The organism is Bradyrhizobium sp. DOA1, from assembly GCF_001593325.1.
Taxonomy (GTDB): Bacteria; Pseudomonadota; Alphaproteobacteria; order Rhizobiales; family Xanthobacteraceae; genus Bradyrhizobium.
The window spans coordinates 710,643-764,917 of sequence record NZ_JXJM01000001.1; the positions used below are offsets into that span (position 1 = coordinate 710,643).

The following is a 54,275-nucleotide window of genomic DNA, read 5'->3' on the forward strand; positions in this document are numbered from 1 at the left end:
AATATTCGATTCACACGGTGTTCGACATCACCGAGCCGCAGCTCGCCGGCGACTGGCGCGGCAGCTTCGGCCACAAGAACGTCGCCTCGCCGGTGATGACCATCCTGGTCTATGTTGGCATCTACCTGTCCGCGGTCGGCTCGTTCGTGATGGGGCCGGCGATCGCCGCGCTTGCCGGCATCTTCCTGATCTTCACCGGGGGCAAGACGTCGTCGGTGCTGTGCCTTGCAATCTACCTTTTGGCCTCGCTGGTCTACGTCACGCAGGGCCTGTGGCTGAAGCGGATCATCTGCTTCGTGCCGCTGATCTTGATGAACCTGCTGACGGTCGGCAGCGTCATGAGCCCGGCTCTCGGCGGCATCACGCGGATGCTTCCGCTCGATCCCACCTTCACCGGCCGCTCCGCGATCTGGGAGTTCGCCCTCGCAGCCGTCGCGGAAAAGCCGATCATCGGCCATGGTTACGCGGCCTTCTGGGACGACGTGTCCGCGCGCCAGACCGCGCAAGGCGCCGAATGGGCGACGACCGCGGCCCACAGCCATAACAGCTATCTCGACCTTGCGGTCACCATCGGTTTGCCAGGGCTGCTGCTGGTGATCCTCATCTTCGCGCTCGCGCCGCTCGGCAATTTCCAGTCGGCCCAGGCGCACAACCGCAGCGGCGCGCTGGCAAAGCTGTTCCTGACGATATGGCTGTTCGGCTTGTATTACGGTGCGACCGAGACGTTCCTGCTCGATCGGCAAAATCCAATCTGGTTCATGTTCGTGCTCGCAGTGGCCGGCCTGCATTTTCTGGCGAGGTTCCAGTGCGTCGAGGCAGCGGAACCGGCGCGCTGACAGCTTGTCGCAGCAGGCCGCCTTGGTGGCATCGGCTTAACGATAAGCAGCGACGCTGCTTGTGGTCTGCGACGAAACATAATCTATCTGGAAGCACTCAGTAACCGTATGTCACGCGGATGACATTCCTCAGCGTCGAGCAATCAGAAGGTCGGGTGTCGAGCTCGCCGGGAATCGCGGTCGATTTCCTGCGTGACTGGCGGCAGGCTGCTTTGCGGCTGAACGTGGGCCATCGCACCGCCTTCCAGCATGATTACTGGCTCGGTGCCTGGTACGCGGCATTCGACCATCTCGCACCGCTGATCGCTGTCATCTCCGATGCCGCGACCGGCAGGGACATCGCGCTGGTGCCGATGATCAGCCATGTCAGGCGCGGCATCCGCGTCGTCGAGTTCGCCGATCTCGGCGTCTCCGACAACAATGCGCCGATCCTGTCGCTCGACGCCGCTCTGGATGCGGTGGCGTTGCGCGCGATCGGCAAGGCGTTGATCCACGCAATGCGCGCCTTGCCCGATGGCTTCGATCTGCTGCGCCTGAGGAAGATGCCCGCCCAGATCGGCGGCAGGCCGAATCCGCTGATGTCGCTCGGCCGGACCGGATCGTCCTCGCTCAACGGCAACCTCGTGCTGCTCGGCGACGATTATGAAGCTTACCAAACCTCGATCAAGCGCATGCAGATGCCGCGCTGCTGGCGCGTCTTCACCCGCCATGCCGGCGCGCGGTTCGAGCTCGCCGCGGATGTCGCGCGTGCACACGAGCTGCTGGACGTGATGGATGTGCAGCAGCAGGCGCGCATGCAAAAGCTCGGCTCGCCGTTCGTCCTCAACGACGAGACCCATGCACGGTTCTATCGCGAGGTTGCCCGGCAAGGCATTGAGGATGGCTATGCCGTCGTTACGGCGCTGGTCTGCGACGAGGGCGTCATCGGCACGTCGTTCGGCATCAGGTTAGGCGCGACTTATTACTTGCTGCGGATCAGCCACGGAGGCGATGCATGGTCGAGCTGCTCTCCCGGGCTGCTCGTGATCGAGCGCACCATGGCGGCGCTGCATGCGCAGGGCGTGCGTCGTTTCGATCTCAGCATCGGCAACCAGGATTATAAGCGCCGCTTCGGCGCTACGCGGGTCCCGCTGACCGATGTCAGCGTCGCGCTGTCCTGGCGCGGTCTGCCATACGCATGGCGCGACCATGCGGCGCAGGGCCTGCGACGATATCCCAGGCTCGCTGCCATCGCCGCGCCCGTACTGCGCCGGATGCGCTGATACGTCACCGCGACAGGCCCGCACCGAAGGCCTCCAGCAGCGCGCGCCCTTGCGGCCAGTCGCCGAGCCTGCTCGACGCATTGATGTGACCGAGCGCGCCGAGCACGATGAGAGAGGACTGCCAGGCACTGGCTCGCTGCCGTGTAGCACTGATCTCGCCATAGGGGTCGTCCGTGCTGGCGATGACGAGCGAAGGGAAGGGTAGCGCGCGTTCCGGCACCGTCTTGAACGCGGCCGCCTCCATCGGAAAGCTGGCGCCATCGGGATCGGGCACCGCGACCAGAAACGCGCCGGCGATGCGGGATTGGAAGCGGGCGGCCCAATGCGCCACCAACAGGCAGGCGAGGCTGTGTGCGACCAGCACGGGCGGCTTCGTGCAGCTTCTGACCGCCCGCTCCAGCGATTGCTCCCAATCATCGAGGTCGGGCTGATCCCAGCTCGCAGGCTGAAACCGCAGGAAGCGCGCATCATTGCGCTCCCAGATCGTCTGCCAATGAGTCTCTCCGGAGCCGCCGAGGCCGGGCAGGGTGATGGTGTCGTGCATGGTCATCCCGTGATATCTGAGATGATGCAGTGTGACGCAGCGCGGTGCTGCATCACATGGCAAGTCATCGGTGGAATCGACCATCCGCCGTTGATCTAAAGGTGGAACGGAGAATTTTGTTGGATCGCTTCGGAAGCATCGACGCCAAGGATCTGAGGATCCTCGAGGCGCTGCAAGCCAATGCGCGCGTGCCGCTGTCCGAGCTCGGCCGCTCCGTCGGGCTGTCCCAGCCGGCGGTCTCCGAGCGCGTCAAGCGACTCGAGGAAGCTGGGATCATCGAAGGCTATGGCGCCCGCATCAATCCGCGCGCGCTAGGGCTCGGCCTGATGGCGCTTGTGCGCCTGCGCACCACGCATGAGCACATCAAGACCTGTCTCAAGCGGTTCAGCGAAATTCCCCACATCATCGAGGTCCATCGCGTGACGGGCGACGACTGCTTCGTGCTCAAGGTGCTCGTTTCGGCGCCGGAAGATCTCGAGACGATCGTGGACCGCATCGCCGGCTTTGGCGCCGTCACGACCTCGCTGGTGCTGCGAAGCGAGCCGGCGCGGCCGATCGGGCGCGACCTGGTCAGGAGGAAGGCCGAACGGGCCTGAGTGTCTGATGCCGCCGTTCAAACAAGGCGGCATTCCCGATCGGGAATGCCGCGATCGCATCAACCCTGTTGCTTAACCGCGCAGCTTCTTCGCGGTCTCCGCGATCTGGCGGCCCTGATAGCGCGCGCCGGCGAGCTCGTTGGCGCTGGGCTGGCGGCTGCCGTCGCCGCCGGTGATCGTGGTGGCGCCGTAGGGCGCGCCGCCGGTGACCTCGTCGAGCTTCATCTGCCCGGCGAAGCCGTAGTTCATGCCGACCACCACCATGCCGAAATGCAACAGGTTCGTGATGATCGAGAACAGCGTGGTCTCCTGGCCGCCATGCTGAGTCGCGGTCGACGTGAAGGCGCCACCGACCTTGCCGTGCAGCGCGCCCTTGGCCCAGAGCCCGCCGGCCTGGTCGAGGAAGTTCGCCATCTGCGAGGCCATGCGGCCGAAGCGGGTGCCGGTGCCGACGATGATCGCATCGTAATTGGCGAGATCCCCGATCTCAGCGATCGGAGCGGCCTGATCGACCTTGTAGTACGAGGCCTTCGCAACCTCGGCCGGCACCAGCTCCGGCACACGCTTGATGTCCACGGTGGCGCCCGCTTCCCGCGCGCCTTCGGCGACGGCATTGGCCATGGCTTCGATGTGGCCGTAGGCGGAATAATACAGGACGAGAACTTTGGTCATGGTGGTCTCCGTTGGCGATGAGTTTGACTAGATGTTGAGGTCGTCATGCCCGGGCTTGTCCCGGGCATCCACGTTCTTGCTTCCGTGCGGATGGGCGTGGATGGCCGGGACAAGCCCGGCCATGACGGAAGGAGCGGCGCCTACGCCGCATCGACGAGCACGATCTCGGAATCTTCCAGTGCGGTGATCGTCAGCCGGTCCTCGTCGCGGATCGCGGCGCCGTCGCGGGCGTTGACGCGTACGCCGTTGATCTCGACCGCGCCCGCTGCGGGCACGAGATAGAGATGACGCGACTTCTGCGGCGCGTATTCCGCGCTCTCGCCCGCCTTCAGCGTGGTGGCGAGCACCCGCGCGTCGGCGCGGATCGGCAGCGCATCAATGTCGCCTTCAATTCCGCTCGCGATGGTGACGAGCTTGCCGGAGCGGTCTGCCTTCGGGAACGGTTTTGAGCCCCAGGTCGGCTGACCGCCGCGCGCCGTCGGCTCGATCCAGATCTGGAAGATCCGCGTGTGGGTCGGTTCGAGATTGTACTCGGAGTGGCGGATGCCACTGCCGGCGCTCATCACCTGCACGTCGCCCGCTTCGGTACGTCCCTCGTTGCCGAGACTGTCCTGATGGGTGATCGCGCCTTCGCGCACATAGGTGATGATTTCCATGTTGGCGTGGGGATGGGCGGGAAAGCCGGTGTTCGGCGCGATCTCATCGTCGTTCCACACCCGCAAGGCGCCATGACCCATGTTGTCCGGGTCATAATGGCTGGCGAAGGAGAAATGGTGCTTGGCCTTGAGCCAGCCGTGATCGGCGCCGCCGAGCTTTGCGAAAGGTCTGAGTTCGATCATCTGCGTAATTTCCTTGACTTGAGCGGGTGGTGGCTCGGATCAGGCACCGAACCCGCCGTCGACATTGAGCACGGTGCCGGTGACGAAGGAGGCCTCGGGGCTGGCGAGGAAGACGATTCCGGCGGCAACTTCCTCGGGGCGGCCGAAGCGTTGCAGCGCGTGCTGCTTGCGCTGGGTCTCGGCGAACTCGCCGCCGTCCTTCGGATTCATGTCGGTGTGGATCGAGCCGGGCTGCACCACGTTCACGGTGATGCCGCGCGGGCCGAGGTCGCGCGCAGCGCCCTTGGTGTAGCCGACCACGGCGGCCTTGGTGGCAACGTAGTCGGCAAGGCCCGGGAATGAGGCGCGGTCAGCCAGCATCGAGCCGACGGTGACGATGCGGCCACCTTCACCCATCAATTGCGAGGCGGCGCGGATCGCCGCGATCACGCCGTGCACGTTGATGGCATCCTGACGGGCGAACGCTTCTGCGTCGGCCTTGGCATCGTCGATCGCACCGCCAGCAGCGACGCCGGCATTGTTGACGAGGATGTCGAGACGGCCGAACTCCTTTGCGACGTCGTACACGAGCTGCGTGACGTCTTTCGCCGAGGCCTGGTCGGCCCTGAAGGCGCGCGCCTTGACGCCCTTGGCCTTCAACTCGGCAACGACCGCTTCGGCCTTGTCAGGCGAGGCGACGTAGCTGATGGCGACGTCTGCCCCTTCATCGGCGAGCGCGCGGGCGGAAGCCGCGCCGATGCCGCGCGAGCCGCCGGTGACGAGGGCAACCTTGCCTGAGAGCTTCTTGGTCATTGGAATCTCCATTGCTGGAATTGCGATTGACCCTTGGATAAGCCTCCGTCTGTGGTATAGAAATAGAAACTGTTGAAACACATTGTTTCCTAATTTATCCCGATTGGATCGCCCGCCATGGCAAAACTCCCGGATTTCGAGGCGCTCGCGATTTTCGCAAAAGTCGTGGAGTTGCGGTCTTTTGCGGGGGCCGCAGGCGAACTCGCGATGTCCAAGGCGACCGTTTCCAAGGCGGTCACGCGGCTGGAGGAGCGGCTCGGGGCCCGGCTGTTCAATCGCACCTCGCGTCGGCTCGCCTTGACCGACGCCGGGCACAAGCTCGCCGAGCGCGCGACGCGCCTTTTGGTCGATGGCGAGGCCGCGGAGAACGAGGCGCTGGCCCAATCGGTGGCGCCTCGCGGGCTGGTCCGGCTCGCCGTGCCCATGACCTTCGGCATCAAGGCGGTGGCGCCGCTGCTGCCGGAATTCCTTCAGGCCTATCCGGAAGTCTCGGTCGATCTGCATCTGAGCGATGCGACCGTCGATCTGATCGGCGAGGGATTCGACATGGCGGTGCGGATCGCGCGGCTGCCGGACTCGTCACTGATCGCGCGGCAGCTCTTCACCATGCCGCGCTACACCGTGGCCGCGCCGTCCTACCTGAAGCAGCACGGGCGGCCGACGCATCCGATGCATCTGGCCGAGCACAAATGCTTCAGCTACGCCTACCTCTCGACGCCCAATGTCTGGCACTACACCAATTCGGCCGGCGAGCAGGCCAGCGTGCGCCCGGGCGGCCCGCTTCGCGTCAACAATGGCGAGGCGGTGATGCCGGCGCTGATCGCAGGCCTGGGCATCGCCGAGCTGCCCGAATTCATCGTCGGCGAGGCGATCTCGTCCGGCGCGGTCGAAGTGATCCTGAAGGATTGGAAGCAGGCCGAAGGCGCCGTGCATCTGGTGACGCCGCCTGGCGGCCCGCGCCCCGCTCGTGTCGAGGCGCTCGCGGATTTCCTCGCAGCGAAGCTGCCGGGCACCTGCAAGCGCCGGACGAAGAATGGTGCGAAGACTAGATAAAACTTGGTGGGCACGACGCGCGAAGAGCGCGCCTTTGTCCACCCTACGCGAACTCTCATTGCAGCCCGACTACGACACCTTCACGCCGTTGATCGAGACGATACGCAAGCTCGGTTTGATCGTCTCGTCCAGCTGCGCCTTCAATTCGTGAACGCGCGGGTCGTTCGATCGCTTCGCGCAAACCCCGTATTGATGGACGGATTGCGCCAAGGCGCGCCGCGCTTCCGGCGTGCGGTTCAATTCGGGCTTCGAAAGCCGCAAGACGATCGCCGCGAGATTCACCAGCATCTCGTCCAGCGCGACGTCGATGGTCGCCAGATTCCGCATCGCTCACTCTCCCTGTGAGGGCAACAGCGGGTCCAGATATGCGTTCCTGGCGAGGCCGAACATGGCTAACGCTTCGTAAACATCTTGTTCTTGCCGCTTGGCGCGTTAGGCTGAGAGCGAAACAAAGAACATCGGGGGAGGCTCCCATCATGGACCGACGCGATCTGTTGCGCGCCGCTGCCGCACTGCCGCTGTTGCGCGCTGCGTTACCCGACGAGGTCTTCGCCCAAACCTATCCGGCGCGCAACATCACCATGATCGTGCCCTTTCCCGCCGGCGGGCAGGCCGATCTTGCTGCGCGCCCAGTGGCACAGGCGCTGGAGCGGATCCTCGGCAAGCCCGTGATCGTCGACAACAGGGCAGGCGGTGGCGGCGGCTCGGTCGGCAATGCCGCGGCAGCGCGCGCCGAGCCTGATGGCTATACGCTGCTGATGACGTTGTCCTCGCTCGCGCTGCTCCCGGAGGCCGACCGGTTGTTCGATCGTCCCGTCGCCTACGAGGTCTCGCAGTTCATGCCGATCGCGCGCGTGCTCGCCGATCCGACACTGCTCGCGGTGCCGGCCTCGGCGCCCTGGAAGACGGCGCAGGACTTCGTCGAGGATGCCAAGGCGCGCCCGGGCCAGATCACTTACGGCTCGTCCGGCCCTTACGGCACGTTGCACGTGGCGATGGAGATGTTCGCAAACAGCGCCGGCATCAAGCTGCTCCACGTGCCATTTCGCGGTGCAGGTCCCGCGCTGACGGCGATCCTCAGCGGGACCGTGCAGGCGATCGCCGCCGCACCCGGCACGCTGAAGCCACAGGTCGACGACGGCAAGCTGCGGGTGCTCGGCAATTGCGGCGCGAAGCGCATCCCGAGCTTCCCCGACCTGCCGACCTTCCAGGAGCTCGGCTACAAGGACGTCGAGTTTTACATCTGGGCCGGGCTGTTCGCGCAGAGCGCACTGCCGGCGCCGATCGCGGCTCGGCTGCGCGAAGCGATGGCCGAAGCGATGAGAAGTCCCGATGTGCTGAAGGCCTTCGAGACCTCCGGCAGTCTCGTCGCCTATCAGGACGCCCCCGCATTCTCCGAGTTCGTCACGGCCGACAGCGCGCGGCTGATCGCGGCCGTGAAGAAGATCGGCAAGGTGGAGTAGGGCGGCACGATCTTCGGATGATCGTTCGGGTCAATCGGTTCCTGGCGCATTTTCACGTTTTGTTGTTGGTTCAGAACCTTCCCCTGCCTCATTGATTGAGGAGGTTTGGGCAGATCGGGAAGGATCAGGATATGCGAACAGAGCGGATTGCGCTGGGGGTGGCGCTTGCGATCGGCGGCATTGTCGCGCAGAGCGCGGCCTCGGCGCAAGAATACCGTGGCACGATGGAACAGCAGATGGCTTGCACACCCGATGTGTGGCGGCTGTGCAGCGACCAGATCCCGGACAGGAACCGCATCGTGGCTTGCTTGCAGCAGAACACCCTGCAGTTGTCGAGCGGGTGCCGTGCGGTGTTCCAGTCCAAGAATCAGGTGCAGCCGCAGCAGCCGGTGCCGCGCAACCGCATCGCGCCGCCACCGCGTTATAACAATGCGCCTCCGCCTCCGTACGCGCAGCCGCGGCCCTATTATGATGAGGACGACGATTAGCGCTGCCTGGCGCAAGGTACGCAGCGTAAGCGCCAGATGCGGTCGTACCGCTTCGTTCAGCGCTCCCCCTTGCTGTCCGACTCAGGTCGATGGCCAAGCGCCATCCGCAAGACAACACTGAAGAGAATGGCTGCGACTGGCCAATGGAACCAGATTTTATGCGCGCCAGTGAACAGATTGATTAGAATCAAAAAGCCCGACACCGTGAGGGCCGCTGCAACCGGGCGTGGCAGTTTCGCCAGCCAATCCGAGACGACACTCGTCCATGAGGATGGACCGTGCCCGTCGTCCATCCGCATAGCACCGGCTTCCTTCCGGCGAGCTGGGCTTTCGTTGACCGCGAAGCTCCCTCGGCCGGCGGCTTGGTCGCCCAAGGTCACCCGATAGCTGGTCAAGGGAGCAATGTTCTTCATGGGCCGCTGGCCGAGGCAGTCGAAGCCGACGGACAGTTTGTTGTGCACCTGATCGTAGACCGAGCTCGAGATGACGACGCCGCCGGGGTCAGCGAGTTCTTGCAGCCGCGACGCAATATTGACTCCGTCGCCATAGATGTCGGAGCCATCAACCATCACATCTCCGAGGTTGATGCCGATGCGAAATCGCATCGGGTTCACGCGAGAGGGGTCTGAATCCTGATTTGAGATCTCTTGCTGAATCTCGACCGCGCATTGCACGGCCTCGACGACGCTGGCGAACTCGGCGATCACGGCATCGCCCCACGTATTCACGATGCGGCCGTCGTGACGCTCGACCAATCCCGCAATGGCAGTGCGGTAGCGGCGGAGCGTCTCCAGCGTTCCCGCCTCGTCTGCTTCCATCAGGCGAGAATAGCCGTACACATCGGCGCACAGCACGGTTGTCAGCCGTCGTTTTACCTTATCGTCGGGCATGGTTCCTACATTAGCCTCCCGGACCGGCAAATGCATCAGGCATCCCGCAGCCGCCTTATGGTCTGATCTCGCAGACATCGACCCATTCGGCCGCGGTCAGCTCGGCCATCCGATCAGGCGTGATGCGCACCGCGCTGTGGGTCGAGCCTGCGGCCGGCACCACCACGTCGAAAGCTTTCAGCGAGACGTCGCAATAGATCGGCAGCGGTACCTTCAGCCCGAACGGGCAGACGCCGCCGACCTCGTGGCCGGTGATCTCGGCGACCTCCTCCAGGCCCAGCATCTTCGGCTTGCCGCCGAATTGCGCCTTCACCTTCTTGTTGTCCATGCGCGACGTGCCGCTCGCGACGATCAGGATCACCCGCTCGCCGATGCGCAAGGACAGCGTCTTGGCGATCCGGCCGGGCTCGACGCCATAGGCTTCGGCGGCCAGCGTCACGGTGGCGGAGCTGATCGGGGATTCGATGACTGATATGTCGGGGGCTTTTTCGGCGAAGAAATCGCGAACGGATTGAAGGCTCATTCCAAACAGCTCATTCCAGACTCGTGGGCAGGCGACGTGATGCAATCCCTCAAGCGATGCCTGGCAGCTCTGAAAGCGCGCGGATGCGATGATCCGGCGCGAAGCCGAGTTCGTCCATCTGGGTGCGGATCGCCCTGAACATCGTCAGCGGTGCCACGACTTCGTTCTCGACGCAAGCCAGCGCCATGGCTTCGGGCGTCACCCGTTCGATCCACGCCACAGTCAGCCCGAACGACTTCGCCCCCGCGGCGTCCCACGGATTGGAGGAGACGAACAGAACCTCGCTCGGCTGGGTGCCGAGCACCTCGCCGATCAGCTCATAAGCCTCAGGACTCGGCTTGAAGATCTTCTTCGCGTCCACGCTGATGGTGGCATCGAGCAGGGTGTCGAGGCCGGAGTTGCGCACGAGCGCATTGAGCATGTCCGGACTGCCGTTGGACAGGATGGCGAGCTTGCGCGGTTTCAAGGCGGCAAGCGCTGCGGTCGCGTCCGGATAGAGATCGAGCTGCAGATATTTCCCGATGACGCGCTCGAATGCGTCGTTCTCGTAAGCGAGCCCCAGCATGCGCAGCGTATAGGCGAGCGAGTCGCGGGTGACGGCGGCAAAATCCTGGTAGCGCCGCATCAGCGAGCGCAGCCAGGTGTATTCGAGCTGCTTGATGCGCCAGACCTGCGTGATGAGCTCGCCATAACCCGGGAACGCATCCTCGGTGATTTCGGCGACCGACTGGATGTCGTAGAGCGTCCCGTAGGCGTCGAAGACGACGGCTTTGATGCTCATTGGCTATCCTTCCATGCCGTTACGGTCACGATGACCTCGCTTGGGGGAATGGCCCTAATCGTCAGCTTACCAAACCCGTATCGAAAATCTGCCGATCCAAAGCGTGATCGGCGGGGTCTAATCGGGCGCAGCTTATTGATCGTTGATCAGGAATCAACAGGCAGCTCTGTTGTAGACTTGGTCACAGCCAAAACAATCTCGCTGGTGTAGGCCCGAACACCGGGGGCCACCTTTAACATGCGCCGTGCAAACTCTTGATAGTGCGCAACATCGCGGCTGCGGACCAGGAGGATGTAATCGGTATCGCCGGCGATCAGCATGCATTGCGACACACGCGGAGAAGCCATCATTCGCGCTTCGAACGTGTGCATCATCGCCTCGGTTGGTCCATCGAGCTTCAGGCGGACAACGGTAAGCAATGGATAACCCAATGCCTCAGCAGATAGCAGAGATACTGTGCGTTCGATGATCCCCGCGCTCCTCAGGCGGCGCACGCGCTTCAAGCAGGCCGGAGGCGACAGGCCGATTTCATCTGCCAAAACCTGGTTTGCGATCAATCCATCCTGCTGCAAAGCCTGCAGAATTCGTCTGTCGATCTCGTCGAGCACAAAATAGTGCGCTGCGTCCGGCTTTCGTTTTTGAAAGCCTTGTACCTTTTTTGGGGAGCTCGATTTCTTCATCCGAGTATTGTTAGGGCCATTAGGCACCAAAATCACTGAAAAAAAGAAATCTGCATCGTCGACCAATGGGCTAGCTTTGCGTCATGAATTCTCAGGCATTTCGACTCGAAAGATCGGCGCCGATGACGCCAAGCGGCGTTTCCGCGCGAGGTGTCGCCTGGATGCTGCTGCTCGCCGTGATGTGGGGGCTTTCGATCCCGGTTACCAAATATGGTCTTCAGTCGGTGCCTCCGCTGACGTTGACCGCAATGCGGTTTGCCATCGCGGTGCTGTTGCTCTTCGTATGCACGATCGGCAAGCCGACGCTCGCTTTGAAGGCGCTTCCTCGCGCGGCTGCCCTCGGCGTTTTGGGAATCGGCGTCGGCCAGGTCGCACAGGTTTTCGGCATCGAGGGCACGACCGCGTCCGTCGGAACGATCATTTCGGCAACCATTCCCATCTTTGTCGTCGTGTTCGCGGCTCTTCGACTGGGACAGCGTGTCACCGGCCGCCAGCAGCTTGGTCTACTGACTGCGTTCGCCGGCATCGGTCTGGTTGCGCTCGGACAAGATCAGGTGACGGGCTCGGTGGTTTCGTCTGGTGTGGTTGGCGCCTTCTGGATGCTGCTCTCGGCCGTCGCGATCGCGTTCTATTACGTCTGGAGCGTCGAACTTACGCGCGAGTATGATACCGCGGCCGTCGCGGCCTGGAGCACGCTCTTTGGGTTCCTTGCGCTGATGCCATGGTGCGCTTGGGAGCTGTCGCACAGCGATGTCCATCTCACGGGTGGGGTCGTTGCTGCAGCCGCCTACCTCGGGGTGGCGGTCAGTGTCGCAGGGCTGTTCCTCTGGCTGTACATCCTGAAGACAGTTTCAGCTCCGCTCGCGGCGAGCGTTCAGTATCTTCAGCCCGTGTTCGGCATTGCGGCGGCGGCTGTGATGTTCGGTGATGCGCTCGGGCTGCTTTTCGGCGCTGGTGTCGTCCTCATCCTCGTCGGTCTTGCCTTGGCGGTGGCCACCCGGCGCAAAGCCGAGGAAGCAGTGCCGCACGAATGAGCCTCATCGTCTTGAAGCTGATCCTGCCGCCGCTGCTCATCCTTGTCGCCTCCTTGGCCGGGCGTCGTTGGGGTGACGCCATCGGTGGGTGGCTCGTCGGTTTGCCGCTGACGTCAGGTCCGGTCGCCGCGTTCCTTGCCCTCCAGTACGGCGCGGACTTCGCCGCGGCGGCTACCAACGGGTCGTTGGTCGGCACTGCCGCTCAGGCCTGCTTCAGCCTCGGCTACGCACTTTTCGCTCGAAAGGGCTGCGTGATAGCTTTGCTGGTCGGAACCGCCACATATGCAGTCACCGGCTTCCTTGTTCAGCTCCTGCCGCTGGCGAACTGGAGCTTTTTTCTGATCGCTTTGGGCACGCTCACCGCAGCCGCGCGCCTCATTCCACATCACACGGCAATTCGCACCGTCGTCCCCGCACATTGGTGGGATCTACCTGCGCGGATGCTGATCGCAACGACTATTGTCCTGACTTTGACCGGGATTGCCACTTTCGTCGGTGCGAAAACGGCCGGTGTGTTGGCGAGCTTTCCCGTGTTCGGAACCATTTTGGCGATTTTCGCTCATCGCATCCGGGGTGCCGTCATGGCGACGCAGGTGTTGCGCGGCATGGTCCTGGCTCTCTACGGATTTGCTACGTTCTTCTTCATTCTTGGTCTGCTGTTGACGACCGTCGGCATCCTCCCTGCGTTCCTCGCGGCCATCGCCACCACGCTCTTGATCCAGATGGGCGCGCTGCGGCTGCAGGGTCGCTGGATATTCATGTCGGTTTAGGTATGGCTTGCTTATCAGCTCAAGCTAAAGGGTTGGCTGACGTCCGGGCCGTGTCCAGGTGGCCCTCTCCGCGAAGACCCGACTGACTTCCGCCATGTGCTCCGTGCCCCATGTGCAGAGCGGCACCAGGGCCATCGCCAGGCTATGGCCGAGAGGCGTGAGGCTGTAGTCCACCCGCGGCGGCACCTCCTTGTAGTCGGTCCGCTTCACCAGGCCGTCGGCCTCCAGCTCCTTCAGCTGCTGGATCAGCACCTTGTCGCTGACGTCGCGGATGGCGCGCCGGAGCTCGCCGTAGCGGGTGGGGCCGTCCTGGGCGAGGAAGTACAGGATCAGCGGCTTCCACTTGCCGGAGACCACCCGCAAGGTGGCATCCAGGCCGCAAGTGAATCCGGGCAAAGTCGGTGTGCAACTCTGGACCGGTGTTGGCGCCTGTGCAGGCGGGAAAGTCGTGTCTGACATTTTTTGGGCACTTACCAAAAGGTGCATACTTGTCGATAGGTGGGTAGGCTGCCAGCTCAGTGCAACCTCATTGAAGGAGCACAACATGAGCAGACTACAAGGCAAGACGGCGGTGGTGACGGGCGGCGGAACCGGGATCGGACTGGGAGCGGCCAAACGGTTCGTCGACGAAGGCGCGTTCGTCTACATCTTCGGACGGCGGCAGGAGCCGCTCGACGCCGCCGTCGCGAAGCTGGGGCCCTCGGCGCGCGCAGTCAGGGGATCGGTCACCGATCTGTCCGACCTGGACCGACTATATGCGACGGTGAAAGCCGAACGCGGCAGTGTCGACGTTCTCTTCGCCAATGCCGGCACCGGGCTGTTTGCGCCGCTCGGCGAGATCACGCCCGAGCACTACGATCATATCTTCGACGTCAATGTAAAAGGGCTGGTGTTCACCGTGCAGAAGGCCCTGCCGCTGATGCGCAAGGGGTCGTCGATCATCCTGACAGGATCGAGCACGGGCGTGATGGGGACGCCGCAGTTCAGCATTTACAGCGCGACCAAGGCCGCGATCCGCAATCTGGCGCGCAGCTGGGCGCTGGACCTGCGCGGCACGGGCATCCGCGTCAATGTGCTGTCGCCGGGGCCGACCAAGACGGAGCTGGCGCTGGAGATCGTCGGCGAGGAGGCGTTTGATGCGCTTGGGAGCACGACGCCCATCGGGCGTGTCGCCGACCCCAGCGAGACCGGGGCGGTCGCCGCATTCCTGGCGTCTTCGGACAGCAGCTACATGACGGGCGGCGAGGTCTTCGTCGACGGCGGCCTTGCACAGGTCTGAGGCCGCGCGCACCTGAGCCTGAGGGCTTCGATCGCTCGATCGAAGCCCTCGATGCTCGGGGTATCAGTGAGCGCCTAGATGCCCAAAATCTTCCGCGCGTTGGCCTTGAGCACCTTCGGCCGGATCTCGTCGCGGATGTCGATCTTGGCAAAATCCGACAGCCAGCGGTCCGGCGTGATCACCGGCCAGTCCGAGCCGAACAGCATCTTGTCCTGGAGAATCGAGTTGATGTAGCGCACCAGGATCGGCGGGAAGTATTTCGGCGACCAGCCGGAGAGATCGATATAGACGTTCGGCTTGTGCGTCGCGACCGACAGCGCCTCCTCCTGCCAGGGGAAGGAGGGGTGCGCGAGGATGATCTTAAGGTCGGGGAAATCGGCCGCGACGTCGTCCATGTACATCGGGTTGGAATATTTCAGCCGCATGCCCATGCCGCCGGGCATGCCGGAGCCGACGCCGGTCTGGCCGGTGTGGAACAGCGCGATCGCGCCGCCATTGTTGATCTCTTCATAGAGCGGATAGGCCATGCGGTCGTTGGCGTAAAAGCCCTGCATGGTCGGGTGGAATTTGAAGCCGCGCACGCCGTATTCCTCGATCAGCCTGCGTGCCTCGCGCGCGCCGAGCTTGCCCTTGTGCGGGTCGATCGAGACGAAGGGGATGAGGACGTCGAGATGCTCGGAGGCGATCTCCAGCATCTCCTCGTTCTTGTAGCGGCGGAAACCGGTCTCGCGCTCGGCATCGACCGGGAAGATCACCGCGGCGATGTTCTTGGAGCGATAGTAGGCGGCAGTCTCCGGCACGGTCGGCGGATGCTTGTGCGGCGACTTGAAATACTCCGCCATCTGCGCCTGGAAATCGTCATAGCCGTCATCGGGATGGGTGCCGCAGGGCTCCTCGGCATGGGTGTGGATGTCGATGGCGACGACGTCGTCGATGTTAGGCAGCTTCAGCTTCGGCATGGGGATCCTCCCGACGGGTTGCCGAATTGATTATATGATATAACGAATTTGGCAAGGCGTTGTCGAAAGGCCTTGAAAGCGTGGCGATAAAATAGATCCGATTCGGCCGCTTCTACTGTGCATGGGGTTGTTTTCGCCGATGGCCGGTCCGGAACCCGGCAGTTAACATTGACATCACCTCCCACGATGCCTTAAGAACCGCCCCGTCCCGGGCGGTCGGTCCGCCGGCGGGAAAAATCTCATTTTGCCACATTCGCGCGTGCCGAAACGGTAGTGCCGAACACGGCCTTTCGAACGTTCAGGATTCTGCCATGAAGGTCCGTAACTCGCTGAAATCGCTGCGCGGTCGCCATCGCGCCAACCGCCTGGTCCGCCGCAAGGGCCGGGTCTATGTGATCAACAAGGTGCAGCGCCGCTTCAAGGCGCGTCAGGGCTGATCTCGCCCTGCGCGGCGCTTTCGCGCGCTCCGCAACACTACGCTCACACGAGTTTGACGCCGTCCTTGCTTTGCAAGGACGGCTTTGCGCGTTTAGACTTTCACCATGGCAGTGAGATTCCCTTTCGCCCGCACGCTGTGCCTGGCCCTCGTCCTGGGAGCGACCGGCCTTACGCCGGCGCTGGCGCAGCAGATCGAACCACCGCCCCCGCCCGGCAAGCAGAAGAAGCTGCCGGAGGCGCCGGCCAAGCTGCCCAAGGTCGACCGCAGCAAGAACCTCGATTTTCTGTTCGGCGCACTGAAGGCAGCGCCCGACGAGGCCAGCGCCAAGCATGTCGAGGCACGGATCTGGGCGGTCTGGCTGCAGACCCCGAGCGACACGGCGGCGCTGTTGATGTCACGCGCCAAGACCGCGGCCGAGGCGCAGAAGATCGAAATCGCGATCAAGCTGCTGGATTCGGTCATCAAGCTCAGGCCCGATTACATCGAGGCCTGGAACCGACGCGCGACGCTCTATTACATGCAGAACGATTACGGCCGCTCGCTCGCCGACATCCAGCAGGTGCTGATCCGCGAGCCCCGTCATTTCGGCGCGCTGGCAGGGCTCGGCATGATCATGCAGGAGGTCGGCGACGAGAAGCGCGCGCTGGATGCCTACCGCAAGGCGCTCGCCGTCAATCCGCACCTCGAGAAGATTCCTGACCAGGTCAAATCGCTGACCGAGAAGGTCGAAGGCCGCGACATCTAGCGGACAAGTTGATCATTTCCCGAGTGATCATGGCCGTCGCGGATTAACCACGATCGGAAGCGCGGCGCTTTGCGGGCTATTGCTGCTGCCGCGGCGGGCCTACCTGAATGACAGGGAGAGCACAGCCATGAAGCGCTTGATTGTTGCGGGTAGCTTGCTGATCGCGTCGGGAACGGCGAGCTTCGCCGACGGGTTGTTCTGGGTGGTCGGCAATCGCGCCACCGGCAAATGCAACATCGTGACCAGCAATCCCGTGATCATCGGCGATATCTATTTCGGTTCCGGCCCCTACAAATCCAGGGCCGATGCCAAGCTTGCCCGTTCGACGATCCGCGTCTGCCCCGCGCCCACGCCCGAGGAGGAAAAGGACGAGGACGGGTCGAACTAGACCGCCGGCATCTTAGTGCAGAGCGCTGCTGCCGCGCTCAGTGAGGCCGCGATCGGCGGCGGCGGCGTAAGCCCTTGCAAGCTCGGCCTCGAGATGTTCGTTGATCAGGAGCAGCGCCCGCACGGCACCGCGCAAGTCGCCGTTACAGCTCGCGACGATCTCGTCGATCGCAGTGTCGTTGGATCTGAAGCTCATCGAAATCCTCCGGTTCAAATCAGGAAAAAATCCTGCCGGTCTTTCCCGCATGCTCTGAGGCTGCGAGGAGGATCGGCGCCCACCCGCGCCTAGATGGCGGAACCGACCATGGCGATTATATGGAAGCCGCGATGACGACTGCATGAAGCTGGCTAGAGGCTTGTGTGTCACCACGGAACATCGTTGATTTCATTGTGTTTTCGCGCTCGTTGATTATGCACATATCCACAGCCCCTCTATTTCGGTGGAAGCCCTGGGGCCGGTCAGGCGAAACTGCGATGTACCAAAACCCGTAACTGCCCTGTGCTCAGGATCGCCCGGATTCTCTCGATGATCGTGATGTCAGTCGTGACGGCGCTGATTCTGCTGGCGCTGGCCACGCAGGCGGGAATCGTCGCCGTGCAACGCGCCTTTCCAGCGCAGGGCCGGATGATCGAGGTCGACGGTGCCGTGCTTCACGTGGTCGATATCGGTCCGCGCGCGGCCGGCCTGCCGATCGTGATGCTGCACGGCGCGAGCTCCAATCTCGAAGTGATGCGCCGGCCGCTCGGCGATCTCCTCGCCAAGGATCATCGCGTGATCTTGATCGATCGCCCCGGCCATGGCTGGAGCACGCGCGCGCGGCGGCAGGATTCGACGCCGCAGATCCAGGCAAGGATGATCGACGAGGCGCTTCAAAAGCTCGGGATCGATCAGGCGATCTTCGTGGTGCATTCCTGGAGCGGCGCGCTCGGCGCGCGGATCGCGCTCGATCACCCGCACCGCGTTGCCGGCCTCGTGATGCTCGCGCCCGTCACGCATCCCTGGCGCGGCGGTGTCGGCCGCTACAACGAGATCATCGCAACGCCCGCGATCGGGCCGCTGCTCGCCTACACGATCACGTTGCCGCTCGGTTACGTCCTCGCCGAGTCAGGCGCGCGCAACGTCTTCCTGCCGCAGACCATGCCGGACGGCTTCGTCAGGGATTCCGCGACGCCGCTGCTGCTGCGGCCGCGCGAGTTTGTCGCCAATGCCTATGATCTGGTGACGCTGAAGGAAGCGGTGGCCGCGCAGGTCGCGCGCTATGGCGAAATATCGGTGCCGGTGACTATCATCGCCGGCGAGCCCGACAAGACCGTGAAGACCGACATCCACGCGCGCCCGTTTGCCGCGACCGTGCCGAATGCGAAGCTGATCGTGCTGCCCGGTCTCGGTCACATGGTGCAGAATGCCGAGCCGGATCTCGTAAAGGCGGAGATCGAGGCGATGATCGGCAAGATCGTGCCGGCGCAGGCGGCCGCGGATTAGCGGCCGCCTTTGCGGACTTACTGCTTGGTCTTCCCGTCCTTGTCGTATTGGGCGATGAAGGCCCAGAGATTGTTGATCTCGGTCTCGTTCTTGATGCCGGCGAACGCCATCTTGGTGCCGGGGATCTTGGCCTTGGGATCCTTGATGTATTCCTTGAACGTGGCCTCGTCCCAGGTGATGCCGGAATTCTTGTTCGCATCCGTATAATTGTAGCCCTCGGCGGTGCCCGATTTGCGGCCGTTGAGACCGTTGAGCTCGGGGCCGACCTTGTTCTTGGCGCCTTCGCCGATCGCGTGGCAGGCCAGGCATTTGTTGAACGACGTCTTGCCGGCCGCGACATCCTGCGCCATCGCGGCAGGTGCGGTGGCAGTCACGGTGAGGATCATCAGTGCGCCAAAAGTCAGTTTTGTCATCGGTTGCTCTTCGTCTCTTCCCTGGGGTCTGGTCAGTCTCTTGCCTGAGCGGCAATCGGCGAGCCTGCCGCTTTTGGCAGGCCCGCCCGGCTTGGACAAGCCACCAAACCATGACAGGTTTCACGATTTCCTACTTGTCCCAGAGCGAACTCGCCGACGATTGCCGGTCCGACTTTCGGATGGCCTACCCAAACACCCCCGGACGTGGTTGATTTGGCGCGACAAATCGATCGTGCGGCGTGAGCCGGAACGATCTGCGATGAAGGACTTGAAATGGCCATCATGATGCCTGCGAGCGACCAGGGCGTGCTCGCGCGCCGCGCGGAGATCGTGGCGGCGCTGCGTGCAATCGTGCCCGGCGAAGGTGTGATCGACAGCGCGGCCGAGATGCGGGCTTACGAATCCGACGGGCTCACGGCCTATCGGCAGCCGCCGATGGTGGTCGTGCTGCCCGATACCACCGAGCAGGTCTCGCTGGTCCTGAAATATTGTGCAGAGCAGAACATCAAGGTGGTACCGCGCGGCTCCGGCACATCGCTGTCAGGCGGCGCGCTGCCGCTCGAAGACGGCGTGCTGCTCGGCCTCGGCAAGTTCAAGCGCATCCGCGAGATCGATTTCGACAACCGGGTCGTCGTCACCGAGCCCGGCGTCACCAACCTCGCGATCAGCCAGGCGGTCGCGCATGCCGGCTTCTACTACGCGCCCGACCCATCCTCGCAGATCGCCTGCTCGATCGGCGGCAATGTCGCGGAGAATTCCGGCGGCGTGCACTGCCTGAAATACGGCATGACCACCAACAATGTGCTGGGCTGCGAGATCGTGCTGATGAGCGGCGAGATCCTGCGCATCGGCGGCAAGTCGGCGGAGAACTCCGGCTACGACCTCATGGGCGTCATCACCGGCTCGGAAGGCCTGCTCGGCGTCATCACAGAGATCACGGTGCGCATTCTGCAGAAACCGGAGACGGCGCGCGCGCTGATGGTCGGCTTCGCAGAGGTCGAAGCGGCCGGCGAATGCGTGGCCCGCATCATCGGCGCTGGCATCATCCCCGGTGGCATGGAGATGATGGACAAGCCGGCGATCCACGCCGCCGAAGCCTTTGTCCATGCCGGGTATCCGCTCGACGTCGAGGCGCTGCTGATCATCGAGCTGGACGGTCCCAAGATCGAGGTCGACGAGCTGATCACGCGGGTCGAAGGCATCGCAAGAAGCTGCGGCTCGGTGACGCTGCAGATCTCCAATTCGGAAGCCGAGCGCAATCTGTTCTGGGCCGGCCGGAAAGCCGCGTTCCCCGCCGTGGGCCGCATCTCGCCCGACTATCTCTGCATGGACGGCACCATTCCCCGCGGCGCGCTGCCGAAGGCGCTCGCCCGCATCCGCGAGCTCTCGGAAAAATACCAGCTCGGCTGCGCCAACGTGTTCCACGCCGGCGACGGCAATCTGCACCCGCTGATCCTTTACGATGCCAACAAGCCCGGCGAGATCGAGCGCGCCGAAGCCTTCGGCGCCGACATCCTGCGCGCCTGCGTCGAGTTCGGCGGCGTGCTGACCGGCGAGCACGGCGTCGGCATCGAGAAACGCGATCTGATGCCCGACATGTTCACCGAGATCGACCTCAACCAGCAGCAGCGGCTCAAATGCGCCTTCGACGCGCAGGGCCTGCTCAACCCCGGAAAGGTATTCCCGACTCTGCACCGCTGCGCCGAGCTTGGCCGCATGCACGTCCACGCAGGCAAGCTAGCGTTCCCGGACATTCCGCGGTTCTAGATTCGCGACGAACGATTGCCTTCCCTGGTAAACTTCGCTACCGGCTTTTCCCGTGGATACGCTCAAAGTCAGAGACGCCAAAGACGTCGAAGAAGTGGTGCGCGCGGCGATTGCGAGCGAGCAGCCGCTCGAGATCATCGGTCATGGCACCAAGCGCGGCATTGGACATGCGATGGCGACCAATGCCGTGCTCGACCTCTCCGCGCTCAACGCCGTCACCGCCTACGAGCCCAACGAGCTGATCGTCACGCTGCAGGCCGGCGCGCCGCTCGCTGACGTGCTGGCGCTGATCGATGCCAAGAACCAGCAATTCGCCTTCGAGCCGATGGATACGGCGCCATTGCTCGGCACGCCCGCGCTCGGAACCATCGGCGGCATGATCGCCGCCGGGCTGGCCGGTCCGCGGCGGATCAGGGCCGGCGGGGCGCGGGACCATTTGCTCGGGGCGCACGCCGTCTCCGGTTTCGGTGACAGCTTCAAGACCGGCGGCAAGGTGGTGAAGAATGTCACCGGCTACGACCTCTGCAAGCTGCTGGCGGGGTCCTGGGGCACGCTGTCGGTCATGACCGAGGTCACGCTGAAGGTGATGCCCAAGCCCGAGGCGGAGCGGACGCTGCTGCTGCGCGGGTTAGATGAGGCCGTCGCCAACAAGGCGATGACGGCGGCGCTCGGTTCGCCCTTCGACGTCTCCGGTGCCGCGCATCTGCCGAAATCCGCGGTCCGCGCCAAGACCGATGGGCTCGGCGAGATCGTGGGCCAGGACGAGGCGCTGACCGTGCTGCGGCTCGAGGGCATCACGGCGTCCGCCGCCCACCGCGCCGGCTCGCTGCGCCAATTGCTGGCGCCGTTTGGAACTGCGACGCTGATCGAGGATGCGGCCTCCGCTACGCTGTGGGCCACGATCCGCGACGTGCTGCCGTTCGCGGCCAGCGGCGCGGTCGGAGCCTGGCCGGTGTGGCGGATCGTCTGTCCGCCGGCGTCAGGCGCGGCGCTCGGCACCCAGTTGGCGCGCGAGACCGGGGGCGACGTGATCTATGATTGGGGCGGGGGACTGATCTGGGCAGCGCTGCCGCCGAAGCCGGATGCGCATGCCCCGGCGGTGCGTGCGCGTGCGAATGCGTTCGGCGGGCACGCCACGCTGATCCGCGCGGCCGAGGATGTCAGGCGCAATGTCGACGTTTTCCATCCGCAGGTATCGGGCATTGCCGCGCTCAGCGAGCGGGTACGCGCCAGTTTCGATCCGAAGACTATTCTCAACCGGGGGCGCTTGAGACGGGACGCCGTGGCATGAAGACCGAATTCTCACTGGCACAGCTCGCCGACCCCGACATTGCCGAAGCGGACAAGATCCTGCGCGCTTGCGTCCATTGCGGCTTCTGCACGGCGACCTGTCCGACCTATGTGCTGCTCGGCGACGAGCTCGATAGCCCGCGCGGCCGCATCTACCTGATCAAGGAGATGCTGGAGAAGGACCAGGCGCCGACGGCCGAGGTGGTCAAGCATGTCGATCGCTGCCTGTCGTGCCTGGCCTGCATGACGACATGCCCCTCGGGGGTGAACTACATGCACCTCGTCGACCAGGCCCGGGTCCGGATCGAGGAGCGCTATCAGAGGCCGCTGACCGAGCGGCTGCTGCGCAAGGTGCTGGCCTTCGTCCTGCCGGATCCCCGGCGTTTTCGTGCGAGCATGGTGCTGGCGCGGCTGGCCCGCCCACTCGCCGTCTTCCTGCCGACGCCGCGCCCCTCCGCCACGCCCGGGCTGATCCAGCGCCTCAAGGCGATGCTGGCGCTGGCGCCGGACCGGCTGCCTGCGCCGGGCCCCGCTGCGGGCAGCGTGTTCGCAGCGCTCGGCAAGAGGCGCGGCCGGGTCGCGCTGCTGCAGGGCTGCGCCCAGCAGGTGCTGGCGCCGCGCATCAACCAGGCCGCCATCAGCCTTCTCACCCGCCACGGCATCGAAGTTGTCCTGGTCAGGGACGAGCAGTGCTGCGGCGCGCTGACCCATCATCTCGGCGACGACCATGATGCGTTGGCGCGGGCGCGCGCCAATGTCGCGGCGTGGCGGAAGGAAGCGGCCGGCGAAGGGCTCGACGCCATCCTGGTGACGGCGTCCGGCTGCGGCACCGTGATCAAGGATTACGGCTACCTGCTGCGCGAGGACGCTGCGTTTGCGGAAGATGCGGCGAGAGTGTCCGCGCTCGCCAAGGACATCACCGAATACGTCGCTGGTCTCGGATTGGAGCAGGTTGCGCGACAGGACGGCATCGTCGTCGCCTATCACTCCGCATGTTCGTTGCAGCACGGGCAGAAAATCACGAGCCTTCCGAAAGAATTGCTTTCCAAGAATGGATTCGTGGTGAAAGATGTCCCCGAGAGCCATTTGTGTTGCGGTTCGGCAGGGACCTACAACATTCTCCAGCCCGAGCTTGCGGGCAGGTTGCGCGATCGCAAGATCGCCAACATCGCCAGCGTCAAGCCGGACATGATTGCCGCGGGCAATATCGGCTGCATGGTGCAGATTGCCAGTGGCACGTCAGTTCCGGTCGTACACACGATTGAGCTTCTCGATTGGGCTACGGGCGGCTCGCGGCCGGCATTGAACGCGCAGGTCTGAGCTTTCAAAGGCTGAGCCTTCAAGGCTGGGCTTTCGTCCGGAGGTGACGCTGAAGGCGCCCGATCGACCATTGTTCGGCGGCAACAGGAGGACCACGATGGCGAAAGCGAAGAAGAAGAAAAGCAAGAAGGCCAAAAAGGCCAAGAAGGCTGTAGCGGCGAAGAAGGCGGCCAAGAAGTCCGCGAAGAAGTCTGCCAAGAAATCCGCAAAGAAAGCGGCGAAGAAGGCGACGAAGAAATCTGCCAAGAAGGCAGCCCCGAAGAAAGCTGCCAAGAAGGCTGCGGCTAAGCCAGCCAAGAAGGCTGCACCCAAGAAGGCCGCGAAGAAAACGGCACCGAAGAAGGCGAAGGCAGCTCCTGCTCCGAAGCCAGCACCGGCGGAAGCTCCGGCTCCCGAGCCTGCCGCCGAGACAAGCTGGGCGATGCCTTCGTCTTCTGCGGAACCGGCGCAGGCCGAGGGGCAGGGTTAGAGTCCCGACCCCTTCGTCTCCTCTGAAGTCGACCTGCATACAGGAAGGCCGCGGCGCGGGCGCGCTGCGGCCTTTTTGCATCGTTGCAGGGTGAATTCAGGCGCAGCTTTCCCCCTCGTTCTGATTCGTGACCCGGGTGTCACTCCCCCCTGACGACCCCCGGACATACACGGGGCTCCCAAGCACTTTGGAATGCAAACAATGTGATCGAGAAGCCACACAGGCGGACAACCTTTTCGTGAAATCGTCAAAACGCCTAAAAAGTCAGCAGATGCCCGCGCTTTTTGCTTCACGGTTCATATCCCTCAATCCAGATTGTCGCAGTTATCAAATTTTCAATCAGGTCGAGTGACCCGGGGGGCTACCGGGATCCGACTGGGGTCTAGAACTGACGATGGGGATCGAAATGAAAAAAGTGGCTTTGTTGGCAACGGCGCTGGCAATGGTGACGACGGGTTCGGCTTTCGCGGCAGATCTGCGCGTGAAGGCATTGAAGGCCCCGCCGCCGCCGGCCTTTGATCCCTGGGATGTCGCCTTCGGCGCCGGCATCATGAGCGATTACATCTTCCGCGGTATCACGCAGTCGAACCACAAGCCGTCGGTCACGGCCTATTTCGAGCCGCGTTACAACGTCAACAAGGACCTCCAGCTCTACATCGGTACGTCCGCCTCGAGCATCTCGTTCCCGAACCGCGCCGCGGCCGAAGTCGACATCTACGGCGGTATCCGCCCGACCTTCGGCATGTTCGCCTTCGACTTCGGTGTCTGGGGCTACCTCTATCCGGGCGGAAGCTGCTTCGGTTCGCAGGGCACCCTGGCGCAGGGCAATTGCGGTGGTGACATCGACTACTCGCAGGGCGCTATCGGCCTTCCCATCAACGGAAACTTCGCCAAGAAGGACGCGAGCTTCTTCGAAGGCTATGCCAAGCTGAACATCAACATCAATGACCAGTGGACGGTTGGCTTCAACGAGTATTATTCGCCGAACTTCCTGAACCTCGGCGCCTGGGGCAACTACGCCTCGATCACCGCCAAGTGGATCGCGCCGAGCACGACCTTCGGCGCCAGCGGCGTCGGCATGTATGTGTCGGGTGAATTCGGCCGCCAGTGGCTCGGCACCTCCGACATCTTCTACGGCATCGCAGGCGATCCGGTGTACGCGAACGGCATCAAGGAGCCGAGCTACAACACCTGGAACGTCGGCGTCGGCTTCACCTACAAGGTGTTCACGCTCGATCTGCGCTACTACGACACCGACCTGAAGAAGGGCGACTGCAACGCCTTCACCAGCGACTTCACCGCGAAGTTCGACGGCAGCTTCACCGCCATCAATCCGGGCGGCTTCGGCTCCAACTGGTGCAGCGCGGCCGGCGTTGCCAAGCTCTCGTTCGACCTGACGGCGATGAGCAACCTGAAGTAAGTTTAGTCCCGAGACCGGCTTAGCAAGGGCGGCAGGGCAACCTGCCGCCCTTTTGCTTTGGCGTTATGGAAACGAACGTGGCGCGTGCAGTGCTCGATGTTTCTACATCGTCATGGCCGGGCTTGACCCGGCCATCCACGTCCCGCGGAGAACTTCAGAAGGACGTGGATGCCCGGGTCAAGCCCGGGCATGACGAGCGTGAGGGAGCGGCGGTTCGGACACGCCCATCGGGCGCGCAGGACATCCTTCGCGCCTCAGCCTGCCGCACTCGGCTCCTCCTCGGCCGGCGCGCCGCCGCCGAGGACGTGGATCGCACCGTCCTTCACCAGCGCGATCTTGCGCGTGTGGAAGGCGTCGAGCGTCGAGCGGTGGCCGATCGAGACGATGGTGGCCTGCGGCAGCTTCTCCGCCAGCAGGCGGTAGAGACGGGCCTCGGAGGGTTCGTCCAGCGACGCGGTCGCCTCGTCCAGGAACAGATAGTCCGGCGCATGCAACAGCGCGCGGGCGAGCCCGAGGCGCTGCTGCTCGCCGAGCGAAAGCATCCGATTCCAGTGACCGCTCTCGTCGAGCCGCTTTGCCAGCCGCGGCATGCCGACCGCGTTCAACGCCTCCGCGATCTTGTCGGGTGCGATCGCGCCATGCTCTGCCGGGTAGATCACGGCGTCGCCGAGCGGGCCGATCGGAAAATATGGCCGCTGCGGCAGCATCATCAGCCTGGCCTTCTCGGGGATGGCGATGGCGCCGGTGCCGAACGGCCAGATTCCGGCGATGGCCCGGAACAGCGTCGATTTCCCCGAGCCTGACGGCCCGGTCACCAGCACCCGTTCGCCCGGCTCGATCGCGATTGCATTGGCGGCCACCAGCGGCTCGCCGTTTGGCAGCTTTACGAGCAGCTGCTCGAGCCCGATTGCCGCGTTGCTTGATGGTGCGATGGCGACGGCTGGCTCGCGCGCCGCGGTCTCTGCGACCGAGCTGACCGACATCTCGAAGCCATCGAGGCGGGCGATCACCGAACGCCATTCCGCGAGCGAGCGATAGGCCGAGACGAAGAAAGAGAGCGCATCCTGCACGCTGCTGAATGCCGAGCCGGTCTGCATCATGTCGCCCAGCTGGATTCTCTTGGCGAAGTAAGCCGGAGCCACCACCACATAAGGAAAGATCACGGCAGCCTGACCGTAGCTTGCCGTGAAGGCGGTCAGACGCTTGGTCCTGCTCATGATCGCGTACCAATTGCCGATGACGAAACCGAAGCGTTGCAGCAGATTTCCTCGCTCGGCGCTCTCACCCTTCAAGAGGGCGATCTGCTCGGAATTTTCCCGGACGCGGATCAGGTTGAAGCGGAAGTCGGCCTCGAAGCGCTGCTGCTCGAAATTGAGGTTGATGAGCGGGGAGCCGATCCAGTGCGTCAGCGCCGTACCCAGGATAGCGTAAACCAGAGCACACCAGACCAGAAAACCGGGGACGACGATGTCCGTGCCGTAGATGTGCAGCGGTGCCTTGTCTGACAGGCCCCAGAGGATGACGACGAACGAGGCGAGCGTGACGACCGACGACAGCAGCCCCAGCCCAAGGGTCAATGTCTGTTCGACGAAGCTCTTGACGTCCTCGGTGATACGCTGGTCGGGGTTGTCGGCGGCGTCGCCCTTGAGCTGCATGCGGTAATGCGTCGGACCATTGAGCCATTCGGCGAGGTAATGCTGCGTGAGCCATCGCCGCCAACGGATCTGGAGCCACTGGTTCAGGTAGAGCTTGTAGACCGCCAGCGCGACGAAGGTGAAAGCAAGGACGAGGAAGATCCAGATCTCGCTGACGAAGCGGTCCAGTTCATATCCCTGGATCGCACTGAAGAACCGGTTCTGCCACTGACTGACGAGAACATTGATCGCGACCAGCGCCAGCTCCAAGGCAATGACGGCGGCGAGCAGGCCGCGGCCGGCCCATTTGTCCTCCGACCGGAAATAGGGGATCGCGATTCGCCAGACGATCGCGAGGGTGGCGCTGATGTTCTTCACCGAGCTGGGTCTCCTCAGGGGATGTGCATAACGGCCCAGAGCCAAATGGCTGAGGCAATGGCGGAAACGGGCGCGCTTAGACTAAAGTCGCAAGGTCTGCAATTTGCGTTGGATTGTCGCAGGCCGCGACCTTAGCATGGGCTTCGACGGCCCGGGGCGGGGTGCTCCGGGATTTCTCGCGCTTGTGAGCGGACGGGAACCGCCCGCAGCACGAGGACTTCGCGTCCAGCTTGGGGTTTACGCTTTTGGCGTCAAGCAGGAACGGCTCTCCACGCGGGCCACCTGCTGCAACATGCGTGGGGAGAATGACCATGTGGAATCAGATCTATGATCCGCTGAACAGCCCGGTGCTGTCGACCATTGCGGCGGCGGTGCCCGTCGTTACGCTGCTGGTCCTGATCGCGAGCGGCCGCGTCCAGGCCCACATCGCGGCCATCATCGCCGTGATCGTGGCGAACCTGATCACGATCTTCGTCTTCACCATGCCGGCCAACATGTCGATCCGCGCTTCGGTGCTGGGCATCGTCACCGGCTTCTTCCCCATCGGCTGGATCGTCCTCAACGTCATCTTCCTCTACCAGGTGACGGTGAGTACCGGACGCTTCGAACTGCTGAAGCGCGCCGTCGGCGGCGTCACCGAGGACCGGCGGCTGCAATTGCTGTTGATCGCGTTCTCGTTCGGCGCGTTTTTCGAGGGCGCCTCGGGCTTCGGAACGCCGGTCGCGATCACCGGCGCGGTGTTGATCGGGCTCGGCTTCTCGCCGCTCGCAGCGTCCGGCCTGTCGCTGATCGCCAACACCGCACCGGTCGCCTATGGCGCGCTGGGCACGCCGATCCAGGGACTATCTTCGGTCACGGGGCTCGATCCCTACATTCTTGGCGCCATGGTCGGCCGGCAATTGCCGGTGTTCTCGCTGATCGTGCCGTTCTGGGTGGTGTGGGCGTTCGCGGGTTGGAGGGGCATGAAGGATGTCTGGCCGGCGATCCTCGTCACTGGCCTGTCGTTCGCGATCCCGCAATTCGTGATTTCGAACTACATCAATCCCTGGATCGTGGACATCGGGGCGTCGCTCATCTCGATGGGGGCGCTGATCCTGTTCCTGAAGGTCTGGCAGCCAAAGCAACTCTGGCTGTCGCCGGCGCTGCGAGGCCGTGACGAATCGGCCGCCACCATGGCGGCGGCAAAACCGCTCGACAAGACGCCACTCACGCAGAGCGAGATGTTCAACGCGCTGTTGCCGTGGATCATCGTCTGCATCGTGATGCTGATCTGGGGTAACGGCGGCTTCAAGGCCTGGGCGAATTCGATCTTCGTCTGGAACTATCCGGTGCCCGAACTGCATCAGATGATCAACAAGGTGCCGCCGGTGGCGGCCAAGCCGACGCCGGAGGCCGCGGTGTTCGGCTTCACCTACCTGTCCTTCACCGGAACGGGCATGTTGATCGCGGCGATCATCTCCGGCTTCCTGATGGGCGTCGGCCCCGGAAGGCTCCTGACCGAGTACGGCCGGACCATCCGGCTGTGCGCGATCTCGCTGATCACGATCTCTGCGATGCTCGCGATCGGCACCTTGACGCGCCTGTCCGGCGTCGACGCAACGCTCGGCCTCGCCTTCGCCGCCACCGGCGTGCTCTATCCCTTCTTCGGCACGCTGCTCGGCTGGCTCGGTGTGGCGCTGACGGGATCGGACACCGCCTCCAACGTGCTGTTCGGAAACCTGCAGAAGATCACCTCCGAGCAACTCGGCCTGTCGCCGATCCTGATGGCCGCGGCGAACTCCTCCGGCGGCGTGATGGGCAAGATGATCGACGCGCAGTCGATCGTGGTCGCCTCCACCGCCACCAACTGGTACGGCCATGAGGGCACGATCCTGCGCTTCGTGTTCTGGCATTCGATCGTGCTGGCCTGTCTCGTCGGTGTGCTCGTGACGTTGCAGGCCTATGTCTGGCCATTCACGGCGCTGGTGCTGAAGTAGCGGCCTACGCCTAAGCTGTAATTCAAGTCCCCGCGAGGTTCGCCTTGCGGGGATTTTTGCATCTGCACGAACCTTCTCAAGGCCGCCGCTGTCTTATAGAAGGTGCGGCAAGTCAGCTCGGTCGAGAGGTCTCATGGTTTCGCGTCTGCGATTGGTGTGTGCGACGATTGCAATGCTCGCGATGTCCACGCTCGTGCATGCCCAGGAAGGGTTCCCCTTCGGCACCGAGATGACGCTGGAAGCGTTGCCGCAAGCAGGCTCCAAGCGGATTCCGAACATCGAGATCGGCGACAATGGCGAGGTCTTGCTCGAGCTCTGGTGCAAGGGTGGCAAGGGTCAGTTCTCGGTCGCCGGCAATACGGTGATCTTCGTGCCCGGCCAGATCCAGGACCGCAACTGCCCGCCTGCGCGGGCGCAGGCCGATGACGAGCTCGTGGCCGCACTAAGCAGTGTCGAGACCTGGAAGCGTCAGGGCGACATGCTCACGCTGATCGGCCCGAAGTCGCTGCGCTTTCGGACGACGGGGAATTAGCGTCGTTCCTTTTTCCCGGACAAGGCGCGTCGCGTAAGCGATGCGCCGTATAGCCGGGGCCCAGTTTCTTAGTTGCAATTCTGCTTGTGGCCTCTGGGCGCCGGCTCTGCAGCGCATCGCGCTGCGTCCGGGCACGATCGTCATCGGCCTACTTCCACACCGACTTGTCGGCGTCCCAGCGCTGGCCCTTCAGCTCCTTGGCGAGCGCGTCGATCGAGCCGTTGTCGTCGGGCAGCTCGCCTTCCTCGTCGATCGAAGTGCCGTCCGAGAGGTTCAGCTTCGCGCCGCTGCTTTCGTCGGTGGTCGTGGTCACGGGGCTGCCGATCCAGAGCATGAGCTTGTCGGTGGTGCCGGGCTTGTCGGGCGAGACCAGGCCCGCGACCTCGATCGTGTCGGTCAGCTCCAGCGCCGGAAAATCTGGGTTCGGCCGCTTGAACACCAGCTTGAGCTTGCCGGTGGCGGGGTTGAAGCTTTGCGAGACCGGCTTTGCTGCGAGAGTTCGGCTCAGGACGTTCGCAACGGTGGTCGACAGCTTGGTGCGGTTGATCTTGTCGCCCTCGCGCCAATCGGCAGCAGTGAAGCGGATGGTGCGGTCCATCTCGGTCAGCCCAGCGGTCCAGCCGGCGGCGGTGACGCCTGGCATCGCCTTGAACTTCGCCAGCAGTGCGCCGGCGCGCTCGGGATCGACCGACATGTTGATGGTCTGCTCGCCGGCGCGCAGCGCATCGCAGCCGACGGTGAGGCTGGTCAGGGCGACCTCGACGTCCTGGCCCTTCAGGCTCTTCAGGAAATCGGTCGCCGCATCCAGCTTGACCTTGACTGCGATCGCTTCGGGCGAGACGTCGGTGAAATCCTTCGGCTGCGCCGTGATGCCGTCGTCGGAGGTCTGGTTGTCCTGAAACTCCCTCTCGCTGAGATCGGAATTGTCGGGCGAGGTGACCTCGGTCACCATTTGGCCGATGCTGATCTGGCCGCGGAACTCGAACGTGTCGCCGTTCTGCTTGCGCAGCAGCTTGACGCTGACGGGCGCCTTTTCGCTCATGCTCTGGGTGGTGCCGGTCAGGTTCTGGCCCGCGACCTGCAGATTGACGACGAAGCGGTCCTTGCGATCGGAATTCTTCGCGACCGAATAACAGACGTCGAGCACGGCCGCCGTGAGCGTCTTGCCCTGGCGCGTCTCCTTCAGGATCACGTCGGCATTGCCGTCCATCAGCCCGTCGATCGAGGTGAAATAGCGCGTTTCGGTGCCGCCGGGCGCCGTGGCCTTCGGCGACAGCTTCATCTGGGCGGATGCGGGATGTGGCGAGGTGGCAAGCAGAGCCGCCACGAGAACTGCCAGGCCAACTGTCGGGCAAACCAGAAGCGCGCGCATCGACGAAACCCTCGATCAATAGAATCGGCGCGCCACCGTAGTGGGTTTTGGCTGCCGGTTGAATCGGAAAGCGGAAGGGCAGGGTCGGCAAAAAAGAAGGCCGCCCGGAGGCGGCCTTCATAACGTTGCAATGGAAGAAGAGGCTTAGAAGCCGCCCATGCCGCCGCCGGCCGGCATGGCGGGCGGGGCTTCCTTCTTCGGCATCTCGGCGACCATGGCCTCGGTGGTGACCAGCAGGCCGGCCACGGAGGAGGCGTCCTGGAGCGCGGTGCGCACCACCTTGGCGGGATCGATGATGCCCTTCTCGACCATGTCGACATAGTCCTCGTTCTGGGCGTCGAAGCCGAAGGTCTCGGACTTGTTCTCCAGAATCTTGCCGACGACGATCGAGCCTTCGATGCCGGCGTTTTCGGAGATCTGGCGGACCGGAGCTTCCAGCGCCTTCAGCACGATGTTGATGCCGGCCTGGACGTCGGCATTGTCGTTGGACAGGCGGCCGACCGCCTTCTTGGCGCGCAGCAGCGCGACGCCGCCGCCGGGAACGATGCCTTCCTGCACCGCTGCGCGGGTGGCGTTGAGCGCGTCCTCGACGCGGTCCTTCTTCTCCTTGACTTCGATCTCGGTCGCACCGCCGACGCGGATCACCGCGACGCCGCCGGCGAGCTTGGCGAGGCGCTCCTGGAGCTTCTCGCGGTCGTAGTCCGAGGTGGTCTCCTCGATCTGCGCCTTGATCTGGCCGACGCGCGCTTCGATGTCGGGCTTCTTGCCGGCGCCGTTGACGATCGTGGTGTTCTCCTTGTCGATCACCACCTTCTTGGCGCGGCCGAGCATCTTCACCGTGACGTTCTCGAGCTTGATGCCGAGCTCCTCGGAGATGAGCTGGCCGCCGGTCAGGATCGCGATGTCCTCGAGCATGGCCTTGCGGCGGTCGCCGAAGCCCGGCGCCTTGACGGCCGCGACCTTGAGGCCGCCGCGTAGGCGGTTGACGACCAGCGTGGCCAGTGCCTCGCCCTCGACGTCCTCGGCGATGATGACGAGCGGCTTGCCCGACTGCACCACGGCTTCGAGCACGGGCAGCATGGCCTGCAGGCCCGAGAGCTTCTTCTCGTGCAGGAGGATGTAGGCGTCCTCGAGCTCGGCGGTCATCTTCTCGGCATTGGTGACGAAGTAGGGCGACAGATAGCCGCGGTCGAACTTCATGCCCTCGACGATGTCGACCTCGGTGTCGAGCGACTTGTTCTCCTCGACGGTAATGACGCCCTCGTTGCCGACCTTCTGCATCGCCTGGGCGATCATCTTGCCGATGGCGGCATCGCCGTTGGCCGAGATGGTGCCGACCTGGGCGACCTCGGAGGAGGCCGCGACCGGCTTGGCACGCTTCTCGATGTCCTTGATCACGGCCGCAACCGCGGTGTCGATGCCGCGCTTGAGATCCATCGGGTTCATGCCGGCGGCAACTGCCTTGGCGCCTTCGCGCACGATGGCCTGGGCGAGCACGGTCGCGGTGGTGGTGCCGTCGCCGGCGAGGTCGTTGGTCTTGGAGGCGACCTCACGCACCATCTGGGCGCCCATGTTCTCGAACTTGTCCTCGAGCTCGATCTCCTTGGCGACGGTGACGCCGTCCTTGGTGATGCGGGGCGCGCCGAAGCTCTTCTCGATGACGACGTTGCGGCCCTTGGGGCCGAGCGTCACCTTGACGGCGTTGGCGAGAATGTCGACGCCGCGCAGCATGCGATCGCGCGCGTCTCCGGAAAACTTGACGTCTTTGGCAGCCATTTCTGCAATCCCTCGTGTTTCGTGATGTGTCTTGCCGCTGGTTCGGAACGATGGATGCCCGGATCGTCCGATCCGGGCATGACATTCAGCGGCTGTTCAGGCGGACGGCCTTAGGCCAGAACGCCCATGATGTCCGACTCCTTCATGATCAGGAGCTCTTCATTGTCGATCTTGACCTCGGTGCCCGACCACTTGCCGAACAGCACGCGGTCGCCGACCTTGAGGTCGATCGGGATCAGCTTGCCGGTCTCGTCGCGGCCACCGGGGCCGACGGCGACGATTTCGCCCTGGGACGGCTTTTCCTTGGCGGTGTCGGGAATGATGATGCCGCCCTTGGTCTTTTCCTCGGCGTCGATACGTTTGACCACGACACGGTCATGCAGCGGACGAAATTTGGATTTAGCCATGACGTTTCCCTTTGGAGGCTCGCTTCGGAAGTAGTGGAAGTGGATGGGGCGGCGCTTCCGTCCAACCTCTCCCCGAGGACCGAACGGCGCGCTTAGCAATCGGGCTTTCCGAGTGCTAATAGTGCGCCCGGAAATATGGCTTGGCCGCGATCCTGTCAAGCAAAGGTGGTTAAGCGATTGTTGAGGCGGATATAGGATGGTGGCATTGGAAACTCGTTCGGGGCATCGGCGGATCAAAGGACGTCATTGCTCCGGCAGCGATTTTGCGCTTGGCTGCGGGAGGGGTGCGGCCGTGGTCTTGTTGGGGGGAATGCCATGATCAGTTCAGCTCACGCGCGCACGGTGGCCAATCTTGCCGCCGCCTCCTGTCTGGCGCTGCTGCTGGGCGCCTGCGGTGGCGGCTTCAGCCTGCCGTCCTTGACGTCCTCCCCACCGCCGCCCGCGGCCGAACCGGGCGTCGCTCCCGAAATGCCCGCAACGATCCGCGCCGACGAGATCGTCGGCCGCTGGGGTCTCGCCTCGTTCCAAAATCCGGCCGATCGCGCCCGCACCGAAGCCGCGGCCAGGGCCCAGTGCAGGAATCCCTACGTGATCACCGCTGGTTCCTCCGGCGGCGTCATCATGCATCTGGCCGACCAGGCGACCCCGCAGGAGCTGCGGCTGAAGGGCTCGCCCAGCGGCAAGAATTATATCGGTCCCGCCGGTCCCACCCCCGGCGATCAGGACCGCGAAATCGTATCCTTCGACGGTCGCGTGCTGATCACCCGCTTCATCGACAAGGACGCTGCCGTCCGCTACGGCAACATGGTCTACGTCCGCTGCGCGCCGCGGGCGTGATCGGGTTCCGGCCTAACCACGCGTCATTGCGAGCGCAGCGAAGCAATCCAGACTTGTCTCCTCGGAAGCAGACTGGATTGCTTCGTCGCTTCGCTCCTCGCAATGACGAAGACAACAAAAACGCGCCCCACGGGCCGGCGTTTTGCATCGTCTCTATCTCGCGTCCGCTCAGTCGAACAGCGCGTCGATGTCGTCCTGCGAGGCATGGCCGACATCGCCGGCAAGCTTCGGGCCGTTGAGAAGCTTTTCTTCCTCGGTGCGGTTGTCGACATGCGCATGTGCGGGCACATGGGCCTTGATCGCGTCGACGCCGCCCCAGATCTCCATCATCGCATTGATGTGCTGCTCGATGAATTTCATCGTACCCATGACCTTGCTGATACGCTGGCCGGTCAGGTCCTGGAAGTTGCAGGCTTCGAAGATCGAGATGACGCGTTCCTGGATGTCGTCGGCGAGTCGCTTCTGCTGATCGGCCGATTGCACCTTGGACATCGCGCTGGCCGCCTGGTCGATCGACTCGGCGGCTTCGAGAATCTGCTGGGTCGCCTGCTCGGTGCCGCCGACGACTGCGCCGAGCTCGCCATTGACCTTGGCCATCTCGCCGCCGTCGAAGCTCTTGCCGTGCAGCGTCGCGATCTCGCGCTTGGTGCGATCGATGGCGTCGTGGATGAGGTCGAGCTCGACCTTCAACTTTTCGCACTGCTCGATCTGCGCACGATAGGTCTCGAGCATGGTGCGGGCTTCGGCAAGCTCGTGTGCCGTGGAGGCGTCGATCGCCGCCATGGCTGCGCTGCCGGACAGCGGGGCCGCCGTGATGCCCTTCGCCATCTGGGCGCGGATCGCGCGCAGCTCGGCCATGATCTCGCTGTGCATCGGCCCTGCCTCTTCAGTTACGTCTAGAATGGGCATCTCGCCACCAGCGATATCCTCGACACGAAAACGTTTGCGGTGAACAGCCATCAGGACACTCCCCCACCTCACTCACGCGTCTTTGTAGGCAGAAGCGATTTAACACGAAGTTCACAGCCGGAACTGTTGTGCTTGCGCCGCGCGACACTGCGCAAAGAAGCGATTAACCATGGCCGCGCCGCGTTCATCGAAAATAAACGCTGATCGCCGAATTGGCCCGCGCCTGACGACGTGGTGAATCCAAACGGCGTTCCTGTTTACCAAACAAAACGGCTTTTGCCTTTTATTGACCACGTCGCGGCGGCCGATCAGCCAGGCGCTCTCCACGACGCATGTGATCTAGACGAAACAGTACAGAGTACGTCGATGTTCAAGAAAATGTCTGTCGCGCTGCTCGGCAGCGCTTGCACCTTCATGGCCGGCGCGAACGGCGCCAGCGCGTTCGACAACACGGTGCCGAACGATCCGCCTGCAGTGCTCTATGCCCCGCAAGTGCCGCCGGCGCCGGTACGTGTCGCCTCCAACGCGAACCTGGGCGGCGGCTTCATCGAGTTCCTGTTCGGCGACGGCCCGGGCCGCGGTCCGGCCTATGCGCCGGAGCGACCGGTGTATCAGCAGCAGCCGGCCTATTACGACCAGCGCCGTCTGCCGCCGATGAGCGAGCCGCAGATGCAAGGCGGATATCAACAAGGCGGATATCAGCAAGGCGCGCTGCAGCAGGAGGCGGTCGATCCGCGGCAGCGTCCGTTCGATCCCAAGTTCGAGAAGCAACTCGTTGACTATAGCGGCAAGGAAAGTCCCGGCACGATCGTGGTCGATACGCCGAACAAGTACCTCTATCTCGTCGAGGGCAATGGCCGGGCGATGCGCTACGGCATCGGCGTGGGTCGTCCCGGCTTCACCTGGTCCGGCGTGAAGTCGATCACGGCCAAGCGCGAATGGCCGGCCTGGACGCCGCCGGCGGAAATGCTGGCGCGCCGACCGGATCTGCCCCGCCACATGGAAGGCGGTCCTGAAAATCCGCTCGGGGCGCGCGCGATGTATCTCGGCTCGACGCTCTACCGCATCCACGGCTCCAACGAGCCCTGGACCATCGGCACCAACGTCTCCTCCGGGTGCATCCGCATGCGCAACGAGGACGTCATCGACCTCTACGGCCGCGTCAATGTCGGCACCAAGGTCGTGGTGATGTGAGGCGCCATACGCTCGATGCGGGCCGTCAACTCGGCATTCGCGCCGGGTGGGCGGCATCGACGGCGTGCGTGCCTCCGGCGCACGCCTTCAGCTGGGTCTAAACTCGCTGGCGGTGCCGCGTCGACCCCATTCGCGGGGAAACGGAGCAGCGCCGACGAGTTGACGGAGGGGAATGCGGTGCGCCAGCGGAGCGGTTCAACCGCCGTGCCGACAGCTCCGCCTTCCTGACACGTTCGTGCAATCCTTCCAGCTCGCACAATTCGGTGATGAGATGTGTCGTCGCGTCGGTCAAGGTTGCAATGCGCTGCTGAAGTGAACTCATCATTAAACCCCCGACTATAGCCAAGAACGGCAGGGTGGCATGAGCAATGTGTTCTTCGAGTTGAACACCCATGTCCGCATTTGGAAATCCGGGACTCTACGGCCGCGCGTGTCCGAAGGCCGTTTCGCTTTTCATGGTGAACTCAGGCACGTCGCGCAACGTCAGCTCAGTGACGTCCAATAGCGCACGCATTAGTCATACTATATCGAACGGCTTCACCTGCATGTGGCAAAGGCAGTAGAGCTGAGCGCAAAAGAAAACGGCCGCCGAGAAGGCGGCCGTTCCACATCTATGGGATGATTGCTCACGCGTAATCGCTGCCGCCATCGTCGTCGCCGCCAAAGTCGCTGTCGGCCACGTCCATGTTGTCACCGTTATCGTCGTAGTGCTGATCGTTGTTGTTCCGATCGTCGTTCGACGCCTGGTCGAAGAAGCCCTGGCGGGAATCGCCCTTGGAGCCGATGTCGTTGAGGCCGGCGTCGCGCGCCAGCGATCCGCTGGACTGGTCGCTGCCGCCCCAAGGGCTTCCACCAGCGCTGCGGTCGCCGAGCGCATTGGAGTCGCCAAAGGCCTGCTGATGCGGTCCGCCCATCATGCCGCGGATGCTGGACAGCAGCAGCGAGCCGCCGACCACGCCAGCGGCGGCCGCCGCTGCCGTGCCGAGGAACGAGCCGCCACCACCGCCGGCCGGCGGCGCGCCATAGCCCTGGCCGGGACCTTGGCCGTAAGCCTGTCCGTAAGGCGGCTGGCCGTAACCCGGCTGGCCCTGTTGCATCGCCTGGCCGGTATTCCACAGGGGCCGCGAATCGCGCGGCGGCACGTTCGGGACCGAGCCGCGGGACGGGCCGCCGCCGAACAGCGTGTCACGCATGGTGTCGAGAAAGCCGCCGGACTGCGCCTGCTCGGGCGCCTGGCCCGCTTCCAGCTCCTGGATGCGGTTATGGGCGCGCTTCAACGCTTCGTCCTGCAGCAGCGTGGTCTGCACCAGTGCGTAGACCGCGCCGGGCGCCTTGCGCAGCCCCTCGGAGATCGCGGCGGTCGCGTCCGGATCGCGCGGTGCGTTTTCCAGCTTTGAAAGCCGGTCGAAAAGGTCGTCAACGAGCTGGCGTTCCTGCGGCGTCATGATCTCTCTCCTTCGGCAAAACCAAGCGCGCAGGAGATGTAGGGTTCCATTGTGGCCCCAACAGTGCAGGCCGGATTAAATTTCGGTATGCGACAAGCTGCCTCGCAAGGCTGCTTTGACCGATTTCACTCGAGCGTGACGCCGCTGTCTGCCAATAGACGTGGGAAGGCATCGCCGGCGAGATAGGCGTGCTCGCGTTCGCGAACCTCCGTCATCGGGTCGAGGCCGACGAGGATCTCGTCGACGAAGCCGGGGTGGCACATCACGAGACCGCCATCCGGCAGGCCGTCCAGAAACTGCCGCATCAACTCGCCGAAATCAGCGGCGCGGGTGAAGTCGTAGGCGCCGGCAAAGCCGGGATTGAAGCTGAGCCCGGCACCCGCGGCGCGGCGGCGGAATTGCGCGCTGAGGATGTCGAGCACCATGGCCTTCGGCGAGGCCAGCCGCTGTCTGAGCGGCAGATCGCGGCCGCCCTGACGCACCCAGGCATTTGGCGCACCGTCGCTGACGGCATCGATGAAGCCGTCCCGCACCTGCGGATAGAGCTGCACATGCTGGTGACCGTCGACGAAGTCGGGCGCGCGTCCGAATGCTTCCATGAAGGCCGTCAGCTGCGCCTTCACCTCGTTGCGGATGAATTCGCGGTCGAGCCGCCGCGTCAAGCCGGCGCGCAGCAGTTTTGGAAACGGCATGAACATGTCGCCGTCCAGAGGACGGAAGTGCATGGTCAGCGGCCGGAACGGGGCCGACAGCGTCACGTGCAGTCCGATCGCGCAGCGCGGGCTCGACTTGGCTGCCGCTTCCAGCGCCTCGATCTCGCCGCGCCCGATCGCAGGTCCCACCATCATCACCGAGGTCGCGTTGAGGCGGCCGCGTTCGATCAGGTCGCGGATGGCGCGGTTGACGCCCGGACTCATGCCGTAATCGTCGGCGCAGAGCCAGATTCGCCGCAGGCCTGCGGCCGCATTCATTCGGCCGCCGTCCTCTTCGAAGCATCCTCAGCGTTGTCGGTGTCGACGTGCTTTTCGCTGTGCTCGGCCACGAAGTAGATCGGGCGCGCCTTCAGCTCGGACAGGATCTTGCCGATATATTCGCCGACGATGCCGATCATGATGAGCTGTACGCCGCCGATCGTCATCAGGCCGATCACGAGCGATGGATAGCCGGGCACCTGCTTGCCGGTCGTGAACACCTCCCACAGGATCGAAAGGCCGAACAGGAAGGCGCCTCCGGCGAGGATGACGCCGAGCAGGCTGGCGAAGCGCAGCGGTGCCACCGAGAACGAAGTCAGGCCCTCGATCGACAGGCCGAGCAGGCTGGCAGCGTTGAAGGTGGTGACGCCATGGGCGCGTGCCGCCGGTTCGTAGTCGACGCGGATCTGGCGGAAGCCGATCCAGCTGGCCAGGCCCTTGAAGAAGCGGTTGCGCTCGGGCAATTGCCGCAGGGCGGCGACCGCGCGCGGCGAGAGCAGGCGGAAGTCGCCGGCGTCCTCCGGAATCTTCTGCCGCGCGCCCCAATTGATCAGCGCGTAGAAGCCGTGCACGGCGACGCGGCGCAGGAAGGGCTCGTTGTCGCGATGCGCCTTGGCGGTGTAGACGACGTCGTAGCCGTCATCGATCCAGTGCCGCACCAACTGCTCGATCAGGGCCGGCGGATGCTGGCCGTCGCCGTCCATGAACATGACGGCGCCGAGCCGGGCATGGTCGAGGCCGGCCATCAGCGCCGCCTCCTTGCCGAAATTGCGCGAGAGCGAGACCACCTGGACGCCGATCGCGTCGGCCGGAAGGCTGCGGGCGATCGACAGCGTAGCGTCCTTGCTGCCGTCATCGACATAGACGACCTCGCAAGCCAGGCGATAGCGCTGGCGCAAGGTTTTCGCGAGCTCGCAGATCCGTTGGTGCAGGGCGGCAAGGCCCGCCGCCTCGTTGTAGACGGGGACGACAATCGACAGTCCCTTCGCGGCGGCGCCGGCCGCTGTGGTCGTCATGCCGGATACGTCAGAGCCCAGCGTCATCGATCAAGGTTCCAGATGCCTTCAGGTCTTCTCGACAGCATATGGTAGCTGCCGTTTGCTGTCGCTACGCTGAACGAAACCGGGTTCACCGCCGCAGGAACGCTTCGAGCTTGGCGAACAGCGGGTTCTCCCGGTCGAACACGTAGTCGAGCGAAACCACCGAGACGGTCTCGGCGCCATGCTCGCGCAGGAAGCTCGCCAGCGCGTAAAGCTGCCCCGGAGGGCAGTGCAGCGTTAACATGCCTGACGAGGTCGGTCCGCCAAACGGGGCCTCGACGCCGAACCGGCTATGGGCTTCGCCGAGCAGGGCGGCGTCGCACTGCCGGAAGCGGGTGCGGACCTCGCGATATTTGTTGGCCCGCGCCCGCGCCGCGATGTGATCGAGAATGATGCGCGCGGTCTCCCGCGCCTGCGGCGACCAGTCGGCATCTTTCGACGCGACCAGATTGGCCTGGCTGCGCAGGATCACGCCGTCGTCGAGCACCCGCAAGCCATTGGCGGCGAGCGTGGCGCCGGTCGTGGTGATGTCGACGATCAGCTCGGCGCTGCCGGCCGCGGGCGCCCCTTCGGTCGCGCCGGCGCTTTCGACGATGCGGTAATCGGTGATGCCGTGGCTCTGGAAGAAAGCGCGGGTGAGATTGATGAACTTGGTCGCGACCCGCATCCGCATGTGATGCTGCTCGCGGAAGCCGGTGGTGACGTCGTCGAGGTCGGCCATGGTGCGGACGTCGATCCAGGCCTGCGGCACCGCGACGACGACGTCGGCATAGCCGAAGCCGAGCCCTTCGATCAGGGACACGCGGTTGTCGGCATCGGCGATGGTCTCGCGCACCAGATCTTCGCCGGTGACGCCGAGATGCGCAAAGCCGCGCGACAATTGCGAGGCGATCTCGCTCGCCGAGAGATAGGCGACCTCGACATTGTCGAGGCCCGCGATCGTGCCGCGATAGTCGCGGGCGCCGCCGGCCTTCGACAGCTTGAGCCCGGCGCGGGCAAAGAACGCTTCGGTGTTTTCTTGAAGGCGGCCCTTGGAGGGAACGGCCAGAACGAATGGCGCGCTCATAGCTTAAGCTCCCACCTTGCGGCCGATCCTGGTCAGCGCATCCACCCAGACCGAGAACCCGACCGCGGGGATAGGCTCGACTGATCCGAGCTGGGTCATCAGCCCGTCATAGCGGCCGCCGGCGACCAGCGGCTCGGCACCGTTGCCCCTGTGGTGCAACTCGAACTCGAAGCCGGTGTAATAGTCGAGCCCACGTCCGAATGCGGTGGAAAAGCGCGCCAGCTTCACGTCGATGCCGCGCGCCGCCATGAAGCCGACCCGGCTTTCGAACTGGTCGATCGCAGCCCTGAGATCGAGCTTGGCGTCCGCCGTGAGTGCGCGCAGCTCCGCGACGGCGTCGTCGGGATTGCCTGATATCGCCAGGAAGCGCTTGAGCACGGTGATGGCCTCGCGCGGCAGCGCGCCGCCCTTGAGGGTAGATTGCTCGAGGAAGCGGTCGGCGATCTCGGCCGTGGTGCGGCCGCCGACATTGGTGGTGCCGGCAATCGACATCAGATCGGTGACGAAGGCCAGCGCCGCCTTGCGGTCGGAGCCGGCAAGCGCGGCGAGCACGCCCTCATATTCGCTGCGGGTCGCGGTGGTTGCAGCCGTGAGCCGCTCCAGATCCTGCTCCAGGCTGATCTTGCGCTTGAAATCCTTGATCAGGCGACGGCGCCAGACCGGATAGAGATCCAGCGCGTCGAGCAGGGCATTGAACAGCGCGACGTCGCCGGTGCGAATCTCGACGTCGCCGACGCCGAAGGCCGCGGTCGCCTCCAGCGCCAGCGCCAGCATCTCAGCGTCGGCTGCGGCGCGGTCCTGGCGGCCGAAGGATTCGATGCCGGCCTGGAGGAATTCGCTGGGTTGGCCGCTGCGGTAACGGAACACCGGACCGAGATAGCTGAACCCGGCCGCTTGGCCGGCGCGGCTTGAGGCGAGGTAATCGCGCGCCACGGGAATGGTCAGGTCCGGGCGCAGGCAGAGCTCCTCGCCGGAGAGGTCCGTGGTCAGGTACAGGCTCTTGCGGATGTCCTCGCCGGAGAGGTCCAGGAACGGCTCGGCCGGCTGCAGGATCGCGGGCTCGGCCCTGACATAGCCCGCCTGCGCGAACGACAAGAGCAGCGTATCCGCCCAGGCGGAGCCGGCAGCATTTGAGGTGGCAGTCGCGGTCATAACGGGGTCCATCGTCCCGGTGGAACCGGGCAGGGAGGGAAGTTGCGCAGCCCTTAGCATGGTAGATAGGCGGTTTCGACCTCCAAAGGATCAATCGCTTAACAGGCGGGCAATGCCGGGATCAGGCGGACTTGCCCCAATCGCCGAGGACTGCCTGCACCAGCGCCAAGGCCGCCACCGCGGCTGTGTCGGCCCGCATGATCCGGGGCCCCAGCGCCAGTCGCAGGAACTTCGGCTGCCGCAGCAGCAGCGCGCGCTCTTCCTCGGCGAAGCCGCCTTCGGGGCCGATCAGCACGTCAATACCCTGGCCGGTCTTCCGGGCGCTCTGGAGGCCCTGGATGGGGTCTTCGACCTCCGCCGCCTCGTCGCAGAAGATCAGCAGGCGGTCGGCCGGCCGCTGGCTGAGGAAGCGCTCCAGCGCCACCGGCTCGGCCACGGTGGCGATACTCAGAATGCCGCATTGCTCGGCGGCCTCGACGACATTGGCCCGCATCCGCTCGGTGTTGACCCGGGAGGCCTGGGTGAACCGGGTCAGGACCGGCTGAAGCCTTGCCGCGCCCATCTCGATGGCCTTCTGCACCATGTAGTCGAGACGGGCATGCTTGAGCGGGGCGAAGACGTAGGCGAGGTCGGCAAGCCGGTCCTGGGGCCGGGTCTGCTGGAGGATGACGAGGCCGTCCGGGCGCTTGCGGCCTTCGATGGCCGCCTGCCACTCGCCGTCACGGCCGTTGAAGGCCAGGACCTCCGCCCCGGCGGCAAGCCGCAGCACATTGCCGAGATAATTGCTCTGGTCGCGGTCGAGCGGGACCCTGGCGTCCTGAGTCAGGGTAGCGTCGACGAACAGGCGGGGGGCGCGAAAAATCGTGGGCAGGCATCGTCTAAGGTCCGATTTGCCGCCGTTCTTAACCGAAACCCGTAGTTTTGGGGGTAAATATTGCCAGAATGGTGCGTCCCAGCGCCGCGCTCTTGCCCAATTCCACGGGTTGTTAAGCGTCGGCGGGAATCGTAAAAACGCGAACACGCTGGTTGCGCTTCAATTGGGAAGACGTCGAACCCGTAAGATCCTGCCGGAGAGACTATCTTGATGATCCGTCATTTGATGGTTCCGATCACTGCCGCCATGGTCACCCTGGGCGTCGCTGGCGCTGACGCGCAAAGCGCGTTCCCGGCGCCGCTGCCCAATCAGGCTGCAAGCAGTTCGCCGTTTCCGCCCGTGAACGGCTCGGCGCCCTCCGCGTCGGTCGGCACCGCGCCGCAATCCTCGTTTCCCGTGAACGGTGCTGCCCCGCTCGGCGGCGCCGGCGCTTTCAGCGCGGCTCCGCCGACGCAAGCCGGTCCCGGCGAGGACTGCATGAAGGCCTTTATTCCCTTGCGCGAGGAAGCCGAGAAGCGCGGCAAGCTGATCAAGGCCGCGAGCGATCGTCATGCGCCGCCGGACGAGGCCTGCAAGCTGATCCGCAATTTCAGCCAGGCTGAAACGAAGATGATCAAGTACATCGAGACCAACGCCGCCAAATGCGGAATTCCGGCGCAGGTCGGTGACCAGATGAAGGCCGGCCACAAGAACACCGAGGCCATGGCGACCAAGGTCTGCAACGTTGCGCAGCAGATGCAGAACCAGCCGCGCGGTCCGGCAGGCCCCTCACTGAGCGAGGTGCTGGGTTCGGGCTCGGCGCCTGAGGCCAATGCCGGCAAGAAGGGCGGCAGCACCTTCGATACGCTCAACGGCAACGTCCTGACTCGATGAGCGATACATCCGCCCGCGTTGCCGACTCCACCGGCAACTGGGTCGATACGCTCGCGCCGCCATGGGCGCGACCATATTTGCGCCTGTCGCGCTTCGACCGTCCGATCGGCTCCTGGCTGTTGCTGATGCCGTGCTGGTGGTCGGCGGCGCTCGCCGCCGGCATCGCGCATGACGTCCGCGGCCTGCCGCTCACCATCGTGCTGTTCTTCATCGGCGCCTTCGTCATGCGCGGGGCCGGCTGCACCTGGAACGACATCACCGACCGCGATCTCGACGACAAGGTCGAGCGCACCCGCTCGCGGCCGCTGCCGTCAGGGCAAGTGACCACCAAGCAGGCGCTGGTGTTCATGATCGCGCAGGCGCTGATCGGCCTCGTGGTGCTGTTGCAGTTCAACCGCTTCGCAGTCCTGACCGGCATCGCCTCGCTGTTGATCGTCGCGATCTATCCTTTCATGAAGCGCATCACCTGGTGGCCGCAGATCGTGCTCGGCCTGGCCTTCTCCTGGGGCGCCCTGATGGGCTTTGCCGTCACCTTCGGGCGCATCGACCTCACCGCGCTCGTGCTCTATGCCGGCGCGATCTCCTGGGTGATCGGCTATGACACGATCTACGCGCATCAGGATACCGAGGACGACGCGCTGATCGGTATCAAATCCACCGCGCGCCTGTTCGGTGCGCACACGCATCAGGCGCTGATCCTGTTCTACGGCCTCTCGGTGATGCTGATCGGAGTCGCGCTGGCCTCCGGCGATGCGCGCTGGCCGGCCTGGCTCGGGCTGACCGCCTTCGCCGTGCATCTGGCATCGCAGATCGTGCGGCTCCGGATCGACGATCCCGAGCTGTGCCTGCGCCTGTTCAAGTCGAACAGGGATGCGGGCCTATTGCTGTTTGCGGGATTGCTCGCCGACGCGGTGATGCGGGCGTAGCTCTCGTAGGGTGGGCAAAGGCGCGTTTGCGCCGTGCCCACCATTTCTCAATGATTGACAAGAACGTGGGCACGCTTCGCTTTGCCCACCCTACGGCACCTGTAATTGCCGCTTAGTTCCTTGCGATGATCTCGCGCTCACCCTGATGAACCGTCAGCTCGCGCGTCATCGCGATGCGCCGGCGCATCAGAAATTTCGGGCGGCGGGCGCGGATCGCGTTGGCGCGGCGGCGGCGCGGTGCGGGCTTGCGGGCGCCTTCGTCGAGCTGCGGCAGCGCGAAGATTTCGCTCCAGATCGCCCAGGCTTGCGTGAGTTCGTCGCCATCGGCGCCGACCAGCAGCGGAACGGAGAGCGAGGGATCGCGATGCACGAGGACGAGGGCCTGCGCCTCGTCATTGCCGCGGAGCGCGACGCCAGTGAAGTCGCTGACGCGCACGTTGATGGCCATCTGCATGCCGCGCACGGCACGGCGCAACACGACACGCTCGCGATGAAGCTCGATCTGCCTGACATGTCCGTCGGCGCGCGGATCATGCGCATCGAAGCGGACCGGAAGGGAAAGAGGGTCGAGCCGCAGGGAGCGGCTCGACCCGGCGGGAGCGACCCCGCATGTTGCTGTTTGACGCCTCACGGCTTTAGTTCTCCCCGCCGGGATTATGTTCCCGGTCGATGCGAGGACCTTAGCGCGCCCCTTTCCGAAACCGCTTAAAAAGGCTGGTTAACCCACCGTCACTGCGGCTCATGATTGACAAGACCTTGGCACGCATGATTGACGAGACGTTGCGCCGAAGTCGCGAATCTGAGCTTTTGACGGGCTGAAAATGCTTGAAGTCCGCGCCATCAGGGCACATTTGTGGGTTCCGGTCCCGAACCCCGCCCCAACAGGATTTCGTTCGTGAACTCTTCACCAAGCTCGACGACCACAGCCCATCGCGACCTGTTCGATCAGTCCGCGCTCTCCGATCTCGCGCAGCGGCTGGTCGAGGCGGCCAAGCGCGCCGGCGCAGATGCGGCCGATGCGGTCGCAGTGCGCGGCGTCTCGCAAGGCGTCGAGGTGCGTGACGGCCGTGTCGAGGAATCCGAGCGCTCCGAAGGCGACGATGTCGGTCTGCGCGTGCTGGTCGGCCAGCGCCAGGCGGTGGTCTCGACCAACGACGTCAGCGGCGATGCCGTCACCAAGCTCGCCGAGCGCGCGGTGGCCATGGCACGTGTCGCGCCCGACGACAAATATGTCGGCCTCGCCGATCCCGCGCTGCTCGCGCGCGACTTCCCCGATCTCGACCTGCTCGATCCCGACGTGCCCACGACCTCGGAGCTCGAGCGCCGCGCGCTTGCGGCCGAAGCTGCCGCGCTCGCCGTCAAGGGCGTCACCAAATCCGGCGGCGCCTCCGCCTCCGCCGGCATCGGCGGTATGGTGCTCGTCACTTCGACCGGCTTCCACGGCTCTTATCTGCGCTCCAGCCAGGGCATTTCCGCCACCGCCATAGCGGGCGAAGGCACCGGCATGGAGCGCGACTACGACTTCACTTCGGCGCCGCACGGCGCCGATCTCTTGTCGCCTGAAATCGTCGGCCGTTCCGCCGGCGAGCGCACCGTGGCGCGCCACAATCCGCGCAAGGTCGAGACCTGCAAGGTGCCTGTGGTGTTCGATCCGCGCGTTGCCGGCTCGCTGGTCGGCCATGTCGTCGGCGCCATCAACGGCGCTTCGATCGCGCGCAAGACCAGCTTCCTGAAGGACAAGCTCGGTCAGCAGCTGTTTGCCAAGAACATCCGCATCGTCGACGATCCCCTGCGCAAGCGCGGCCTGCGCTCGCAGACCTTCGATGCCGAAGGCGTCGCGGTGAAGAAGATCGCGCTGGTCGACGAGGGCGTGCTGACCACCTGGCTGCTCGATTGCGCCACCGCGCGCGAACTCGGTCTTACCACCACGGGCCATGCCCATCGCGGCGTCTCATCCTCGCCCTCGCCCGGGCCGTACAATCTGCATCTCGAGCCCGGCACGCCGAGCGCGGCCGAGCTGATCTCCGACATCAAGCAGGGCTTCTACGTTACCGATTTGATCGGCTCCGGCGTCAACGGTGTCACCGGCGATTACAGCCGCGGCGCCTCCGGCTTCTGGATCGAGAACGGCGAGATCACGTACCCCGTCAGCGAAGTCACGATCGCCGGCCATCTGTTCGAGATCTTCAAGTCGATGCAGCCGGCGAACAATCTCGAGTTCCGCTACGGCATCAATGCGCCGACGGTGCGCATCGAGGGCTTGACGCTTGGCGGACGCTGACGCGCAATCCCTCGACGCGACCATCCTGACGCGCGATGCGGCGCTGCTGAAGGCGACGGTGCGGGACGCGGGCGCATTGGCGCAGTCGATGTTCCGCACCGAGCTGAGGAAGTGGACCAAGGGCGCGTCCTCGCCGGTCTCGGAAGCCGACATCGCGGTCAACGATCTCCTCGAAGCGCGCCTGCGCAATGCGACGCCCGACTATGGCTGGCTATCCGAGGAAAGCGCCGACGATGCGGCGCGGCTGTCGCGGCCGCTGACCTGGATCGTCGATCCTATCGACGGCACGCGAAATTATCTCGGCGGCCATGACGAGTGGTGCGTCAGTGTCGCGCTGGTCCGGGATGCCTCGCCGGTGCTGGCGGCGGTGTTCGCCCCGTCCAGTGACGAGTTCTTCTTCGCGGCTCGCGGCCAGGGCACGACGCTCAACGACAAGCCGGTGCGGACGTCGTCCGGATCCGAGCTCGACTTCGCGCGCGTCGCCGGCCCGAAGCCGCTGGTCGAACGCCTGAAGCCCTCTCTCGGCGAGATCAAGCTGCATCGGCGAATCGGCTCGCTGGCGCTGCGTCTGTGCCGGGTCGCGCATGGCGCACTGGATGCGGCTTTTGCGGGGGGCAACAGCCATGATTGGGATCTTGCGGCGGCGGATTTGATCGTGCAGGAAGCGGATGGTAGGATGAGCGACCTCTCCGGAGAACCCATCCTCTATAACCGCCGGGAAGTGGCGCACGGGGTGCTGGTGGCAGCGGGGCGCGATCGTCATGCGGGCATTGTCGCGCATTTTCGAAACCGCCCCTTGGCCTGAAGCGCCTTCGTCGTGCTTGTCGAAGACTGCTTTGCCGGGCAGCCCGTTAGGAACAGAACCCATGCCAGATAGTGCCCCGCAACAACTGCTTCACCTCGTCATCGGCGGCGAGCTCGTCGACCTCGAGCACAATACCTTCAAAAATCTCGACGACGTCGAGATCGTCGGCCTCTATCCCAATTATGCCAGCGCCCACGCGGCTTGGCGGGCCAAGGCGCAGAGCACGGTCGACAACGCGCAGATGCGCTATTTCATCGTCCATCTGCACCGGCTGCTCGATCCCAATCAAGAACCGGCGCGTTGAAAAAACTGCTTCGCAATACGCTGCGAAGCAGCTTCGTTCAGCGTGCCGTCGGGGTCCTGGCGGCCGAATATCTGCGCTTTGTCTGGCGGACCAACAGATTCACGTTCGATCCGCCCGGCGTCTATGACCTCGTCGAGCCGCAGATCCCGGCGATCTTCGCCTTTTGGCACGGCCAGCATTTCCTCACGCCCTTCATCAAGAACAAGGACTGGTATCGGGCCAAGGTGCTGATCTCCCGTCACCGCGACGGCGAGTTCAACGCGATCGCCGCCGAGCGGCTCGGCATCGGCACGATCAGAGGTTCCGGCGACCATGGCGGCGCCTTCCACCGCAAAGGTGGTGTGGGCGCCTTCAAGGAAATGGTGCGCACGCTCCAGGACGGTTGTAATGTCGCGCTGACCGCCGATGTCCCCAAGCGCTCACGCGTGGCCGGGCTCGGCATCATCATGCTGGCACGGGAATCGGGGCGGCCGATCATGCCTTTTGCGATGGCGACCAGCCGCTTCATCCGGCTCGAGAACTGGGACCGCACCACCATCAATCTGCCATTCGGGCGGGGCGCATTGGTCGGCATCAAGGAGATCCACGTTCCCGCGGACGCCGACGCCGCCACCATGGAGGCGCTGCGGCTGGAGCTGGAGGAGACGCTGAACGAGGCGACCCGCCGCGCCTATGCGCAGCTCGGCCGCCCGGGACCGGAAGATGCCTAACTCGCTACCCATCACGCTGCGGATGTACCGGCGCCTGGCGAGCGGCCTGGTCCCGCTTGCGCCTGCGCTGATCAAGCGGCGCCTGAAGCAGGGCAAGGAGGATCCCGCGCGTGTCGGCGAGCGACGGGGCCTTAGCCAGGATGTGCGGCCGCACGGTCCGCTGGTCTGGATCCACGGCGCCAGTGTCGGCGAAGTGCTGGCTGCGGCCGCGCTGATCGAGCGGCTGCGCGATCTCAATCTGCGCATCCTGCTGACGTCAGGCACCGTCACCTCGGCCGCCGTCGTGGCAAAGCGCTTTCCGCCCGACGTCATCCATCAATACGTGCCGTATGATTCCCCGCGCTATGTCGCGCGCTTCCTCGACCATTGGAAGCCGTCTTTGGCGCTGTTCATCGAATCCGATCTGTGGCCGAACCTGATCCTTGCCGGCGCGGCGCGCCGGGTGCCGATGGTGCTGATCAACGGACGGATGTCGCCGCGTTCCTTCCCGCGCTGGCGGCGCATGCACGGCACCATCTCGGCGCTGCTGTCGCGGTTCGACATTTGTCTCGCGCAGTCGAAGACCGATGCCGAGCGATTTTCCGCGCTCGGCGGCCGCGATGTCCTCACCACGGGCAATCTCAAGCTCGACGTGCCGGCGCCGCCGGCCGATCCTGCCAGGCTCGAACGGCTGATGGCGATGACGCGCGGGCGTCCCATCATCGTCGCGGCCTCGACCCATCCGGGCGAGGACGAGATGCTGATCGCTGCGCATCGCAGCCTGTCCGGTTTCTTCCCGCAGCTCTTGACCGTGGTCGTGCCGCGCCATCCCGACCGCGGCTCATCGATCGCAGGGCTGATCACCGCGTCCGGCCTGAAGCCGGCGCTGCGCTCGCGCGAGGAGCTGCCGACCGCGACGACCGACGTCTATGTCGCGGACACCATGGGCGAGCTCGGCCTGTTCTATCGGCTGTCGCCGATCGTGTTCATGGGCGGATCGCTGATCCATCATGGCGGGCAGAATCCGATCGAGGCGATCAAGCTCGGTGCCGCCATCGTCCACGGCCCCCACGTCTTCAATTTCGCCGACGTCTACGAGGCGCTCGATCACAGCGGCGGGGCGCGCCAGGCCGACACGCAGGAGGCCTTGGTCAAGCAGCTCGGCCAGTTGCTGGCGGATCCCGCCCTGCGCGACAAGATGCAGCGCGCGGGCGCAGGCGTGGTCGAGCAGCTCGGTGGCGCGCTCGACCGCACCATGACTGCGCTCGAGCCCTATCTGCTGCAGCTGACCATCGAGATGGGAGCCGCCAATGCGTGAGCCGGCCTTTTGGTACCGGCCACGTTCTCTCCCGTCCTACGCGCTATGGCCGCTCGGAGCGCTCTACGGCGCCATCACCGAACGGCGCATGCTCCGCAAGGGCGTTGACGGCGGCATCCCCGTGATCTGCGTCGGCAACTATCACGTCGGCGGTGCCGGCAAGACGCCGACCGTGCTGGCGCTGACCAAGCTCTTGCGCGAGCTCGGCGAGACCCCGGTGGTGCTCAGCCGCGGATATGGCGGGCGCCTGAAGGGTCCGCTGATGGTCGATCGGACGCGTCACGACGCGGCCGACGTCGGCGATGAGCCCCTGATGATGGCGCGCGATGTCCCCGTTGCGGTTGCACGCGATCGTCTCGACGGAGTCGCGCTGGCGAAGTCGCAGGGCGCGACCGTGATCCTGATGGACGATGGCTTCCAGAACCCGCGCCTCCTCAAGGACGCCTCGCTGATCGTGATCGACAGCGAGCGCGGTCTCGGCAACGGCCATGTGTTTCCCGCCGGCCCCTTGCGCGCGCCGCTCAGCGTACAGCTCGCGCGTACCGACGCGCTGGTGCTGATCGGTGACGGACGTGCCGCCAACGAGGTCGCCTCGGAGCTGGCCAAGCGCGACAAGCCGGAGCTGCGGGCGCGATTGAAGCCCGATGCGGACTCGGTCTCGCAGCTGCTCGGCAAGCGGGTCTTTGCCTTCGCCGGCATCGGCGATCCCGAACGCTTCTTCCGCGCGTTGCGCGCGAGCGGCATCGACGTCGCGCACACGCGTGCCTTCGCCGATCACCACATGTTCTCGAACGAGGAGATCGCAGCGCTCGCGACGGACGCGCAGCGCGCGCAGCTCACGCTGGTGACCACGGAAAAGGATCTTGCACGCCTGCGCGGCAGAGCGGGCGTGCCTGACGGCATCGTGCCGTTCGCCGTCCGGCTCGAGTTCGACGATCCTGCAAGGCTGAGGCAGCTGATCAGTGATCATCTCTACGCGGCGCGTGAGCGAAGGTTTGGCAGGCGCTGATCTCCTTGCGAGCAAAGCGACTGCGCAATGGGTCGGATTGCCTATCGCTCTCCCGCCGTGGAATCCATGGTGATGGAAAGATCGTTCATGCAACGCGATGCATCGTGTGAACCGAGGTCACATACCGCGGCTGACGAAATATCTTCCGCACCTTCGCAAGTTGATGTAGCCTTGCAGCAGAGCCGTCACCGGGACGTGCCGAACTCCCGGCAATCATTGGCGGCGTTTATGCCCACGGCGGGCAACGTATCTTTACCATTTTAGATCCAGCGGCCGTAACGACCCGTTCGCAACGGCAGGGAGAATTATCGTCAAAGCGCAGAGGAGAACATGCCATGCATTTTTGCCTCACCGGACAATACACACCACGCGCTCTCAACGCCATTTTGGAAAACCCCACGACCAATCGCCAGGAGGCGGCTCGAAAACTCATCGAGGCAGCCGGAGGAAAGCTGATCTCGATGTACAGCGTTGCGGCCGATGGCCCTGGCGTGTTGGTGATTTTCGATGTGCCTGATCCCGCTGCGGCTCCGGCCATTTCCGGCCTGACCGTCACGGCGGGCACGCTTCAGAACGTGAAGCTGACGAGGTTGTTCACGCAGGACGAGATCAAGCAGGTGCGCCAGAACGCGGCGAAGCTGCGTTCTTCGTATAGCCCGCCTGGAAGCTGACGATCTGATCGAAGCGAAGCCGCCGCAGTCGGACGACGCGGCGGCGACGCTCACGCCAACAGAATCACCGTCGCCAGGCGACGCGAGGCGGAGGCCTTCGGCGTGCTTTGACGCGCCATGCGGTGGAGGGCGTGCCGCGCGGGCGCCATGGCCAGGCTGAACGTGTCGCCGGCCGACCCGGTGATGGCCTTCGATCGCGGTTCAGCGATGGGTTGCGTTCACCACGCCCCAACGGCGATCAATCCGACAATGGTCAGGCACGAGACGCAGGCCACCATCACAGTATAACATTCGGGTGTATTCATCGTTGCCTCCCAAACCGTTGCCAGTTTGGCGCGCGGGAGTTGCCGGTCCTCGCCCCCGCTTCAGTTCGTTGTGCCGTCATTGGCATTGCGATGCGCGTCCGCCCTCTCATCATCATCCAGATGCGCGAGATGATCATGCGCTTCGAGAGCTTCAGAGCGTCGGGCCGAGATCAGAAGCTGCTTCCGCATTTCGGCGAGGCGGGCGCGGCAATATTCACGATAGAGCATGTCTAGTATGGTGGGCATGAGCACCCCCATCGTTGACTTTCGATTTACCGATGTGCCGCCGTGCATTTTCCGGGGTGATCGTAGTCCGCCAGATGGCCCTTCGATGTGAGCCCGTTCACAGATCGCGCCGATTCCGAATTGCCCGCGACTTGATTGTCTGTGCGGTGAAAAGAGCAGGACCGATTACCTAACACGCAGCCTAGCAGCCTTCTGTTTCACCAAGACTTCGTCAAACAACTTGAGGGCGCCGATTCGCAATGAAGAATCCAACCTCAACGCGAAGAGACTAACCACAGAGTGCATGTACGGCGCGATGCAATGCGGATCGTCGCGAAGTAAGTCACGGTAGTTTGAGAGCACCAGCCAGGTCGATCGCGATAACTCGACGCTGCTCAGCCTCTCCGTCAGTGGCCCGCTATTCAGGCCACATTCATCGCAAAACGCCTATCGCTTACGTACGATCGGGAGAGTTCGATGAAACTGACTTGCGTGGGCACCGATGGTCCCGAGCAATAGCCGAACGGTGCCACGAACGCGGTCTCGTAGGGTGGGCAAAGGTGCAACGCGCCGTGCCCACCGTCTGTTCGCAACTGAGACAGCGAAGGTGGGCACGCTTCGCTTTGCCCACCCTACGCCAGCCGAAGGATCACGCCTGCTTCAGCGCGCCTGGAAAATGCCGCTGCAGCACGGCAGTCGGCGTGGCGTAGGCCTCCTGCAGGTCGACGCTCCAATACTTCAGCTCGTCGAGCGGAATGCGCGTGTCGGTGATCGCGCAGCGCACATAGGTCCCCGGCGAGATCACGCGGAAATCGCCGTCGAGATACTGCACCTGCGCTTCGCCATGGCCCGAGGGGCCGAACTTGTTCAGCACGGTCGAAAGTCTCCGTGGAAGGCCGCTCCCTGGAAAAACCCGGAGGGCACGATGTGTCGGGCTGGATGTAGCATAAATAGGGTGGCTTGTCCGCCCGGTAAACCCACCGGTTTGTGATGATTTGGCGCCGTTTCCACGTGATAGAGCTTGGCCGAAGGATATGGACGCAACCGATGCGCCTTCGGCTGACCGCTCTGTTCCTGATGCTGCTGATGTCGGCCGCGCACGCCGCGCCCATGCCGCAGCAGGTCGACATTCCGCTGTCGTCGGGCATCCTGCATGCACAGCTTTACAAGCCCGAGGGTGAGGGGCCGTTTCCGGCCGTGATCGCGCTGCATGGTTGCGGCGGGCTCAGCGGCCGTTCGGATACCATCCTGCCGCGCTATCGCGACTGGGCCGAGCGCCTGCTCAAGGCCGGCAATGCGGTGCTGCTGCCCGACAGTTACGGCTCGCGCGAACTCGGGCCGCAATGCCGCGTCAAGGAGATGCACGTCAAGACGCGGCGCGAACGCGTCACCGACATTGCGGCCTCGCGCGCCTGGCTGATGAAGCAGAGCTGGGTGGCGCGTGACCGCATCAGCCTGATCGGCTGGGCCAACGGTGCCAGCGCGCTGCTCTGGGCGGTGCGTCCGCAGAGTGCCGCGCGGGACCTCGGACCGGACTTCCGGGCGGCGGTCGCTTTCTATCCCGATTGCCGCATCTCCGCCGGCCTCGGCTGGAGCACGCGGGTGCCGACGCTGGTGCTGATCGGCGCCGATGACGACGTGTCGTCGCCGCCGGCCTGCCGCCAGATGGTGGACGGCGCACGCGGCCGCAGCGCGCTCGCGCGCATCGTGGTCTATCCCGGCGCCGATCACGATTTCGACCGCGCCAACACGCCGCCCCACGCCGCCGGCAGCACCGATCTGGCCGCACCCGAGCATGGCCATCTCGGCACCGATGCCGAGGCGCGCGCCGAGTCGCAAAAGGATGTGGCGGAGTGGCTGGCGCGGTGAGCGCGACGCTGGCGGTTCTGTGGCGGACTTGTCGCGCCGTAGCTCGGTGCGAGCGAAGGCGGAAGCGGGGCCGCCCGAGGAACAAATTGAGGCGGACAGCCCCGCATCGACCACCGCCCTGCACGGAGTATGGCCGACCGGGAATCTACGAACCGCGCGCGGCTCAGGTTTCAACCCGCGGTGACGCCATCATTCGACCACGATGTCGATTAAACGCATGTCACATGCGCAGCCGTATCGTTC

59 protein-coding genes and 1 pseudogene (1 of these 60 only partly in view) are annotated in these 54,275 nt (G+C 64.4%); 33 read left to right on the forward strand and 27 right to left on the reverse strand.

Features of this window, described 5'->3' with window-relative positions:
* Together SE91_RS03260 and SE91_RS36835 are read left to right on the forward strand one after the other, a co-directional pair.
* A partial coding sequence (locus SE91_RS03260) for an O-antigen ligase family protein (protein ID WP_197489415.1) occupies nt 1-836 on the forward strand: 836 nt, incomplete at its 5' end.
* A 119-nt stretch (nt 837-955) separates the two neighbouring features.
* Nucleotides 956-2,098, forward strand: coding sequence for a GNAT family N-acetyltransferase (locus SE91_RS36835; protein ID WP_061846567.1), 1,143 nt, complete (start codon nt 956-958; stop codon nt 2,096-2,098).
* A 4-nt stretch (nt 2,099-2,102) separates the two neighbouring features.
* Here the strand turns inward: SE91_RS36835 and SE91_RS03270 are convergent, their stop codons facing one another.
* Nucleotides 2,103-2,642, reverse strand: coding sequence for an RBBP9/YdeN family alpha/beta hydrolase (locus SE91_RS03270; RefSeq protein ID WP_061850910.1), 540 nt, complete (start codon nt 2,640-2,642; stop codon nt 2,103-2,105).
* Between the two features lie 119 nt (nt 2,643-2,761).
* Here SE91_RS03270 and SE91_RS03275 point away from each other — a divergent pair, with 119 nt between their 5' ends.
* Nucleotides 2,762-3,238, forward strand: a complete 477-nt coding sequence (locus tag SE91_RS03275; protein ID WP_061846568.1) for an Lrp/AsnC family transcriptional regulator — start codon at nt 2,762-2,764, stop codon at nt 3,236-3,238.
* Nucleotides 3,239-3,310: 72 nt separating this feature from the next.
* Here SE91_RS03275 and wrbA read toward each other — a convergent pair whose 3' ends face one another.
* From wrbA to SE91_RS03290, 3 genes are all read right to left on the reverse strand, one after another.
* Entirely contained in the window at nt 3,311-3,910 is a 600-nt protein-coding gene (gene wrbA / locus SE91_RS03280; RefSeq protein ID WP_061846569.1) for an NAD(P)H:quinone oxidoreductase, read from the reverse strand.
* A gap of 140 nt (nt 3,911-4,050) precedes the next feature.
* A complete protein-coding gene (locus tag SE91_RS03285; RefSeq protein WP_061846570.1) occupies nt 4,051-4,749 on the reverse strand; it encodes a pirin family protein in 699 nt (232 codons plus the stop codon).
* Between the two features lie 39 nt (nt 4,750-4,788).
* Entirely contained in the window at nt 4,789-5,541 is a 753-nt protein-coding gene (locus SE91_RS03290; RefSeq protein ID WP_061846571.1) for an SDR family NAD(P)-dependent oxidoreductase, read from the reverse strand.
* A 117-nt stretch (nt 5,542-5,658) separates the two neighbouring features.
* On the opposite strand from SE91_RS03290, the gene SE91_RS03295 reads away from it, so the two are divergent.
* On the forward strand, nt 5,659-6,594 hold the full coding sequence (locus SE91_RS03295) for a LysR family transcriptional regulator (RefSeq protein WP_061846572.1): 936 nt from the start codon (nt 5,659-5,661) through the stop codon (nt 6,592-6,594).
* A 69-nt stretch (nt 6,595-6,663) separates the two neighbouring features.
* Here SE91_RS03295 and SE91_RS03300 read toward each other — a convergent pair whose 3' ends face one another.
* Nucleotides 6,664-6,921, reverse strand: coding sequence for a hypothetical protein (locus tag SE91_RS03300; protein WP_060734837.1), 258 nt, complete (start codon nt 6,919-6,921; stop codon nt 6,664-6,666).
* Between the two features lie 149 nt (nt 6,922-7,070).
* Between SE91_RS03300 and SE91_RS03305 the strand changes: the two genes are divergently transcribed.
* Both SE91_RS03305 and SE91_RS03310 read left to right on the forward strand, forming a co-directional pair.
* Nucleotides 7,071-8,057, forward strand: coding sequence for a tripartite tricarboxylate transporter substrate binding protein (locus SE91_RS03305; protein WP_061846573.1), 987 nt, complete (start codon nt 7,071-7,073; stop codon nt 8,055-8,057).
* Between the two features lie 131 nt (nt 8,058-8,188).
* Nucleotides 8,189-8,545: a hypothetical protein gene (locus SE91_RS03310; protein WP_061846574.1), complete on the forward strand. Its 357-nt coding sequence runs from the start codon at nt 8,189-8,191 to the stop codon at nt 8,543-8,545.
* Between the two features lie 56 nt (nt 8,546-8,601).
* Here the strand turns inward: SE91_RS03310 and SE91_RS03315 are convergent, their stop codons facing one another.
* The 4 genes from SE91_RS03315 to SE91_RS03330 form a co-directional block, all read right to left on the reverse strand.
* Nucleotides 8,602-9,435 carry an adenylate/guanylate cyclase domain-containing protein gene (locus SE91_RS03315; RefSeq protein ID WP_061846575.1) on the reverse strand — a complete coding sequence of 278 codons (834 nt, stop codon included), beginning with the start codon at nt 9,433-9,435 and terminating at the stop codon, nt 8,602-8,604.
* 55 nt (nt 9,436-9,490) lie between these two features.
* The gene (locus SE91_RS03320) at nt 9,491-9,958 is read right to left on the reverse strand and encodes a YbaK/EbsC family protein (RefSeq protein WP_008544039.1); all 468 of its coding nucleotides are present in this window, start codon (nt 9,956-9,958) and stop codon (nt 9,491-9,493) included.
* Between the two features lie 49 nt (nt 9,959-10,007).
* On the reverse strand, nt 10,008-10,739 hold the full coding sequence (locus SE91_RS03325) for a haloacid dehalogenase type II (RefSeq protein ID WP_061846576.1): 732 nt from the start codon (nt 10,737-10,739) through the stop codon (nt 10,008-10,010).
* Nucleotides 10,740-10,885: 146 nt separating this feature from the next.
* Nucleotides 10,886-11,485 carry an Lrp/AsnC family transcriptional regulator gene (locus tag SE91_RS03330; protein WP_156489433.1) on the reverse strand — a complete coding sequence of 200 codons (600 nt, stop codon included), beginning with the start codon at nt 11,483-11,485 and terminating at the stop codon, nt 10,886-10,888.
* Nucleotides 11,486-11,541: 56 nt separating this feature from the next.
* On the opposite strand from SE91_RS03330, the gene SE91_RS03335 reads away from it, so the two are divergent.
* Together SE91_RS03335 and SE91_RS03340 are read left to right on the forward strand one after the other, a co-directional pair.
* On the forward strand, nt 11,542-12,453 hold the full coding sequence (locus tag SE91_RS03335) for a DMT family transporter (protein WP_283806216.1): 912 nt from the start codon (nt 11,542-11,544) through the stop codon (nt 12,451-12,453).
* Nucleotides 12,450-13,223, forward strand: coding sequence for a hypothetical protein (locus tag SE91_RS03340; RefSeq protein ID WP_061846578.1), 774 nt, complete (start codon nt 12,450-12,452; stop codon nt 13,221-13,223). The genes SE91_RS03335 and SE91_RS03340 overlap by 4 nt, the downstream gene beginning before the upstream one ends.
* Nucleotides 13,224-13,247: 24 nt before the next feature.
* On the opposite strand, the gene SE91_RS03345 is transcribed toward SE91_RS03340, so the two are convergent.
* Nucleotides 13,248-13,619: a winged helix-turn-helix transcriptional regulator gene (locus SE91_RS03345; RefSeq protein ID WP_197489416.1), complete on the reverse strand. Its 372-nt coding sequence runs from the start codon at nt 13,617-13,619 to the stop codon at nt 13,248-13,250.
* A 148-nt stretch (nt 13,620-13,767) separates the two neighbouring features.
* On the opposite strand from SE91_RS03345, the gene SE91_RS03350 reads away from it, so the two are divergent.
* Entirely contained in the window at nt 13,768-14,502 is a 735-nt protein-coding gene (locus SE91_RS03350) for an SDR family NAD(P)-dependent oxidoreductase (protein ID WP_061846579.1), read from the forward strand.
* Between the two features lie 74 nt (nt 14,503-14,576).
* On the opposite strand, the gene SE91_RS03355 is transcribed toward SE91_RS03350, so the two are convergent.
* Nucleotides 14,577-15,461, reverse strand: coding sequence for an amidohydrolase family protein (locus SE91_RS03355; RefSeq protein WP_061846580.1), 885 nt, complete (start codon nt 15,459-15,461; stop codon nt 14,577-14,579).
* Between the two features lie 311 nt (nt 15,462-15,772).
* Here SE91_RS03355 and ykgO point away from each other — a divergent pair, with 311 nt between their 5' ends.
* The 3 genes from ykgO (at nt 15,773) to SE91_RS03370 (ending at nt 17,033) form a co-directional block, all read left to right on the forward strand.
* A complete protein-coding gene (ykgO, locus tag SE91_RS03360; RefSeq protein ID WP_006611362.1) occupies nt 15,773-15,898 on the forward strand; it encodes a type B 50S ribosomal protein L36 in 126 nt (41 codons plus the stop codon).
* Between the two features lie 105 nt (nt 15,899-16,003).
* Nucleotides 16,004-16,645: a tetratricopeptide repeat protein gene (locus SE91_RS03365; RefSeq protein WP_060734841.1), complete on the forward strand. Its 642-nt coding sequence runs from the start codon at nt 16,004-16,006 to the stop codon at nt 16,643-16,645.
* A gap of 127 nt (nt 16,646-16,772) precedes the next feature.
* Nucleotides 16,773-17,033, forward strand: a complete 261-nt coding sequence (locus SE91_RS03370; protein ID WP_061846581.1) for a hypothetical protein — start codon at nt 16,773-16,775, stop codon at nt 17,031-17,033.
* Nucleotides 17,034-17,045: 12 nt separating this feature from the next.
* On the opposite strand, the gene SE91_RS03375 is transcribed toward SE91_RS03370, so the two are convergent.
* Complete coding sequence (locus SE91_RS03375) at nt 17,046-17,228, reverse strand: hypothetical protein (RefSeq protein ID WP_008544046.1); 183 nt, start codon at nt 17,226-17,228, stop codon at nt 17,046-17,048.
* A gap of 330 nt (nt 17,229-17,558) precedes the next feature.
* Between SE91_RS03375 and SE91_RS03380 the strand changes: the two genes are divergently transcribed.
* Nucleotides 17,559-18,515 (forward strand): alpha/beta fold hydrolase, encoded by a 957-nt coding sequence (locus tag SE91_RS03380; protein ID WP_061846582.1) that lies wholly within the window; start codon nt 17,559-17,561, stop codon nt 18,513-18,515.
* 17 nt (nt 18,516-18,532) lie between these two features.
* Here SE91_RS03380 and cycA read toward each other — a convergent pair whose 3' ends face one another.
* Entirely contained in the window at nt 18,533-18,928 is a 396-nt protein-coding gene (gene cycA, locus SE91_RS03385) for a cytochrome c-550 CycA (protein ID WP_060734843.1), read from the reverse strand.
* A 273-nt stretch (nt 18,929-19,201) separates the two neighbouring features.
* Between cycA and SE91_RS03390 the strand changes: the two genes are divergently transcribed.
* The 5 genes from SE91_RS03390 (at nt 19,202) to SE91_RS03410 (ending at nt 25,194) form a co-directional block, all read left to right on the forward strand.
* Nucleotides 19,202-20,695, forward strand: a complete 1,494-nt coding sequence (locus tag SE91_RS03390) for an FAD-linked oxidase C-terminal domain-containing protein (RefSeq protein ID WP_060734844.1) — start codon at nt 19,202-19,204, stop codon at nt 20,693-20,695.
* Nucleotides 20,696-20,747: 52 nt separating this feature from the next.
* Entirely contained in the window at nt 20,748-21,986 is a 1,239-nt protein-coding gene (locus SE91_RS03395) for an FAD-binding protein (protein ID WP_061846583.1), read from the forward strand.
* On the forward strand, nt 21,983-23,305 hold the full coding sequence (glcF, locus tag SE91_RS03400; RefSeq protein WP_061846584.1) for a glycolate oxidase subunit GlcF: 1,323 nt from the start codon (nt 21,983-21,985) through the stop codon (nt 23,303-23,305). Before SE91_RS03395 ends, glcF begins: the two co-directional genes overlap by 4 nt.
* Before the next feature lie 97 nt (nt 23,306-23,402).
* Complete coding sequence (locus SE91_RS03405) at nt 23,403-23,774, forward strand: hypothetical protein (RefSeq protein WP_061846585.1); 372 nt, start codon at nt 23,403-23,405, stop codon at nt 23,772-23,774.
* A gap of 406 nt (nt 23,775-24,180) precedes the next feature.
* Complete coding sequence (locus SE91_RS03410; RefSeq protein WP_061850916.1) at nt 24,181-25,194, forward strand: TorF family putative porin; 1,014 nt, start codon at nt 24,181-24,183, stop codon at nt 25,192-25,194.
* 254 nt (nt 25,195-25,448) lie between these two features.
* Here the strand turns inward: SE91_RS03410 and SE91_RS03415 are convergent, their stop codons facing one another.
* The gene (locus SE91_RS03415) at nt 25,449-27,206 is read right to left on the reverse strand and encodes an ABC transporter ATP-binding protein/permease (protein WP_061846586.1); all 1,758 of its coding nucleotides are present in this window, start codon (nt 27,204-27,206) and stop codon (nt 25,449-25,451) included.
* 311 nt (nt 27,207-27,517) lie between these two features.
* On the opposite strand from SE91_RS03415, the gene SE91_RS03420 reads away from it, so the two are divergent.
* The gene (locus tag SE91_RS03420; RefSeq protein ID WP_061846587.1) at nt 27,518-29,182 is read left to right on the forward strand and encodes an L-lactate permease; all 1,665 of its coding nucleotides are present in this window, start codon (nt 27,518-27,520) and stop codon (nt 29,180-29,182) included.
* A 133-nt stretch (nt 29,183-29,315) separates the two neighbouring features.
* On the forward strand, nt 29,316-29,714 hold the full coding sequence (locus SE91_RS03425) for an META domain-containing protein (RefSeq protein WP_061846588.1): 399 nt from the start codon (nt 29,316-29,318) through the stop codon (nt 29,712-29,714).
* A 148-nt stretch (nt 29,715-29,862) separates the two neighbouring features.
* Here the strand turns inward: SE91_RS03425 and SE91_RS03430 are convergent, their stop codons facing one another.
* The 3 genes from SE91_RS03430 to SE91_RS03440 form a co-directional block, all read right to left on the reverse strand.
* Nucleotides 29,863-31,086: a hypothetical protein gene (locus SE91_RS03430; protein ID WP_061846589.1), complete on the reverse strand. Its 1,224-nt coding sequence runs from the start codon at nt 31,084-31,086 to the stop codon at nt 29,863-29,865.
* A gap of 144 nt (nt 31,087-31,230) precedes the next feature.
* Entirely contained in the window at nt 31,231-32,862 is a 1,632-nt protein-coding gene (gene groL / locus SE91_RS03435; protein WP_061846590.1) for a chaperonin GroEL, read from the reverse strand.
* A 110-nt stretch (nt 32,863-32,972) separates the two neighbouring features.
* Nucleotides 32,973-33,269 (reverse strand): co-chaperone GroES, encoded by a 297-nt coding sequence (locus SE91_RS03440; protein ID WP_008544107.1) that lies wholly within the window; start codon nt 33,267-33,269, stop codon nt 32,973-32,975.
* Nucleotides 33,270-33,584: 315 nt separating this feature from the next.
* Between SE91_RS03440 and SE91_RS03445 the strand changes: the two genes are divergently transcribed.
* Entirely contained in the window at nt 33,585-34,106 is a 522-nt protein-coding gene (locus SE91_RS03445; RefSeq protein WP_008544109.1) for a hypothetical protein, read from the forward strand.
* 168 nt (nt 34,107-34,274) lie between these two features.
* Here the strand turns inward: SE91_RS03445 and SE91_RS03450 are convergent, their stop codons facing one another.
* Nucleotides 34,275-35,066, reverse strand: coding sequence for a protein phosphatase CheZ (locus SE91_RS03450; protein ID WP_060734851.1), 792 nt, complete (start codon nt 35,064-35,066; stop codon nt 34,275-34,277).
* A 315-nt stretch (nt 35,067-35,381) separates the two neighbouring features.
* On the opposite strand from SE91_RS03450, the gene SE91_RS03455 reads away from it, so the two are divergent.
* Entirely contained in the window at nt 35,382-36,209 is an 828-nt protein-coding gene (locus SE91_RS03455) for a L,D-transpeptidase (RefSeq protein ID WP_061846591.1), read from the forward strand.
* 626 nt (nt 36,210-36,835) lie between these two features.
* Here the strand turns inward: SE91_RS03455 and SE91_RS03460 are convergent.
* The 6 genes and pseudogenes from SE91_RS03460 to SE91_RS03485 form a co-directional block, all read right to left on the reverse strand.
* Nucleotides 36,836-37,654, reverse strand: coding sequence for a DUF2076 domain-containing protein (locus tag SE91_RS03460; protein ID WP_061846592.1), 819 nt, complete (start codon nt 37,652-37,654; stop codon nt 36,836-36,838).
* A gap of 125 nt (nt 37,655-37,779) precedes the next feature.
* Complete coding sequence (locus SE91_RS03465) at nt 37,780-38,625, reverse strand: ChbG/HpnK family deacetylase (protein WP_061846593.1); 846 nt, start codon at nt 38,623-38,625, stop codon at nt 37,780-37,782.
* A complete protein-coding gene (locus tag SE91_RS03470; RefSeq protein WP_061846594.1) occupies nt 38,622-39,668 on the reverse strand; it encodes a glycosyltransferase family 2 protein in 1,047 nt (348 codons plus the stop codon). Before SE91_RS03470 ends, SE91_RS03465 begins: the two co-directional genes overlap by 4 nt.
* 85 nt (nt 39,669-39,753) lie before the next feature.
* A complete protein-coding gene (gene hisG / locus SE91_RS03475) occupies nt 39,754-40,731 on the reverse strand; it encodes an ATP phosphoribosyltransferase (RefSeq protein ID WP_061846595.1) in 978 nt (325 codons plus the stop codon).
* Between the two features lie 3 nt (nt 40,732-40,734).
* Nucleotides 40,735-41,883, reverse strand: a complete 1,149-nt coding sequence (locus tag SE91_RS03480; protein ID WP_061846596.1) for an ATP phosphoribosyltransferase regulatory subunit — start codon at nt 41,881-41,883, stop codon at nt 40,735-40,737.
* A 121-nt stretch (nt 41,884-42,004) separates the two neighbouring features.
* A pseudogene (locus tag SE91_RS03485) lies at nt 42,005-42,758 on the reverse strand (16S rRNA (uracil(1498)-N(3))-methyltransferase).
* Nucleotides 42,759-42,967: 209 nt separating this feature from the next.
* On the opposite strand from SE91_RS03485, the gene SE91_RS03490 reads away from it, so the two are divergent.
* Nucleotides 42,968-43,630, forward strand: coding sequence for a hypothetical protein (locus SE91_RS03490; protein ID WP_060734854.1), 663 nt, complete (start codon nt 42,968-42,970; stop codon nt 43,628-43,630).
* Nucleotides 43,627-44,556 carry a 4-hydroxybenzoate octaprenyltransferase gene (ubiA, locus tag SE91_RS03495; protein ID WP_061846597.1) on the forward strand — a complete coding sequence of 310 codons (930 nt, stop codon included), beginning with the start codon at nt 43,627-43,629 and terminating at the stop codon, nt 44,554-44,556. Before SE91_RS03490 ends, ubiA begins: the two co-directional genes overlap by 4 nt.
* A 112-nt stretch (nt 44,557-44,668) precedes the next feature.
* On the opposite strand, the gene SE91_RS03500 is transcribed toward ubiA, so the two are convergent.
* Entirely contained in the window at nt 44,669-45,187 is a 519-nt protein-coding gene (locus SE91_RS03500; RefSeq protein WP_060734856.1) for a DUF6101 family protein, read from the reverse strand.
* 264 nt (nt 45,188-45,451) lie between these two features.
* Between SE91_RS03500 and SE91_RS03505 the strand changes: the two genes are divergently transcribed.
* The 7 genes from SE91_RS03505 (at nt 45,452) to SE91_RS03535 (ending at nt 51,633) form a co-directional block, all read left to right on the forward strand.
* Complete coding sequence (locus tag SE91_RS03505) at nt 45,452-46,837, forward strand: TldD/PmbA family protein (RefSeq protein ID WP_061846598.1); 1,386 nt, start codon at nt 45,452-45,454, stop codon at nt 46,835-46,837.
* Nucleotides 46,824-47,642, forward strand: coding sequence for a 3'(2'),5'-bisphosphate nucleotidase CysQ (locus tag SE91_RS03510; RefSeq protein WP_061846599.1), 819 nt, complete (start codon nt 46,824-46,826; stop codon nt 47,640-47,642). Before SE91_RS03505 ends, SE91_RS03510 begins: the two co-directional genes overlap by 14 nt.
* 61 nt (nt 47,643-47,703) lie before the next feature.
* The gene (locus tag SE91_RS03515) at nt 47,704-47,946 is read left to right on the forward strand and encodes a DUF4170 domain-containing protein (protein ID WP_061846600.1); all 243 of its coding nucleotides are present in this window, start codon (nt 47,704-47,706) and stop codon (nt 47,944-47,946) included.
* Nucleotides 47,943-48,656: a lysophospholipid acyltransferase family protein gene (locus SE91_RS03520; RefSeq protein ID WP_061846601.1), complete on the forward strand. Its 714-nt coding sequence runs from the start codon at nt 47,943-47,945 to the stop codon at nt 48,654-48,656. Before SE91_RS03515 ends, SE91_RS03520 begins: the two co-directional genes overlap by 4 nt.
* Nucleotides 48,619-49,953: a 3-deoxy-D-manno-octulosonic acid transferase gene (locus tag SE91_RS03525; RefSeq protein WP_082813655.1), complete on the forward strand. Its 1,335-nt coding sequence runs from the start codon at nt 48,619-48,621 to the stop codon at nt 49,951-49,953. Before SE91_RS03520 ends, SE91_RS03525 begins: the two co-directional genes overlap by 38 nt.
* Complete coding sequence (lpxK, locus tag SE91_RS03530) at nt 49,946-50,962, forward strand: tetraacyldisaccharide 4'-kinase (protein WP_061846602.1); 1,017 nt, start codon at nt 49,946-49,948, stop codon at nt 50,960-50,962. The genes SE91_RS03525 and lpxK overlap by 8 nt, the downstream gene beginning before the upstream one ends.
* 335 nt (nt 50,963-51,297) lie before the next feature.
* The gene (locus SE91_RS03535; protein ID WP_060734859.1) at nt 51,298-51,633 is read left to right on the forward strand and encodes a GYD domain-containing protein; all 336 of its coding nucleotides are present in this window, start codon (nt 51,298-51,300) and stop codon (nt 51,631-51,633) included.
* 365 nt (nt 51,634-51,998) lie between these two features.
* Here the strand turns inward: SE91_RS03535 and SE91_RS35025 are convergent, their stop codons facing one another.
* The gene (locus tag SE91_RS35025; RefSeq protein ID WP_245318297.1) at nt 51,999-52,196 is read right to left on the reverse strand and encodes a hypothetical protein; all 198 of its coding nucleotides are present in this window, start codon (nt 52,194-52,196) and stop codon (nt 51,999-52,001) included.
* Between the two features lie 616 nt (nt 52,197-52,812).
* Nucleotides 52,813-53,037 carry a DUF2093 domain-containing protein gene (locus SE91_RS03540; RefSeq protein ID WP_060734860.1) on the reverse strand — a complete coding sequence of 75 codons (225 nt, stop codon included), beginning with the start codon at nt 53,035-53,037 and terminating at the stop codon, nt 52,813-52,815.
* A 173-nt stretch (nt 53,038-53,210) separates the two neighbouring features.
* On the opposite strand from SE91_RS03540, the gene SE91_RS03545 reads away from it, so the two are divergent.
* Together SE91_RS03545 and SE91_RS36840 are read left to right on the forward strand one after the other, a co-directional pair.
* The gene (locus tag SE91_RS03545; RefSeq protein ID WP_061846603.1) at nt 53,211-54,032 is read left to right on the forward strand and encodes a dienelactone hydrolase family protein; all 822 of its coding nucleotides are present in this window, start codon (nt 53,211-53,213) and stop codon (nt 54,030-54,032) included.
* A 224-nt stretch (nt 54,033-54,256) separates the two neighbouring features.
* Nucleotides 54,257-54,275, forward strand: partial view of a hypothetical protein gene (locus tag SE91_RS36840; RefSeq protein ID WP_008570117.1) — the 5' end (the start) only. Its footprint extends 131 nt past the window's final position; the window shows 19 of its 150 coding nt (coding positions 1-19); the start codon lies at nt 54,257-54,259; its stop codon lies off the right edge, out of view.

What these genes read in the sequence shown, in the direction of transcription:
- wrbA (WP_061846569.1), bottom strand. Translation starts at nt 3,910, where the DNA reads ATGACCAAAGTTCTCGTCCTGTATTATTCCGCCTACGGCCACATCGAA.
- SE91_RS03445 (WP_008544109.1), top strand. Translation starts at nt 33,585, where the DNA reads ATGATCAGTTCAGCTCACGCGCGCACGGTGGCCAATCTTGCCGCCGCC.
- SE91_RS03295 (WP_061846572.1), top strand. Translation starts at nt 5,659, where the DNA reads ATGGCAAAACTCCCGGATTTCGAGGCGCTCGCGATTTTCGCAAAAGTC.
- SE91_RS03535 (WP_060734859.1), top strand. Translation starts at nt 51,298, where the DNA reads ATGCATTTTTGCCTCACCGGACAATACACACCACGCGCTCTCAACGCC.
- SE91_RS03315 (WP_061846575.1), bottom strand. Translation starts at nt 9,435, where the DNA reads ATGCCCGACGATAAGGTAAAACGACGGCTGACAACCGTGCTGTGCGCC.
- ykgO (WP_006611362.1), top strand. Translation starts at nt 15,773, where the DNA reads ATGAAGGTCCGTAACTCGCTGAAATCGCTGCGCGGTCGCCATCGCGCC.
- SE91_RS03270 (WP_061850910.1), bottom strand. Translation starts at nt 2,642, where the DNA reads ATGCACGACACCATCACCCTGCCCGGCCTCGGCGGCTCCGGAGAGACT.
- lpxK (WP_061846602.1), top strand. Translation starts at nt 49,946, where the DNA reads ATGCGTGAGCCGGCCTTTTGGTACCGGCCACGTTCTCTCCCGTCCTAC.
- SE91_RS03365 (WP_060734841.1), top strand. Translation starts at nt 16,004, where the DNA reads ATGGCAGTGAGATTCCCTTTCGCCCGCACGCTGTGCCTGGCCCTCGTC.
- SE91_RS03515 (WP_061846600.1), top strand. Translation starts at nt 47,704, where the DNA reads ATGCCAGATAGTGCCCCGCAACAACTGCTTCACCTCGTCATCGGCGGC.
- SE91_RS03370 (WP_061846581.1), top strand. Translation starts at nt 16,773, where the DNA reads ATGAAGCGCTTGATTGTTGCGGGTAGCTTGCTGATCGCGTCGGGAACG.
- SE91_RS03305 (WP_061846573.1), top strand. Translation starts at nt 7,071, where the DNA reads ATGGACCGACGCGATCTGTTGCGCGCCGCTGCCGCACTGCCGCTGTTG.
- SE91_RS03310 (WP_061846574.1), top strand. Translation starts at nt 8,189, where the DNA reads ATGCGAACAGAGCGGATTGCGCTGGGGGTGGCGCTTGCGATCGGCGGC.
- SE91_RS03350 (WP_061846579.1), top strand. Translation starts at nt 13,768, where the DNA reads ATGAGCAGACTACAAGGCAAGACGGCGGTGGTGACGGGCGGCGGAACC.
- SE91_RS03440 (WP_008544107.1), bottom strand. Translation starts at nt 33,269, where the DNA reads ATGGCTAAATCCAAATTTCGTCCGCTGCATGACCGTGTCGTGGTCAAA.
- SE91_RS03285 (WP_061846570.1), bottom strand. Translation starts at nt 4,749, where the DNA reads ATGATCGAACTCAGACCTTTCGCAAAGCTCGGCGGCGCCGATCACGGC.
- SE91_RS03410 (WP_061850916.1), top strand. Translation starts at nt 24,181, where the DNA reads ATGAAAAAAGTGGCTTTGTTGGCAACGGCGCTGGCAATGGTGACGACG.
- SE91_RS03340 (WP_061846578.1), top strand. Translation starts at nt 12,450, where the DNA reads ATGAGCCTCATCGTCTTGAAGCTGATCCTGCCGCCGCTGCTCATCCTT.
- SE91_RS03300 (WP_060734837.1), bottom strand. Translation starts at nt 6,921, where the DNA reads ATGCGGAATCTGGCGACCATCGACGTCGCGCTGGACGAGATGCTGGTG.
- SE91_RS03525 (WP_082813655.1), top strand. Translation starts at nt 48,619, where the DNA reads ATGCGCAGCTCGGCCGCCCGGGACCGGAAGATGCCTAACTCGCTACCC.
- SE91_RS03320 (WP_008544039.1), bottom strand. Translation starts at nt 9,958, where the DNA reads ATGAGCCTTCAATCCGTTCGCGATTTCTTCGCCGAAAAAGCCCCCGAC.
- SE91_RS03425 (WP_061846588.1), top strand. Translation starts at nt 29,316, where the DNA reads ATGGTTTCGCGTCTGCGATTGGTGTGTGCGACGATTGCAATGCTCGCG.
- SE91_RS03490 (WP_060734854.1), top strand. Translation starts at nt 42,968, where the DNA reads ATGATCCGTCATTTGATGGTTCCGATCACTGCCGCCATGGTCACCCTG.
- SE91_RS03380 (WP_061846582.1), top strand. Translation starts at nt 17,559, where the DNA reads ATGATCGTGATGTCAGTCGTGACGGCGCTGATTCTGCTGGCGCTGGCC.
- SE91_RS03290 (WP_061846571.1), bottom strand. Translation starts at nt 5,541, where the DNA reads ATGACCAAGAAGCTCTCAGGCAAGGTTGCCCTCGTCACCGGCGGCTCG.
- SE91_RS03405 (WP_061846585.1), top strand. Translation starts at nt 23,403, where the DNA reads ATGGCGAAAGCGAAGAAGAAGAAAAGCAAGAAGGCCAAAAAGGCCAAG.
- SE91_RS03420 (WP_061846587.1), top strand. Translation starts at nt 27,518, where the DNA reads ATGTGGAATCAGATCTATGATCCGCTGAACAGCCCGGTGCTGTCGACC.
- SE91_RS03465 (WP_061846593.1), bottom strand. Translation starts at nt 38,625, where the DNA reads ATGAATGCGGCCGCAGGCCTGCGGCGAATCTGGCTCTGCGCCGACGAT.
- SE91_RS36835 (WP_061846567.1), top strand. Translation starts at nt 956, where the DNA reads ATGACATTCCTCAGCGTCGAGCAATCAGAAGGTCGGGTGTCGAGCTCG.
- SE91_RS35025 (WP_245318297.1), bottom strand. Translation starts at nt 52,196, where the DNA reads ATGGGGGTGCTCATGCCCACCATACTAGACATGCTCTATCGTGAATAT.
- SE91_RS03455 (WP_061846591.1), top strand. Translation starts at nt 35,382, where the DNA reads ATGTTCAAGAAAATGTCTGTCGCGCTGCTCGGCAGCGCTTGCACCTTC.
- groL (WP_061846590.1), bottom strand. Translation starts at nt 32,862, where the DNA reads ATGGCTGCCAAAGACGTCAAGTTTTCCGGAGACGCGCGCGATCGCATG.
- SE91_RS03545 (WP_061846603.1), top strand. Translation starts at nt 53,211, where the DNA reads ATGCGCCTTCGGCTGACCGCTCTGTTCCTGATGCTGCTGATGTCGGCC.
- cycA (WP_060734843.1), bottom strand. Translation starts at nt 18,928, where the DNA reads ATGACAAAACTGACTTTTGGCGCACTGATGATCCTCACCGTGACTGCC.
- hisG (WP_061846595.1), bottom strand. Translation starts at nt 40,731, where the DNA reads ATGAGCGCGCCATTCGTTCTGGCCGTTCCCTCCAAGGGCCGCCTTCAA.
- SE91_RS03325 (WP_061846576.1), bottom strand. Translation starts at nt 10,739, where the DNA reads ATGAGCATCAAAGCCGTCGTCTTCGACGCCTACGGGACGCTCTACGAC.
- ubiA (WP_061846597.1), top strand. Translation starts at nt 43,627, where the DNA reads ATGAGCGATACATCCGCCCGCGTTGCCGACTCCACCGGCAACTGGGTC.
- SE91_RS03470 (WP_061846594.1), bottom strand. Translation starts at nt 39,668, where the DNA reads ATGACGCTGGGCTCTGACGTATCCGGCATGACGACCACAGCGGCCGGC.
- SE91_RS03335 (WP_283806216.1), top strand. Translation starts at nt 11,542, where the DNA reads ATGACGCCAAGCGGCGTTTCCGCGCGAGGTGTCGCCTGGATGCTGCTG.
- SE91_RS03355 (WP_061846580.1), bottom strand. Translation starts at nt 15,461, where the DNA reads ATGCCGAAGCTGAAGCTGCCTAACATCGACGACGTCGTCGCCATCGAC.
- SE91_RS03480 (WP_061846596.1), bottom strand. Translation starts at nt 41,883, where the DNA reads ATGACCGCGACTGCCACCTCAAATGCTGCCGGCTCCGCCTGGGCGGAT.
- SE91_RS03430 (WP_061846589.1), bottom strand. Translation starts at nt 31,086, where the DNA reads ATGCGCGCGCTTCTGGTTTGCCCGACAGTTGGCCTGGCAGTTCTCGTG.
- SE91_RS03460 (WP_061846592.1), bottom strand. Translation starts at nt 37,654, where the DNA reads ATGACGCCGCAGGAACGCCAGCTCGTTGACGACCTTTTCGACCGGCTT.
- SE91_RS03450 (WP_060734851.1), bottom strand. Translation starts at nt 35,066, where the DNA reads ATGGCTGTTCACCGCAAACGTTTTCGTGTCGAGGATATCGCTGGTGGC.
- SE91_RS03375 (WP_008544046.1), bottom strand. Translation starts at nt 17,228, where the DNA reads ATGAGCTTCAGATCCAACGACACTGCGATCGACGAGATCGTCGCGAGC.
- SE91_RS03390 (WP_060734844.1), top strand. Translation starts at nt 19,202, where the DNA reads ATGGCCATCATGATGCCTGCGAGCGACCAGGGCGTGCTCGCGCGCCGC.
- glcF (WP_061846584.1), top strand. Translation starts at nt 21,983, where the DNA reads ATGAAGACCGAATTCTCACTGGCACAGCTCGCCGACCCCGACATTGCC.